This window comes from Mycobacterium parascrofulaceum ATCC BAA-614 (assembly GCF_000164135.1).
GTDB classification, from domain to species: Bacteria; Actinomycetota; Actinomycetes; order Mycobacteriales; family Mycobacteriaceae; genus Mycobacterium; species Mycobacterium parascrofulaceum.
The window spans coordinates 217990-273816 of record NZ_GG770554.1 but is presented as its reverse complement, the minus strand read 5'-3'; the positions used below and the strand labels follow the sequence as shown (position 1 = coordinate 273816).

Here is a 55827-nt window from a genome sequence, read left to right as displayed (position 1 = left end):
CAGGAGGAAGCGCAGCGGCTGGGGCGGCTGCTGCGGCCCAAGGCCGACGGCGGCGGAGCGATCTTCTACTCGGTGGTGGCGCGCGACAGCCTGGACGCCGAGTACGCCGCACACCGGCAGCGCTTCCTCGCCGAGCAGGGCTACGGCTACATCATCCGCGACGCGGACGACCTGCTGGGCCCGGCCATCTGACCGCGAGCAGTCGCAAACTCGCGCGAAAAACGCTGCTCCAGTGCGATTTCGCGGCTGCTCGCGCCACCGGCTAGAGCGACAGGATGGTCGCGGACGCGGTACCCGGTGCGCCGTACACCTGGGCCAGGCCGACGCGCGGATTGCCGGGCACCTGACGCTCGCCCGCCTCGCCGCGCAGCTGACGCACCAGTTCGTGCATCTGCCGCAGCCCCGACGCGCCGATGGGCTCGCCGTTGGCGATCAACCCGCCGTCGGTGTTGACCGGCATCGAGCCGTGGATCTCGGTGGCGCCGTCGGCCACCAGCTTCTCCTGCTCCCCGTCGGCGCACAGGCCCGTCTCGGCCATGTGGATCACCTCGGCGCCGGCGTCGGTGTCTTGCAGCTGCGCGACGTCGACATCCTCCGGCCCGATGCCCGCCGCCTCGTACGCCGCCCGTGCCGCGTAGACCGTCGGTGACGCGTCCTCGTCCAGGGGGGCCGACGTCGCGTGCACTTCGTACGCCCCGAACCGACGCGTCCGGATCTCGCAGGCGCGCACGTACACCGGCTTGTCGGTGAACTTGTGCGCCATGTCCGCGCGGCACATGATCACCGCGGCGGCGCCCTCGTCGGGCGCGCAGAACATGTACTGCGTCAGGGGATAGTTGAGCACGGTCGAGTTGAGGATCTCTTCTTCGGGAATCGGCTTGCGCCGGAAGGCGTTCGGATTCAGCGCGCCGTTACGGAAGTTCTTGGCCGCGACCTTGGCCAGCGTGGCCTGCGAGATGTGGTGGTCGTGGATGTACTTGTTGGCCTTCATCCCAAAAAACTTGGTGGTGACGAACTGCCCGTTCTGCGCATACCACTGCGGCAGCGCGAGCTTGGCCGGGTCGTCGGTGAACGCGCCACGCGGGTGCTTGTCCAGCCCGATGGCGATGCCGATGTCGTACTTCCCCAACCGGATGGTGTCGGCGGTCTGCTGGATGGCGCTGGCCGCGGTGGCGCACGCGTTGAACACGTTGGTGAACGTGATGCCGGTGAGACCCACCAGGCGGGTGACCGCGTCGGGGTTGGACACCTCGTGGCTGCCGCCGAAACCGAATTGAATGTCCTTCCACGCCACCCCGGCGTCCTGCAGCGCCGCCTGGACGGCCTCGGCGCCCATCTGCATCGCGGTCTTGTCGAACCGGCCGAACGGGTGCAGACCCACGCCGATGATGGCGACATCGTTGGTCATCTCGGTCTCCTCCTTCTCGCGATCGCCACTACACCGGCTGGAACGCGAACGTCATGATTTCGGTGCCCTCTTCGTCGGTGCTGAGCGGGACCATGGTGAGCTCGACCTCCTGACCGAACCGCAGCTTGGCCGGGTCGTTTTCGGTCAGCCGGCCCTCGACGCGGATGACGTCGTCGAGCTGGACCAGGCCCACCCCGAACGGGACGAAGTCCTTGCCGGTCGGCCCGGCGTACGGAGCGCCGGGCGGGAAGCCCTGGGTGGTCCACGCGATCAGCGTTCCGCGGCGCGGCAGCAACACGTCGGTCATTTCCCCGAGGCTGCAGCGCGGGCACCACTGCTGCACCGGGAAGGTGGTGGCGCCGCAACTGCCGCACCGGCTGCCGATCAACTGCGGGCTCTCGTCGGGCCAGGTAGAGATCTCGGGGGCGAGTGCCTTTTGCATCGGGGGATCCTCCAAAAGCGTCCACGGCGCGCCAACAGAACGTGGCTCACTGAACCGTATAACAGCTTTCCGAAAAGTGGAAACCCCATTCTCATCCGTGGCGGCGGACCCCGCCCGTGCCGGCCCGCGCCGGGGCGGCAACGAGGCCGGATATCTTGGGATCGCCGCCGCAACCGAGGAGACGACCATGCCAGTCACGGTGATACTCGAACTGAAGTTCAAGCCCGACGCGGTGCCGCAGGCGCGCGACGTCATGGGCCGGGCGTTGCGGGACACCCGGGCCTTCGCCGGGAACCTCCGCACCGACGTGCTCGTCGACGAGGACGACCACGCCCACTGGCTGATCTACGAATTGTGGGACACGGTGGAGCACGACGAGGCCTACCGCGCGTTCCGAGCCGGCGAGGGCAAGCTGACCGACTTGCCGCCGCTGCTGGCCGAGCCGCCCGTCAAGAAGAGGTACGCCACCTCCGACATCTGACGGGCTAGCTGAACGCGGGAATCACCTCGCGCTCGAACAGCTCGATGCCGGAGCGGTCGTAGGCGGCCTCCGGGAAATAGCAGATGGCGTACTCGCAACCGAGGTCGCGCAGGTTCGCGATCCGCTCGATCACCTGTTCCGGTGTCCCCGTCGCCGAATCGGGCCCGCTGCCGGCGGCGAGCATCGCGTCGGCGGCCGCCTCGGGCACGTAGCGGACGATACGGTCGCGCACGCGCTGCAACCGGTCCTTGACGTCGCCCTCCGAGGTTCCGACGACGGCGTTGAGGTTGGCCGAACGCACAATGGCATCGAAGTCGGTCCCCACCTCACGACAGTGCCGCGCCAGCACCTCCGATTTGTGGGCGAACCCCTCGGGTTCCGGCGTGAAGTTGGTGTACTGCGCGTATCGCGCGGCGATCCGCAGGGTCACCTTCTCCCCGCCGCCGGCGATCCACAGCGGAATCCCGTTGTCCTGCAAGGGCTTGGGTGAAACGATCGCGCCGTCGACCTGGTAGTGCTTGCCGTCGAAGCTGACCTTGCCGTCGCGCCAGGCGTCGCGCATGATCTGCACGCCCTCGTCCAGGCGGCCCAGCCGCACGCCGGCCGAGGGGAAGCCGTAACCGTAAGCGCGCCATTCATGTTCGTACCAGCCGCCGCCGATGCCCATCTGGATCCGGCCGCCGGAGACGATGTCGGCCGTCGCCGCGACCTTGGCCAGGTACACCGGATTGCGGTAGCTCATCGCGGTGCACATCTGACCGAGCTTGATCCGTGACGTGACGGCGCCGTAGGCGGCCATCAGCGACCACGCCTCGTGGGTGGCCTCGCCGGTCGGCATCGGGACGGTGTGGAAGTGGTCGTAGACCCACAGCGAATCCCAAGCGCCGTTGTCGGCGTAGGTGGCGAGGTCGCGCATCACCGCCCAGTGCTTCTCCGGTGCGATGTCGACCAGATCCATTCGCCAGCCTTGCGGGATGAAGAGACCGAAGCGCATAGCAACGGACTCTAGCCCGAACGTTCGGCCCGGCCCCGGCTAGGCTTACCCATCGTCGAGCAAGCGGGAGGTCGCCATGCGGGTCCTCGTCTCCGGCGCGAGCATCGCCGGCCCCGTGCTGGCGTACTGGTTGAGCCGTCACGGCTTCGGCGTCACCGTCGTCGAACGCGCGCCGGCCCTGCGCAAGACGGGCGGCCACGCCGTCGACTTGTTCCGTCCCGCGATGGAGATCTCGGCGCGCATGGGCGTGCTGCCGCGGATCGAAGCGCTCGCCACGGGGACGACCCGCATGACCATGCATCGGGAGGGGACGGCGCGGCCCTTCGAGATCGACCTGACCAAGATCTACGCCGCCACCTCGGACCGGCACGTGGAGATCATGCGCGACGACCTCAGCGAGATCTACTACGCCGCCGGCCGCGACGACGTCGAGTACGTCTTCGGCGACTCGATCACGGCCATCGAGCATGACGGCGAGGTGAGTTTCGAGCACGCGCCCGACCGCCGGTTCGACGTCATCGTCGGTGCCGACGGCCTGCACTCCAACGTGCGACGGCTGACCTTCGGCGAGGAAGCCAACCTCACCCGGTTCCTCGGCGGCTATCTGGCGGTGGTGTCGGCGCCCAAGGCGCTGGCCGGCCGCGGCGAGATGACCTGCCACGTCGGCGTGGGCCGCCTCGCCGCGATCTACACCGCCGAGCACCTCGACGACGCGCGCGCCGTTTTCCTGTTCCGCACCAAGGGTGAGCTCGACTATGACCATCGGGATGCGTTGCGGCAGAAGGCAATCCTGCGCGAAACGTTCGCAGGTATGCACGAGCAGGTGGACGGCTGGCTGGCCGAAGCCGACGGCACACCCGCGTTCTACTTCGACTCGATCAGCCAACTACGGCTCGACAGGTGGTCGCGCAGGCGGGTGACCCTGGTCGGTGACGCGGGATACTGCCCCGGCCCCGCCGTGGGCGGCAGCACCAGCCTCGCGGTCCTCGGCGCGTACGTGCTGGCCGGCGAGCTCGCCCGCGCCGACGGCGACCACCTGCGCGCGTTCGCCGCCTACGAGCTGCAGATGCGCGAACCGGTGCACCGCAGCCGGGCCTTCGCGCGCGGCGCCGCCCGCGGCCTCATCCCCGGCTCGCGGCTCGGGGTGTGGGCGTTGACCCGCGGCGCCCAGTTAGTCTCGGCGTTGCCCGGCTCGCTGTCGCGGGGACTGGCGAAACTCAACACGAAGGGCGTGCGCATGCACGACTCGCTGCCGGTGCCCGACTACGGCGCCACCGGTCTGCAAGCCAGCGAAAGGAACGATCGCCCATGGAACTGACCGGCGTCGGCATCTGGAGCAGCCAACTGCGCTACGGCGATCCATCCGAATCCGCTGATGCGGCAGCCGAATTGGACGAACTGGGGTTCCCGGCGCTGTGGATACCGGACGTCGGGGGGCCGGTGTTCGACGCGGTCGGAAACCTGCTGTCCGCGACGCAGCGCACGGTGATCGCCACCGGGATCCTCAACCTGTGGATGCACGATCCCGGCGACGTGGCCGACTCGTACGCGACGTTGACCGCCCGGCACGGCGACCGCTTCCTGCTGGGCATCGGCGTCAGCCACGCACCGCTGATCGACGCCGGCCAGCCCGGGCGCTACCGCAAACCGCTGGCGGCGACGGCGTCGTTCTTGGACGGCCTGGACGCCGCGCCGCGGCCCGTCCCCGCCGAGAGCCGGGTGCTCGCCGCGCTCGGCCCGAAGATGCTGGCCCTGGCCGCGATCCGCGCCCGCGGCGCGCACCCTTACCTGGTCACCCCCGACCACACCGCTTCCGCCCGTGCGACTTTGGGCGACGGCCCCCTGCTGCTGCCGGAGCAGACGGTGATCCTGACCGACAGCGCCGACGAGGCGCGAACGATCGGAACTGACTGGCTGCGCGCGTATCTGGCGCTACCCAACTACGCCAACAACCTGTTGCGCAGCGGGTTCTCCGAAGAGGACCTGGCGCAGGTGAGCGATCGGCTCTTCGACGCCATCATCGCGTGGGGCGACGAAGCGGCGATCATGCGCCGGGTCGCCGAGCATCGTGCGGCCGGCGCCGACCACGTGTGCGTGCAGGTGCTGCTGGCCGACCCGAAGGCCTTCCCGCGCGAGCAATGGCGCCGGATCGCCGCCGCGTGCGACGCCGGGTAGGCATACCGTAAAGGCCATGGCTTCCAACAGACGCTGTTTCGGATCTTCTACCGCATCGGCTTCACTCCGTGGGACGGCCACCCGCTCGCGCAGACTTTGCGAGACCTCGTCCAGGGCACCAATGACACGCCTCCGCTGCCTCCAGGTTCGGCCCTCGACCTCGGCTGCGGCACCGGGGACTCGTCGATCTACCTGGCGCAGCACGGATGGAAAGTCACCGGCGTCGACTTTGCCCCCAGGGCACTCGACAAGGCCCGGGCCAAGGCCGCGAATCTGCCGGTCGACTTCGTGCGGGCCGACGTCACGCGGCTGAGTCAGGCGGGGATCGGCGCGAACTTCCACCTGATCGTCGACAACGGCTGCCTGCACAACATGAGCGGCGCAGATCGCGAGGCCTACGTCCGGGAGGTCAGCGCGGTGGCCGCCCCGGACGCACGGCTCTTCATCGTCGCGTTCCGTCCCCGCGGGCGGTTCGGCGTGGCGGGTGTCGAGCCCGAAGAGATGGAATCGCGATTCTCGGCCGCATGGGCGCTGCTGTCCGCCGGCGACGAGGGCGACCTCGACGAAGCGCGGCTGAGTCGGGGAAATGCGCGCGAGCAGACCCCGGCGCGCTACTACCTCTTCCAGCGCCGCACCTAACGCGCGAGCAGACGCAAAATCGCACTGCGGGAACCGTTCCCATGCGATTCTGCGTCTGCTCGCCGAGGGAGCCGAGCCGGCCTTACGTCAGCGAGGCCGGCGGCAGGAACCGGTCGCCGTACTTGGCGGCCAGCTCGCGCGCCCGGGCCACGAAGGCCTCCTTGCCCGTGCCGCCGGCGCCGGAGTAGCCGACGATGAACTGCGCGCTCCCACCGGTGTACGGCGGGAAGCCGATGCCCATGATCGACCCGATGTTGGCGTCGGCGGTCGACGTCAGCACGCCCTCGTCCAGGCACTTCTGCGTCTCCAGCGCCTCGGCGAACAGCATGCGATCGATCATGTCCTGCAACGGAATATCGGCGCTGCCGGACTTGAACGTCTCGCGCAGGCCCGGCCACAGCCGGGTGCGCTTGCCGTCGGCGTACTCGTAGAAGCCCGCGCCCTTCAACCGCGACGGGCGGCCGATCTCGATCATCTTCTCCACGACCGCCTCCGCCGGGTGCGGCTCGTAGGTGCCGCCCGCGTCCTCGACCCCCTTGCGGGTCGCGGTCGCGATCTTGTGCATCAGCTCGAGGTTGAGCTCGTCGGACAACTGCAGCGGCGGAGCCGGGTAGCCGGCCTGCGAACCCGCGTGCTCGATGCTGGCGGGTTCGACGCCCTCGCCGAGCATCGCCAGCGCCTCGTTGACGAAGGTGCCGATGACGCGGCTGGTGAAGAAGCCGCGGCTGTCGTTGACCACGATCGGGGTCTTGCCGATGGCCAGCGTGTAGTCGAACACCCGAGCCAGCGCCTCGTCGGAAGTCTTCTCGCCCTTGATGATTTCGACCAGCGGCATCTTGTCGACCGGCGAGAAGAAGTGGATCCCGATGAAGTCCTCCTGCCGCTTCACCCCGGTCGCCAGACCGGTGATCGGCAGCGTCGAGGTGTTGGACCCGAGCAGCGCGTTGGGTTCGACGATGTCCTCGATCTCCTGGAACACCTTGTGCTTGAGCTCCTGGTTCTCGAACACCGCCTCGATCACGAAGTCGACACCCTTGAAGTCGGCGGGGTCGGCCGACGGCGTGATGCGGTCCAGCAGCGCCTTGCTCTTCTCCTCGGTGGTCTTGCCGCGCTGAAGCGCCTTGGCCTCAAGCTTTTCCGAGTAGCCCTTGCCCTTCTCGGCGGCCTCGATGCTGACGTCCTTGAGCACCACGTCGAAGCCGGCCTTGGCGGACACGTACGCGATGCCGGCGCCCATCATGCCGGCGCCCAGCACACCGATCTTGTTGATCTTGACCGGCTCGATGCCGTCGGGACGCGAGCCGCCACCGTTGATGTGCTGCAGGTCGAAGAAGAACGCCTGGATCATGTTCTTGGCGACCTGACCGGTGACCAGGGAAGTGAAGTAGCGGCTCTCGATGCGGGTGGCCGTGTCGAAGTCCACCTGCGCGCCCTCGACGGCCGCGTCCAGGATGGCCCGCGGCGCCGGCATCGGCGCACCCTTGAGTTGCTTGCGCAGCAGCGCCGGGAACGACGGCAGGATGCCCGCCAGGCCCGGGCTGGACGGCGTGCCGCCGGGCATCTTGTAACCCTTTTTGTCCCAGGGCTGTTCGTGCGAGTCGGGGTTGGCCTTGATCCACGCCTTGGCCGCGGGGACCAGCTCGTCGACCGAGCCGACGAGCTCGTCGATGAGCCCCATCTCCTTGGCCTTGTCCGGCTTGAAGCGGGTGCCCTGCGACAGGATGTTCATGAACGCGTTCTGGATGCCGAACATCCGCACCGTGCGCGCCACCCCGCCGCCGCCGGGCAGCAGGCCCAGCGTCACCTCGGGCAGACCGACCACGAGGCCCTTGACGTCCGCGGCGATGCGGTGATGGCAGGCCAGCGCGATCTCCAGGCCCCCGCCCAGCGCGGCGCCGTTGATGGCGGCCACCACCGGCTTGCCCAGGGTCTCCAGGGTCCGCAGGTCGCGCTTGATGTCCTCGACCTCGGTGAAGACGTCGCCGGCGTTCTCCGGTCCGGCGTTGATCATGCTCTTCAGATCGCCGCCGGCGAAGAACGTCTTCTTCGCGCTGGTGATCACCACGCCGGTGACCGAATCCTTCTCCGCGACAAGGCGTTCGACCGCCTTGTGCATCGACTCCTTGTAGTGCTCGTTCATCACGTTCGCCGACCCGGTGGGGTCGTCGAGCGTCAGCGTTACGATGCCGTCGGCATCCTTGTCCCACGCAATGGTGTTCTCTGCCATGGTCTTAAACCCTCTCGATGATGGTGGCGACACCCATGCCGCCGCCGATGCACAGCGTGATCAGCGCGCGACGCGCGTTGCGGCGCTCGAGCTCGTCGACCATGGTGCCGGTGATCATGGCGCCGGTGGCGCCCAGCGGGTGGCCCATCGCGATGGCGCCACCGTTGACGTTCAGCTTCTCGTCGGGGATGTTGAGGTCCTTCTGGAACTTCAGCACCACCGAGGCGAACGCCTCGTTCAGTTCGAACAGGTCGATGTCGTCCACGGTCAGCCCCGCGCGGTCGAGGACCTTGCGGGTGGCCGGGGTCGGGCCGGTCAGCATGATGACCGGGTCGGAACCGCTGGTCGCCGTGGCCACGATGCGGGCCCGCGGGGTCAGGCCCTGCGAGGTGCCGGCCTTCTCGGACCCGACCAGCACCAGCGCGGCCCCGTCCACGATGCCCGAGCTGTTGCCGCCGGTGTGCACGTGGTTGATCTTCTCCACGAAGTGGTACTTCTGCAGCGCCACGTCGTCGAAGCCGCCCATCTCGCCGATGCCGTCGAATGCGGTCTTCAGCTTGGCCAGCCCCTCCATGGTGGTGTCCGGCCGCATGTGCTCATCGTGGTCGAGGATGACCAGGCCGTTCTGGTCGCGCACCGGCACCACCGACTTCGCGAAGTACCCGCCCGACCAGGCTTCGGCGGCCTTCTGCTGCGAGCGCAGCGCGTAGGCGTCGACATCCTCGCGGGAGAAGCCCTCGATGGTCGCGATCAGGTCGGCGCCGATGCCCTGCGGCACGAAGCCGATCTGGTAGTTGGTCTCGGGGTCCAGCGCCCAGGCACCGCCGTCGGAGCCCATCGGGACGCGGCTCATCGACTCCACGCCGCCCGCGAGCACCAGGTCGTCCCAGCCGGAGCGGACCTTCTGGGCGGCGGTGTTGACCGCCTCCAGTCCGGACGCGCAGAACCGGTTGAGCTGCACCCCGCCCGTGGTCTCGGGCAGCCCGGCGGCCAGCACCGCGGTGCGGGCAATGTCGCCGCCCTGGTCACCGACCGGCGAGACGCACCCCAGGATCATGTCGCTGATCAGGCTCTCGTCCAGGTCGGGGTTGCGCCGGCGCAGCTCTTCGACCAGCCCGACCACCAGGTTCAGCGGCTTGACCTCGTTCAGCGAGCCATTTCGTTGCTTGCCCCGCGGCGTGCGGATGGCCTCATAGATGAAGGCTTCTTCGGACATGTCGAGTTCCTCTTCACGAGTGGGTTTCGGATCCGTATTAAAGGTAGGTCCAGATACCGCACCCTAACAAAGTGCCCGGCCAACCTGTTGGTTGGGCCGATCGCCGCTGGTCATCAGTGCCGGGCGCCTCCCGCGCCGAGCTGGGGGTACCGCCGCCTGCCGGGGACACGCCAGCGTGGCGCCGGCGTGCGAGCGCCACACTGGCGTGACGCTCGAGGGCCCGCGCCCCCTAAGCTCGACCAGCATGACGGTGTCGCGGCTGCGTCCGTACGCGACCACGGTGTTCGCCGAGATGTCGGCGCTGGCCGCGCGGGTCGGTGCGGTCAACCTCGGGCAGGGCTTCCCCGACGAGGACGGGCCCGCGGCCATGTTGAAGGCCGCCCAAGACGCCATCGCCGAGGGACACAATCAGTACCCGCCCGGCATCGGCGTGCCGTCGCTGCGAACCGCCATCGCCGCCCAGCGGCAGCGGCGGTTCGGGATCGAGTACGACCCCGACACCGAGGTGCTGGTGACCGTCGGGGCGACCGAGGCCATCGCGTCCGCGGTGCTGGGCCTGGTCGAGCCCGGCTCGGAGGTGCTCCTGATCGAGCCGTTCTACGACTCCTACTCGCCGGTGTTGGCGATGGCCGGCGCGCACCGGGTGGCGGTGCCCCTGGTGCCCCATGGCCGCGGGTTCGCCCTGGACGCCGACGCCCTGCGCCGCGCGGTGACGCCACGCACCCGCGCGCTGATCGTCAACTCGCCGCACAACCCGACCGGCACCGTGCTCAGCCCGGCCGAGCTCACCGCCATCGCGGAGGTCGCGATCGCCGCCGACCTGTTGGTGATCACCGACGAGGTCTACGAGCACCTGGTGTTCGACGAACACCGACACCTTCCGCTGGCCGGCCTCGACGGCATGGCCGAGCGCACGATCACCATCTCCAGCGCGGCCAAGATGTTCAACTGCACCGGCTGGAAGATCGGATGGGCTTGCGGGCCAGCGGAACTCATTGCCGGGGTGCGTGCGGCAAAGCAATACCTGAGCTACGTCGGCGGCGCGCCGTTCCAGCCGGCGGTGGCCCTCGCGCTCGACACCGAGGACGCGTGGGTGGCCGGGCTGCGCGACTCGTTGCGGGCCCGTCGCGACCGGCTGGCCGCCGGGCTGTCCGACATCGGCTTCGAGGTGCACGACAGCGCCGGCACCTACTTCCTGTGCGCCGACCCGCGGCCCCTCGGCTACGACGACAGCACCGCGTTCTGCGCGGCCCTGCCGGAGAAGGCGGGCGTCGCCGCGATCCCCCTGTCGCCGTTCTGCGATCCGGCGGCCGAGCACGCCTCGGCGCAAGCCAAGGTGTGGAATCACTTGGTGCGCTTCACCTTCTGCAAACGCGAGGATACCCTTGACGAGGCGATCAGGAGGCTGGCCGTCCTGCGCTGACCGGCCGCCTACCCGCCCGAACCGAAGCCCTCGACCACGCGCCGACGCAGACCCTCCAGCGCGGCGTGCAGGATTTTCTTGCGGGCCCGGCTGACCCAGAACTCCGGCAGCGGCGCGAACGGTTCGACCGTGATGGCGAACCGCACCCTGGTCTTGTCGTAACCCTCCCTGGTCAGGGTGTACTCCCCGTGCTGGCCCCGTTGCTGGGCCGTCTTCTCGGCGTCCCACACCATCCAGTCCGGACCCCAGTGGTATTCGAGCAGTTCCGTGTCGTGGATGCCGGTGACCGAGATGGTGACCTTCACGTGGTACGGACGCCCGTCGGGGTGCTTGTCGATGACCTCGACCCGCTTGTGCACCGGCGACCACGACGGCACGGCGTCCATGTCGGCCAGCGCCTCCATGATCACTTCCGGAGGCGCGTCGATGACGATTTCCGACGACGCTTGAACGGCCACTGCTAATAAGCTAGCAACCGGTCAGGCGGTACCGAAGGCAAAATGCGAGCCGCCGGCTATTCCGGCTCGGTCGAACCGTTGACACGGTTTACCAATTCGCACAATCCCTTGACCGCCGAGTCGAGCACGCTCTCACTGGCACGCCGGACGATGAAGGCGGGCATCGGCCGGCCCGGTTCGACAGTGACGTCGAAACGCACCCGTGTCTTGTCGAGGCCCTCGGGTTTGAGGTTGTACTCGACATGCTGGCCGTGCTGCTGGGAAGTCCCTCTGGCGTCATAGACGACCCAATCGGGACCCCAGTGGTATTCCAGGATCTCCTTGTCGACGAGCCCCAGAATCTTGATGGTGGTCTTGACGTGGTGGGGCCGGCCGTCGGGATAGCGGTCGATCACTTCGATGTTCTTGTGCAGGGGCGACCACGCTGACAGCACGCCGACATCGGTGAGCGCCTCCATGACCACTTCCGGCGGCGCGTCGACGACAAATTCACGTGATGCTTTTACGGCCACTGAGCTCAACCTAGCAACCGCGGCCCCGCCCCGGAATGGTTCGGCGTAAAAGGTTTACTACCAACCGATTTCGGTGATGGGCGAGGTGGCCGCCGGCGGCCGCCCGACCGGCGCGGCCGGGGTCCGCGAGAAGCGTGGGCCGGGTGCGGCCTGGTCGACCCCGTGTGCGGTGACCACCGTGGACCGCGCCCTCAGGTGCTCGTCGGCCGCCGCCTCGGTCCACGTCAGTACCGGGGTGACGCACGCGTCGGTGCCGGCGAAGGTGGTCGTCCACTCGTCGCGGGTCCGGCTGGCGAACCGTTGCGCGAACACCTCGTACATCCGCGGGTAGGACGCGACGTCGAGCTGGCCGGGCACCTCCCCGGCCGACAGGCCGAGCCCGGTCAGCAACGCCGCGAAGAATTGCGGCTCGATGGCGCCGACGGCCATGTATTTGCCGTCGGCGGTCTCATAACAGCGGTAGAACGGGGCGCCGCCGTCGAGCAGGAACGATTCGCGCCGGTCGCGCAGCGCTCCCGTCGACTTCATGGTCCACATCATCTGGGCGAGCAGGCTGACGCCGTCGACCATCGCCGCGTCGATCACCTGCCCCGCGCCCGAGCGCTCCCGCTCGTAGAGCGCCGCCACGATGCCGAGGAGCACCAGCATCGACCCGCCGCCGAAGTCGGCGACCAAGTTCAGCGGCGGCATCGGGGGCCGGTCGGCATAGCCCAGCGCCGAGAGTGCGCCGGTCTGCGACAGGTAATTGATGTCGTGGCCCGCCGTCCGGGCCAGCGGTCCGTCCTGCCCCCAGCCGGTGATCCGCGCGAAGATCAGCCGCGGATTGACCGCCGCGCACTCGTCGGGGCCGATCCCGAGCCGCTCGCAGGTGCCGGGGCGGAAACAGTCCAGCAGCACGTCGGCTCGGGCCGCGAGCCCGAGCAGCGCCTGAGGCTGCGTCTTGACGTCCAGGTCGACGATCCGCTTCCCGCGGTGCAACAGGTCGCGGTCCTCGGGCGGCATCACCAAGCCGCCCGGGCGCCGCACCCGCACCACGTCGGCCCCGAGGTCGGCGAGCATCATCCCCGCGTGCGGCCCCGGTCCGATCCCGCCGAGCTCGATCACCTTCACCCCGGCCAGGGGCCCGCCGTCGCCCACCGCGACTAGTTGCCCTTCTTGACCTTGAGCACCCGCTCGCGCAGCGCCTTGGTCGCCGAATCGATGGTCCCCTTCACGGCGCGTTTGAGGACGAAGCCGGGCAACGGCACGTTCGGGTCCGCGAGCAGCTCGAACTTGACCAGGGTCGCGTCTCCCTGCGGCACCAGGGTGTACTTCCCGTCCTGCGCCTTCTGCTGCGAGGAGCTCACCAGCTTCCAGCTGACCGAGTCCGCCGCCCAGGTGTAGGCCACCACCTGTTCGTCGGTGATCCCGGCGACCTTCACCTTCATCTTGACCTGTTCGGGCCGGCCGTCGGCCCCGGTCGAGAGGACCTCCGCACTCTGGTGGGGTTCGGACCATTCGGGCATCGCCTCGAAATCGGCGATGACGTCGAGAATCTCCTCCGGGCTGGCTTCGATGACGATGTCGCGGGATTCTTTGAGTGCCATAGCCCGCACGATACTGAAACGGCGTGGCCGCCGGAACGAATTCGACCGAGGTACCGTCGTGCTTGTGACTGACGCAGCGACCGGGCCCGTCTACACCGTCGGTGACTACCTGTTGGACCGCCTCGCCGAACTCGGCGTCACCGAAATCTTCGGCGTTCCCGGCGACTACAACCTGGAATTCCTCGACCACATCGTCGCGCACCCCGCCATCCGCTGGGTGGGCAACGCCAACGAGCTGAACGCCGGGTACGCCGCCGACGGGTACGGCCGGTTGCGCGGAATGGCTGCCGTCGTAACGACTTTCGGGGTCGGCGAGCTGTCGGCGGCAAACGCGATTGCGGGCAGTTACGCCGAGCAGGTGCCCGTCGTGCACATCGTCGGCGGGCCCTCCAAGGACGCACAGGGCACCCGGCGCGCGCTGCACCACTCGCTGGGCGACGGAGACTTCGAGCACTTCTTCCGGGTCAGCCGCGAGATCACCTGTGCCCAAGCCAACCTCATGCCCGCGACGGCCCGCCGTGAGATCGACCGGGTGCTGTCCGAGGTGCGCGAGCAGAAGCGGCCCGGATACATCCTGTTGTCCACCGACGTGGCCCGCTTCCCCACCGAACCGCCGCGCGACCCACTGCCCCGCTACACCGGCGGCACCAGCCCGCGGGCCCTCTCGCTGTTCGTCGAGGCCGCCTCCCGGCTCATCGCCGACCACCAGCTGACCGTCCTGGCCGACCTGCTGGTGCACCGGCTGCAGGTGGTCAAAGAACTCGAGGCGCTGCTGGCGGCCGATGTCGTGCCCTACGCCACGCTGATGTGGGGTAAGAGCCTGCTCGACGAGAGCTCACCCAACTACCTGGGGATCTACGCGGGGTCGGCCAGTGCCCCGGCGGTGCGCACCGCGATCGAGGAGGCACCGGTGCTGGTGACCGCCGGCGTGGTGTTCACCGACATGGTCAGCGGCTTCTTCAGCCAGCGGATCGACCCGGCGCGCACCATCGACGTGGGGCAGTACCAGAGCAGCGTGGCGGGTGAGGTCTTCGCGCCGCTGGAGATGGGCGCCGCCCTGGAGGCGCTGGCCACCATCCTGACCCGGCGCGCGGTCACGTCACCGCCGGTGGCGTCGCCGCCCGCCGAGGCGCTGCCCCCGCCGCCGCCGCGCGACCAGCCGCTGACGCAGGAGATGTTGTGGGACCGCCTGTGCACGGCGCTCACCCCGGGCAACGTCGTCCTCGCCGACCAGGGCACGTCCTTCTACGGCATGGCCGACCACCGCCTGCCCCAGGGGGTGACCTTCATCGGCCAACCCCTCTGGGGCTCAATCGGTTACACGCTGCCCGCGGCGCTGGGCGCGGCGGTGGCGCACCCGGACCGCCGGACGGTGCTGCTGATCGGTGACGGTGCCGCGCAGCTGACCGTCCAAGAGCTGGGCAGCTTTTCGCGGGAGGGACTGTCCCCGGTCATCGTGGTGGTCAACAACGACGGCTACACCGTCGAACGGGCGATCCACGGCGAGACGGCCCCCTACAACGACATCGTGAACTGGAAGTGGACCGACATCCCCGGCGCGCTGGGCTTCACCGACCACCTGGCGTTCCGGGTGCGGACCTACGGCGAGCTCGATGACGCCCTGACCGCCGCGGCTCGGCACCGCGACAACATGGTGCTCGTCGAGGTGGTCTTGCCGCGGCTCGAGATCCCGCCGCTGCTCGTCGAACTCGTCCAGCCGATGTCGCCGGACGGCAGCGTTCGCCGCTAGCGCCCCGGCTGGGGTCCGGGGTGAGCGGTCGCGCCGTTCGGGTTCGACGACCGCAATATCGCCTGGACGGTTAGCCGGCACCGCCCGCAGTCGGCGCCCGCTCCACAGGCCCGGGCGACGTCCTTGGTCGTGCAGGCCCCGGCTTCGACCGCCTCGGTCACCGTTTGGCTGGTGACCCCGTTACACAGGCAGACGAACATGAGGTGGCCGCTCAGTCCGCCTCGATGCGCATCATGTTGGTGAATCGGCCGACGAATATCGGCGGGTAGGGCCCCACCCCGGCGCCCGACATCCATTCCGCCGCGGCATCGGGATGCTCGATCCATCGCCGGGCGCTGTCCTCGTCGGGCAACTCGGACATGATCAGCACCTCGTGCTCGTCGTCGAAGGCCTGAAAGATCCAGGTCTTGCGGATGCCGGCCGCGACGAATCGGTCCATGGCCGAGGCGACTTCGGCGGCCAGCGCCGACACATCGTGGACGGAGGCGATGGTGGCGACCACGACGCCGGGCGCCTCGGTCGTTCCCGTGGACGCCGGGACGAACCTGTCGACGATCTCGCCGGCGAAGACGGCGGGGATGTCGTCGACGCCGGCCGCGTCGAACCAGTCGAAGAAGATCCGGGAGCGCAGCAACTCCACGATCGGCTCGCGGCTGTGGACGCCGATCATCACCAGCACGCGGCCGTAGTCATGCGTCGAGGTGTAGACCAGGACGTGGTGGGCGCCGATGTCGGCCAGCGCCGCCTTCCGGCGCTCGAGCAGCGGCCAGACCCGGCTGGGATCCGGAACGCGGTAGTCCGACGCGATCACCATCGAATGAATGTCGCCTGTGGTCAACGCGACGGCCCTATATGGGGTTGAACGACGAAATCAGCCATTTGCCATCAGCTTTCGTCAGCGTGACCGACACGCTGCTGTTGGTGAAGGTCGGCTCCGGTCGATCCTTGCTCTGCGTACTCTGGTTGACGAACAACAGCACCACGGCGGAATTGGGATGCAGATCCGACACCGCGGCCCGAAGGACCACCGCGGTGGTCTTCACCGCCTTCTGCTTGGCGGCCGGGGCGACGATCTGCTGGGTGAATTGGTCGTAGTAGGAGAGGAAGTCACCGGTCAAATGTGACTTCGCGGAAGAGAAGTCGCGGTCGAGGGTGTCGGGCGAATACGACAGCACCGCCACCGTCCCGTCACTGGCGGCCGAAATCGCCGACTTCGCGGCCGCCGCGTCGGTCGCGCGGTCCGGCCGGTAGGAGAACCAATACAGTCCGCCGAGCAAGGCGAGCGACGCGACCACGAGCAGCGCCAGCACCGCGGGGACGATTTTTCCCGACGAGCGCTTCCTCGCCCGCGCGGCGAACCGCTTCAGGCGACCCGGTTCCTTGTCGTGGTCGACGGCATGGACGTCCTCGGCGGAGTCGGCGTCGCCGGGCTTTGCGGCGTCAACCGTTTCCTCAACCTCTGCGACTTCTGGGGTCTCCTCGACTTCCGCGGTCTCTTGAGCCGATGTCTTATCTGCGGTCACGGCACGAACTCGACTTTCGACATCTTGAGCTGGCGACCGTCGCGGGCGACAGTCACGATCAACCGGTAGTTGCGCGGATCCTGCTTGGCGCCAGCCGCATTCGTGACATCGGAGGTGGAGGCGACCAGCACCACCGCTGAATCCTTCGTCATCGTGTCCAAGTCCACGGCCGCTGCCTGCACGCTGCCCTGCGAGATCACCTTCGACTGCTCCACCACCTTGGTGAAATCGTCGGCCATCTTCACGAAGTCGTCCTTGAACGAGCCGGTGGAGTTCTCGAGGATGCGCTGCACCCCCTGTTTGGCGTTGTTGAAGTCCAGCGACGTCAGGGTCACGACACCCTGTCGGGCCGCTGCGACGAATTCGGCCGCATGCTGACGCTGCTGTACCGCATCGCGATGCTCGTTGATCATGTAGCCGCTGCCCGCCAGCGCAGCGATGATGACCAGCACCGCCAGGCTGGCGGCGAGGGTCGACCACTTGGGACGACGAAAGCGGCCGGACAGGCGGCGCCGGCGGCGCGCGGGCTGGGCCGTGTCGGCGGACGCATCCGCTTCGGCCTCCGCGACCGACTCTTCGGCCCCGACGGTTTCCGCATCGTCCGCAGCCTCGGTGGCGTCCACCTCCGCGTCGGGCGCCTCGGTCGCCACGGACGCCGTCGCCTCCGGCTCGGCCTCTGCGGGAACCGCTGCGGCGGTTTCCTCTGCGGCTTGTTTCTTGGCTTCGGCGAGTTCGGCCTCGCGGCGCAACTTAAGGGCGCGGGCGCGGGCGCGCGCCGCGGTGGCGAGAGCCTCCGCTTCTTGGGCCTCGGCCTCGGCCTGTTCGGCCAGCGCTCGGATTTCGGCGGCGGTGCTTGGCGTTTCGTCCTCGTTCACCGGAACCGATTTTTCAGCGGCATTCTGGCGGGTGCCGCCACTCACCGCTCACCAGCCCGAGAACGAGGCTGTTCCTGACTCAATGCGAAACTCCTCTACCGCTTGCCTCGTAGCAAGTCTTCTTGTGGCCGTCGCCGTTGGGCAACCCTACTCGGGCTACGCGTCAGCGCGCGAGCACCCGCGCGATATTCATTCAGCCGCGACGGTCGTAACGACGAGGAGAACCACGTTATCACCTTTTCCTGAGCGTTCGGCCGATGCCGCCGTGCGACCGCCTAACTGAATCCTAACAAGCTGTGGAAACGCGATTCTCGTATCGGGCATACGACGGTGCCAGCAGGCCTAACGCAGCAGGTCCTTGACCACCTTGCCGGTGGCGTTGAGGGGCAGCACGTCCAGGAACTCGACCGATCGTGGCACCTTGAAGCCGGCCATGCGTTCGCGGCACCAGGCGATCAACTCCTCGGCGGTGACAGCATCTTTCGCGACGACGAACGCCTTGCCCACCTGTCCGAGGCGCTCGTCGGGAACACCGATGACCGCCGCCTGCGCCACGGCCGGGTGGTGCATCAGGAAGCCCTCGATCTCGGCGGGGTACGCGTTGAAGCCGCCGACGATGAACATGTCCTTCTTGCGCCCGACGATGCGCAGCCGGCCCGCGTCGTCCAGGTTGCCCAGGTCCCCGGTGTGCAGCCAGCCGTCGGCGTCGATCGCCGCCGCGGTGCCCTCCGGGTCGTCGAGGTAGCCCTGCATCACGCCGTAGCCGCGGACCAGCACCTCGCCGTCGTCGGCGATGCGCACCTCGACCCCGTCGCAGGGCAGGCCGGCGGTGGTGGCCACGTCCTCGAACGAGTCGCCGGGCCGGGACAGGGTGACGTTGCCGGCCTCGGTGAGCCCGTATCCGGTCATCAGCGTCTGGAACGGCAATTCGCCGTGTATGCGGCGGACCAGTTCGACCGGGATGTCGGCCGCCCCGGTCACGCCCGCCCGCAACGATGACAGCTTGGCCTTGTCGGGGACCGTCAGCAACGAGTGATACAGGGTCGGCGGGCCGGGCAGCATCGTGACACGTTCGCGCTCAATGAGATCCACCACCTCACCGACGTCGAACACCGGGACCGGCAGCATCGTCGCGCCGCGCAGAAACGACGTGACGAGTCCCGCCTTCAGGCCGAACGTGTGGAAGTACGGGTTGACCTGCAGGTAGCGGTCGCCCTCGCGCAGGTCCGCGAGCGTCGCCCATTCCTCGTACATGCGCAGCGTCTGGCGGTGGTTCATCATCGCGCCCTTCGGGCGGCCGGTCGTGCCCGAGGTGAAGATGACATCGGCGATGTCGTCACCGCTCACCGCGCGCTCGAACGGGGCGCCGCCGGAAAGGAAATCGGACTTCAGGTCGATGACCGGTATCCCGGCCGGCGCGGTGTACTCCTGCCCCAGGAATCCCTTCTGGACCATGACGGCCCTGGCCTTGCTGCGGGTGATGATGTCGCCCGCTTCGTCGGCCTTGAACCGCGTGTTGACCGGGACGAGTACGCCGCCCGCGGTGAGCAGCCCGAAAGCCGCGACGATCCACTCCGCCGAGTTGGGCGCCCAGATCGCGACGCGGTCGCCCTTGTCGATGCCGAGGCCGGCGAAGGCGCCTGCCGCGCACCGGATTCGCTCGACCGCTTCGGAGAAGGTGAGCCGCAGCGGACCGTCCACGATCGCTTCCGCGTCGCCGAACCGGTCCGCCGCGGTCGAGACCATCTCGGGGATGGTCCGCCACGGTTGGCTGTTCAGGATCCCGTCACACCGTGACGAGCCGGCCGAGGTTGCCGCCCATGATCTTCGCCTGGTCGTCGACCGACAGGTGCGACAGCGCGTTGACGTAGAACGTCGGCTCGGCCAGCCCTTCGGGGTGCGGCCAGTCCGAGCCGTACAGCACCCGGTCCACGCCGACGAGGTTGACCAGATCGTCGATGCCGTCCTCGAAGAACGGGCTGACGTGAATGCGGCTCTTGACCATCTCGACGGGGTCGCTCGGGAAGACTTCCGGGGCCTTCCGGAAGACCTCGGCCAGGCCGTCCAGCAACGGGGTCATCCACTTCGACCCGGCCTCGACGATCGCGACCTTCAGCTTGGGGTGGCGGTACAGCGCGCCGTGGATCACCCACGAGCCCACCGCGTCCTGGATGGGCCGCCACTCGTTGAGGATGCCCATCGCGTTGGTCTGGAACGGCAGCATCTCCTGCTCGGCACCGTCCCACTCGGAGGTGTACCGGGAGTAGCCGCTGTCGGACGAGTGCATGCCGACCAGCACGTCGTGCTCGACGACCCGCTCCCAGAACGGGTCGAACTCGGGCACCGCGAACGACCGCGGGCCGCGGAAGCCGGGGACGGGGGCCGGGCGGATCAGGATGCAGCGCGCGCCGCGCTTGACCGCCCACTCCAGCTCCTCGATCGCCTTCTCCACGATCGGCAGGGTGATGACCGGGGTGGTGAAGATCCGGTTCTGGTAGTTGAAGCCCCAGACCTCGTCGAGCCACTCGTTCAGCGCGTGGATCAGGACGTGGATGGCCACCGGGTCGTCGCGCAGCCGCTCCTCGAGCAGGCTGGCCAGCGTCGGAAACATCAGGGTGCGGTCCAGTCCCAGCTCGTTCATCTTCTCCAGGCGCGGGCCGGGCTCGAAGAACGCCGGGATCGCGCGCATCGGCTCACCGAACAGCTCGCGCTTGCTCTTGCCGTCCGGGTTGCCGTACTTGAAGTACTCCTCCCACGCGCCCGGCCGGGCGACCACCTCGAACGTGGGATTGGGGATGTAGTTGCTGATGTGGCCCCGGATCGCAATCTTGGTGCGCCCGTTGACCTGCACGTACTGGACGTAGTCCTTGTATGCCTTGGGCAGGAACTTGGTCAGCGCCTCCGGCGGCTCGTAGAGATGGTTATCCGCGTCAAAGATCGGAAACGGGACGTCTTCACGATGCGACAACTGGCCCATGGAATCCTCCTTCTTGATTTACGAGAATACTATTCTCTACGAGCGTCGAATCGCAACGCGCCCCTCCTTTGGAGGTTCTGGCCGGCACTCTCAGCAGGTTGCGACGATCTTGAACGTCGCGGTAGCGGGTTCGGTGGGTTTGTCGGACTTATAGCCGGTGGCGGTGCCGGTGATGGTAAACCTGTCGCCGCTCAGGTTCGTGACCGCGCCGTTCCCGTCATGCGCGGAGTACATGCCGGTGAAGCCCCGTAGATTTTGAATGTGCACCGACTCGGCGGTTAGTGGCTGTGCTCGTTGATCGATGACAACCTTGGCTCCGGCGAAATCGCCGCCGATATCGATGGTCCGGTACCATTCCAACTGGCTGCATTTGATTAGACGGAAGTTCGTGTCGTAGCCGTTGACGGTCACCGACGCCGTGCTAGAGACCGCGCTTTGCGGCTTGAGGCTACAGGCGTCAAGGCCCCCGACGACAAGCGCCGCGGCGGCTACCACCACGATTCGGTTATGCACCCTGGCACCTCGATCTCGGTGACAAACTTCTGGACCTGCTGCGACGATGTTATTCTCCCCGAAAGAGAATGCCAATATCGGTGATCCGCAGTCTTTTTCACTGGAGCGATAACGCATGGTGGACCTAGAGATCGATGGCGGGCTCGCGGTGCTCACCATCGACCGCCCGCACGCGCGCAACGCAATCGCGCTGGACACCATGCAGCAGCTGGAGAAGGCGCTCGATGCGGCGGGGGGCGCCAAGACCCTCGTGATCAAGGGCGCGGGAGACCGGGCTTTCGTATCCGGCGGCGACCTCAAGGAGCTGCGCGCGCTGCGCACCGAAGAGGACGCGGCGGCGATGGCCAAGCGGATGCGGGCGATCTGCGATCAGCTTGCCAGCTTTCCGGCTCCAGTGATCGCCGCGCTGAACGGCCATGCCTTCGGCGGTGGCGCCGAAGTCGCCGTTGCTGCCGACATCCGGCTGGCGGCCGACGACATCAAGATCGCCTTCAATCAGGTGGAGCTCGCGATCATGCCGGCCTGGGGCGGCGCCGAGCGGCTGGCCGAGCTCGTCGGAAAGAGCCGGGCGCTGTTGTTGGCCGGTACCGGAACCGCCCTCACCGCCGCCGAGGCCGAGCGAGTCGGCTTGGTGGACCGGGTGTTCCCCCGCGCCTCGTTCGACGAGGGTTGGCAATCCATCGCGAGGTCGCTGGCCCGCCACCCGGCGACCGAGATAAAGCGGGCAATCAGCGGCATTTCTGCGGACGAAGCGATAGCATCCTTTGCGCGGCTGTGGGTTGCCGATGCACACTGGCGGGCCGCAGAGCGGGTCATGAACCGCACCGCCAGTCGGCGCCCGGCAGCCGAAGGAGCGACATGACAAGCACCGCGTTGAAACTGTTGGGCGCTGGCGCGGCGATCTTGATGGCGCTGACGGGCCTGCTGGTCAACACCGGGCGCGCACAGGCCGACCCGGTCTGGCATCAGGTCGTGTACATCGTATCGTCCACGAGCCCGGCCTACGTCGACATCTTCTACCAGGACCAGGACCCGACACTCTTCTCCGACTACAGCCACAACCCGTATGCCTTCACCCCGCAGGTCCACGCCGACGTCGGCCCGGATAAGCCGTGGGTTCAACCGGTGAACCTGTTGAACCCCGATCAATGGGCGATGGTCACCGTCACTACCGGCCGCGAACCCATGGCACAGGGCGGCATTCAATGCGACCTGTCGGTGGACGGCAAGGTCGTGGTCTCCAAGATCGGCCCCAAGGGCGCGCTCTGTTCGCTGCGCACCTGGTGAACCACCCAGGTGGGCGGTACCCCAGCCACGGGCTGCGGTTCGCCTTCCAGCCGGCGCAGGTAGGTCTCGACCAACTCCAGGGTTTCAGCGTGCCCGCCGGATATGCCCACCGCCTGCTCGAGGACCAGGAACCGCGACAGGCTGGTCATCAGGACCGTCCACACCACCGGCGGCACGTCCTCGCTCTCGGCGCCGTAACGCCGCAGCGCGGCGGCCACCACCCGGCGTTGCTCCTCGCGGAAGCGTTCCGCGTAGTACGCGATCTCGGCGCGCATCTCCTTGCGATGGTTGGCCAAGGCCATGAACTCCATCGAGATTCGGGTGAAGCCGGGATCGGTGCCGAATCTCCACAAGGCCCACAGCGGTTGGGGGCTTTGCAGCGCCCGCGCCTGCGCCTGCAGCCCCTCTTCGGCGCGGCGGCGGAACACCTCGAGGAAGAGCTCGTCCATGGTGCGGAAGTAGTAGTGCACCAGTTGGGGTTTCAGCCCGGCCCGGCTGGCGAGCCGCCGCGAGGTGACGGAGGCATAGCCCTCCTCGAGCATCAGCTGCTCGGCCGCGTCGAGCAGGAGGCCGCGATTCTTCGCGTCCGGCGCCCCGATCCTGCGGGCCGATGTCATCAGTTCACTCCATACTCTCGCCAAGCCCGTACCGACCACACGGATCGTATCGTGACACGCCCCAGTGACCTTGACCCCGACATTACCGCCATGCTAAGCAAGTGCTCAGCACTTCATGGATAACGGACATCTGACTGGGGCGGCGCAGAGTCTCGCCGCTGAATCAGCATTCGGCCAACGCCGGCTCTTGGAGGCACGCACGACATGACCAGCTTCGACACGATCGACTTCTTCACCGATCAATCGCTAGTGCCCGATCCGCACCCCTACTTCGACTACCTGCGCAGCCAGAACCCGGTGCTGCGGCTGCCGCACCATGGGGTCGTCGCCGTCACCGGCTACGACGAGGCGACCGAAATCTATAAGGATCCCGACACGTTCTCGAACATCGTCTGCCTCGGGGGCCCGTTTCCCCCGCTGCCATTCGAGCCCGAGGGCGACGACATCAGCCCGCAGATCGACGCCCACCGCAGCTACTTCCCGATGAACGAGCACATGGTGACCATGGATCCGCCGGAACACACCAAGGCCCGATCGGTGCTGGCCAAGCTGCTCACCCCGAGCCGGCTCAAGCAGAACGAGGAGTTCATGTGGCGCCTCGCCGACCGCCAGCTCGACGAGTTTCTGGTCAACGGCGAGTGCGAGTTCATCAGCGAGTACTCAAAGCCGTTCGCCACCTTGGTGATTGCCGACCTGCTCGGCGTCCCCGAGGAGGACCACAAGGAGTTCCGCGTGGTGTTGGGCGCCGACCGCCCCGACACACGCGTGGGCGCCCTCGACCATGAGAGCGTCGGCGTCAACCCGCTGGAATGGCTCGACGACAAGTTCTGCTCCTACATCGAGGACAGGCGGCGGGAGCCGCGCAACGACGTGCTGACCTCCCTCGCGACGGCGAAATACCCGGACGCGTCCACACCCGACGTCATCGACGTGGTCCGTTCCGCAACCTTCCTTTTCGCCGCCGGGCAGGAAACGACAGCCAAGCTGCTCAGCGCCGCGCTCCAGGTGATGGGCGACCGGCCCGACATCCAGCAACAGCTGCGCGACGACCGCAGCCTCATTCCCGGGTTCATCGAGGAATCACTTCGGATGGACAGCCCGGTCAAAAGCGACTCCCGGCTGGCCCGCAGGGCCACCACGGTCGGCGGCGTCGACATCCCCGCCGGCACCGTCGTCATGGTGTTGCCCGGCGCGGCCAACCGCGATCCACGCCGGTTCGACAACCCGCACGAGTTCGACCTCCGCCGCAAGAACGTCCGCGAGCACATGGCGTTCGCGCGCGGCGTGCACTCGTGCCCGGGCGGACCGCTGGCCCGGGTGGAGGGTCGCGTCTCCATCGAACGCATCCTGGACCTAATGGGCGACATCAAGATCAACGAGGTCAAACACGGGCCGGCCGGCGACCGGCGGTACACCTACGAGCCGACGTACATCCTGCGCGGCCTCAGCGAACTCCACCTCACGTTCACACCGAAGGGGTAAGGGCCGGCGCGGCGTACACGCCCTTGACATCGGCGTTGCGAGCTAGCGGATCATCGTTCCCACGAAGTAGCAGCTCAGCAGACTCACCGCGATGAGTATCACCCAGGCGTCCGTCAGGCGGCACAGTAAGACCGGCGCCTGCCTGACTTCCATGAACTCGCGAAAGATGATGCGCACCTTGATGACTGCGATCACGATGACGCTCGACGTGACCACCGCGCTCGGCCCGGACGACCCATCCACCGAGTGATCGATCAACAGGTAGCCCAGGGTGAGCGACGCCAGCACCAGCCACACCACCAACAGCCGTTTGTTGAACGCGATCACCTTCTCACCTCACCACGTACAGCAGCGCGAAGATGAGCACCCAGAGGAAGTCGACGGTGTGCCAATAGGTGGCGCATGTCTCGACCAGCTCCTGGGATCGCCGGGCCGGGCTTCGAAGTTGGTAGACGATGACACCGAGCACCACGAAGCCGATCAGCAGGTGCACGAAATGGATTCCGGTCAGGAAGAAGTAGTAGGTGAAGAAGTCGTTGCTGTCCAGGCCGTTTCCCATGCGAACCAACCGGGCCCACTCGAACACCTTGAAACAGAGGAACACCGCGGCGAACGCGGCCGCGAGGAAGACGTCGCGCACTGCCGCGCGGTAGGCGCCGGCCCTAGCCGACTGAACACACCGCGCCACCGACCAGGAGCTCAGCAACAGAACCAACGTGTTGAAGACCCCGATACGCAGGTCGAGCTGCGCCTGAGAGTGCAGGAAAAGCTCCGGGCTTCGGCTGCGGTAGAACAGGTAGAAGCCGAAATACCCTGTGAAGACCAGCGTTTCGAATAGGACGAAAACCCACATGTCTGGCTGGCCCGGAACGAACCTGGCGCGTGCCCTCTTCTCGGCTACCCCGGTCATCACGCGGCCACCGTTTTCCGGGAAACCTCCCGCTTGAACTCCGGGAGAGGGCCGGTACCAAAGTCCTCGCGCCGGATCATGCGAAACAACATGACGATGAAAGTGACTTGATAGACACCGAACACGACCATGTCCAGCCACCAGGCGATCTGACCGTTCCACGCCAACACGCCACGCCGGAAGATCCAGCACGGTGCCACGACGACCTCGGTGAGCGCGTTGCACAGGTTGAGATAGCCGAACCACTTGGGGAAGACCCGATTCTTGTCGAGCAAGATCGCGGCCATCCAGATCAACGAGCCGATCAGGAAAACTCCCATGGTCCCGTCGAAAGACAAGAAGGCGAAGTCGTACAGCCAACCGATCGCTTCGGGGTCTCGGTCTTCCCGCAGCGTCCCGACGATCAGCGCGATGCAGAGCAGGTACAGGCCGGGAATCGCACTGAGCGAGTAGATGACCAGATACGAATACCCGAACGCCGGACTGACCGACATTCGCCGCATCGAATACGCGATGAGGGCGTTGTTGACCGCGATCATGCCGCCGATGGCGAAGATGATGCCAAAGCCGACAGGTATCGCGAGGTGGCGTTCGTTAAACCAGTGCACCTGCGTCACTAGGTCCCAGGTGGGCTGCGGCGGTGGCTGAACCTGTGCCACGATGAAAAACATTGGGAAGAAGAGGTTGTAGAAGACGACGAGTATCCCCCAGGCCAGCCAGAGCTCGCGCTTGGGGCCGTGCCGCAGGTGCCAACCGATTCGGTGATGCAGTGGCCCCGAAGGCGGCGTAGGCGCGGACGACGACGGCGTCACCACCGCGCTCATTGGTGCACCATCCGTGTGTCGTTGATCTGTTCTGAGGGTTGACTGGCGCACGATCCGGTGTGTCGGTGATCTTGGATGGATCGTCGATGCACCCGAGGTGGCTGCTGGTTCATCGCCCTGCTCGCTCGACGCCGTTGACGTCCAGCATGAGTTCTGCGGGGGCCGGCGGTTACCCGGGGCACGCCGACCGTCGACAGGGCTAAGCGCCGTTGAGCGCCGCACGGTGAGCGAACGAGCAGTCGTGCCCCGGTATCACACGAGGGTGCCTCCCCACTGGGCTTAGCAGCGAGGAGGCTGTCATGAAGTTTGCCCGAAATACCCTGCCACCGGAACCCGTCAACGGGCTCACGTGTGGAATCAACTGGGCGCGTGATGATCACGCACTGTCGATCGTCAACGCCAGCGGCCGCGAAACCACCCGCAATGCGATCAGTCACGACGCGGCTGGACTCCGCGATATGCTCACCACGCTGGATCAAGCCGGTGCCCGTGAAGTCGCTATCGAACGCCCAGACGGCCCGGTTGTGGCCGCCCTGCTCGAGGCCGGCATCACCGTGGTGATCATCAGCCCCCATCAACTCCAGAACCTGCGCGGACGCTACGGATCGGCGGGAAACAAAGACGACCGCTTCGACGCCTTCGTCCTGGCCGACACTTTGCGCACCGACCGTGCACGGCTGCGTCCCCTGCTGCCCGATAGCCCAGCCACCGTCGCCTTGCGCCAAACCTGTCGAGGCCGCAAGGACCTCGTCGCTCACCGCGTCGCGGTCGCCAACCACCAGCTGCGCGCCCACCTGATGATCGTCTTTCCCGGCGCCGTCGGGTTGTTCGCAGAGATCGACTCGCCGATCAAACTGGCCTTCTTGAACCGCTTCGACTGCCAGGAGCGTGCCGACTGGCTGTCGGTCACCCGCTGGGCCAACTGGCTGGCCAGCGTCCGTTACAGCGGCCGCACGCACCCCCGCGAACTGCACCGCCGTCTCACCAATGCCACACGCGGCGCCACCGGCCTCAACGGAACCACCATCACCGCCGCCTACGTCGCGACCCTGACCACATTGAACGACCAGATCAAAACCCTCGACGACAGCATCGCCGAACAACTCAGCACGCACGCTGATGCCCACATCTTCACCAGCCTGCCCCGCTCGGGCACCTTCCGCGCCGCCCGCATAGTCGCGATCGGCGACTGCCACGCCCGATTCCCCACGCCCGAATCGTTGGCCTGCCTGGCAGGCGTCGCCCCTTCCACCCGCCAATCCGGAAAAGGCAAACACGTGGGATTCCGTTGGGCCGCAGACAAACAACTCCGCGACACCGTCTGCGATTTCGCCGGTGACAGCCGACGCGCCAACCCCTGGGCCGCCGACCTCTACAACCGAGCCCGAGCCCGCGGACACGACCACCCCCACGCCGTCCGCATCCTCGCCCGCGCCTGGCTCTACATCATCTGGCACTGCTGGCAAGACAACACCACCTACGACCCAGCCCACCACCGAGCCCTCCAACAACTGCTCAACCGACCACAACCCGGAGCGGCTTGACACAGGGCAACTCATGCGTCGACCAGTTCCGCGCCGCGCCTGCCGTTCTCGGCGCGTTCCTGATAGACGGCCCGGCCCAAAGCGACGCCCATCACGACGATCCAGACGGCAATGGCAACGTTCTTCACCCAGAAGGACAGGAAGCCGTTCCAGGCCAGCGGGCCGGTCAGGGTCACGCCGACGAATGCCGCGGGTATCAGCATGGCCGCCACGAGAACGTTGAAGTGGGCCACCCAGCGTTTGAAGACAGGGCGTGGCTGATCATCCAAATAGATTGCCAGGGCAAGAATCACGCTTTGCCCGATCAGGAACGGAACGAGAATCGTGAAAGTTATCCAGGCGAAGTCGTTGAGCAACTGGGTCAACTCGGGGCTGCGTTCAGTACGGAAGGCGGCCAGCAGCCAGCAGACGTTCGCGATGAGGAAAAGAGTGGGACCGCCGGCCACGCAGCCCAGCATCGCGTAGGAGAAGATCGGTGTCCGATGCGCCATCCTGCGGATCTGCAGCACGATCAGCGCCAGAATCGGCACCAGGCACACGCCGAACCAGTTGAACACGATCATGCTGTACCGGATCTCCGGGAGGTGGGCAGGATCGCGGTAGAACGCGGCGACCTGCTCGGCCGTCATGGTGGGTGACATCGGCGGATGGAAACCCGGAAACAGGACAAAGCCGGCGATCCAGATGATCAGCGTCGCCGGCAACGTCCACAGCAGGATCAGCTCACCATCGATGCGCCGCAACGCGTTTCGCGGAACGTCCGGAGTTTGGTTGGCGCCGATGTCGGTCATCGGTGACTCCTTCCAGCGCGCCAGGTCGTCTGGCTGCGCTCGGCTAGTCAGGAAAACTAGCCGATCGGCTATCCGCGGTCAATAGCCGATCGGCTACGCTTCCGGTGTGGTATCCCCGCAGACCAGGAGCCGGTTTCGGTTCATCACGCGCAGTCCCGCGCAGACGCGCATCCTCGACGCCGCGCTGCAGCTCATCGGCGAGCACGGCGTGGGTGGAACCTCGCTGCAGATGATCGCCGACGCCATCGGGGTCACCAAGGCCGCCGTCTACCACCAGTTCAAGACCAAGGAGCAAATCATTATCGCGCTCACGGAGCGCGAGCTCGGGGGTCTCGAGGAGGCGCTGGAGGCCGCGGAGGCGGATCACCACCGAAGCAGGGCGCGGGAAGTGCTGCTCGACCGGGTCATCGACGTCGCCGTCGAGCGCCGCGGGGCCGCAAGCACGCTGCAGTTCGATCCCGTGATCGTACGGTTGCTGGCCGAGCACGAACCGTTCCAGCATTTCATCCAGCGGCTCTACCGCGTGCTCCTCGACAACGCCGCCGAGGACGCGCGAGTCTCGGCGGCGATGCTGTCGGGCGCCATCGCAGTTGGTGTCCTACATCCCTTGGTCGCCGACGTCAGCGACGGTAACTTGCGTTCTCAGCTTAGGCGTACGATCCGCCGACTCATCGCGACCGAGTCGGACGATACGGCGTGAAGGCGCCGATGCGGACCTTAGAAGCCGCTTCTAGTGTCGTGAGTCGTTAATTCGGTTCCTCTTGTTAGTATGGGTAATGCCGTCTCCGCATGCTGCCAGGATCGTGTTGACCGGTGACGAACGTGTCGAACTGGAGGGCTGGGCGCGTCGGCGCAACAGCGCGGCCGGCTTGGCCCAGCGTGCGCGGATCGTGCTCGCGTGTGCCGATGGCGGCAGCAATGTCGAGGTGGCCGATCGGCTGGAGTTGACTCGCGGCACGATTCGTAAGTGGCGCAGCAGATTCGCCGAGAAGCGCTGCGACGGACTGCTCGACGAGCCGCGGCCGGGCCGGCCGCGAGTGGTCGGCGACGAACAGATCGAAGCGTTGATCACCGCGACGTTGGAGACCACGCCACCGGATGCCACGCAGTGGTCGACGCGGTCGATGGCCGAGCACCTGGGACTGAGTCAGTCGATGGTCTCCCGTGTTTGGCGGGCGTTCGGATTGGCTCCCCACAAACAGGATTCGTGGAAGCTATCCAAGGATCCGCTGTTCGTGGCCAAGGTCCGTGACCTCGTCGGGCTCTACCTGAACCCGCCGGAGCGCGCGATGGTCCTGTGTGTGGATGAGAAAACTCAGATCCAGGCGCTCAACCGCACCGCGCCGGTGTTCCCGATGCTGCCCGGCACACCCGCGCAGGCCACCCACGACTACGTCCGCCACGGCACCTCCAGTCTCTACGCCGCGCTCGATCTGGCCACCGGCAAGGTGATCGGGTCACTGCACTCGCGTCACCGCGCGCAGGAGTTCCTGGCGTTCCTCAAGAAAATCGACGCAGAAGTACCCAACGATCTGGACTGCCACGTCGTGCTCGACAACGCCTCCACCCACAAGACGCCGGCGGTGCAACGCTGGCTGACCAACCATCCTCGGTTCGTCCTGCACTTCACCCCGACCAGCTCATCGTGGTTGAACCTCGTCGAACGCTGGTTCGCCGAACTGACCACCAAGAAACTGCGCCGCAGCACCCACACCTCGGTGCCACAACTCAACGCCGACATCCGTGCCTGGATCGACACCTGGAACGACAACCCCAAGCCCTACGTCTGGACGAAGACCGCCGACCAGATCCTGGAGTCCGTCGCCAATTACTGCATACGAATTAACGACCCAGGACACTAGGTGTCGCCACGCACCCAGCGAGAGTGACCGTTCTGCGCTACGCAGGCCAGGAACAGACCGTCGGGCGCCTGCGCGACATAGTATTCCGGCCACTGGGCGCAACTGGAATTCTCCTCTTTGACTCCAGCCATTGGCGGAGACCGGAACCACCTGGGCTCAAACCGTCGCGGTGAACCGCAGAACATCAGTCGTCCGGGCTGGGTGGCGAAAGAGACGTCGTAGTCGGCGGTCCCGAAAACGTAGTAGGTGGTGTTGTCGCAGTTGGCGCCCAGAACCATGTGCGGGGTGATACCGGGAGTACAGTCTGGGTAGTCGCAAACAGTCGGACCCGCGCCTGCCTGCGGCGCTGTCAACAGACTCATCCCGAGCAACGCGGCCAGTGCTACCGCGACGAATCGCACTGCATTACTCTCTCACAATTGAGAGTAAAACTCTCGTGTTCTGAGAAGATGGGTTTCAGCATGGCGGGCCCGCTGCTGGGAGGTGACATGCCATCGCGTGAGCGTATGCCTGAGGCGCTTGATGCCGATGGGGGCGATGGCCCTTCGCCTGCGTGCGGCGAAGCCACGAGTTCCGGACCGCCGATTTCGGTTGCGCAAGCAGAGGAAGCTGCCGCCCTGGCTGAAGCGCGGGCATACGAGGTCCGCGTCCGCGCCAGACGGCTGAGCGAAAAAGCCGGTGTCCTAGCTGGGAATGAGGAAGCTGTCCACATGGCGGACGGCGGAGACATCGAGGATGCGGCGGTCGATGGCAGCCTCAGCGAGGAACGGTCCGCAGCGGCAGGCTTGCCTCGGTCCCGATTGCTGCCGCGGCGGTGGCTGCGCCGCCCAGGACGGATGACTCTGGCTCTGGGTGCGGCGGTGGTACTCATGTGTATTGCGCTTGGAGCGAGCGGCTATGTGGTGCAATATCATCGCACCGCGGTCGCGCAGCGACAGCGCGCTGCAGAGTTCGTGGCTGCAGCGCGGCAGGATGTCGTATTCCTGATGTCGATTGATGCAGGCAGGGCCCGGGACGATGTGCAGCGCATCATCGACGACGCCACGGGCCCTCTCAAGGCCGGGTTGCTGCTCGAGGCAGAAGACCTCGTCAAGGCGGTCGAGCAGTCCAGGGTCAGCACAAAGGTGGACGTGAAAGCTGTGGCCGTCGAGTCGATGACGGATGACTCGGCGACTGTCCTGGTCGCGGCGAAAGCTGAGGTGGTAAATCCCGACAAGAGCAAACCGCCGCCGCGGTCGTGGCGAGTGATTGCGACCATCCAGCGCGACGGCGATCGGTTCAAGCTCTCGAGAGCCGACCTCTTGCCGTGACAGTCCACCATGCAAAGATCGACGACGAAGCAACGCGACCCGACGCGTTACCGGCACCTCGTCGCCTGATCAGCTCGTTCGGACACTGGATTCGGCGTTGCCTGAGCAGGTGGCGTTCAATTGTGTTGATGCTCTTACTGATATCGACGATAGGGTCCGCTGCCGGCTTATTCTACTTTCAGTACCGCCCAGACCGGCAAACCGACAAGGCGGCTGCGCACGAGGCCATCAGGGCAGCTTCGGACGGTGCGGTTGCGCTCCTGTCGTATTCGCCCGACAACCTGACGCGCGATTTCGAAAACGCCAAGTGGCGTCTCACAGACAATTACCAGTCCTACTACAACCAGTTCACCGCGAAAATCGTGGCGCCGGCGGCACAGCGGGGACAAATCACGACGACTACCCGCGTGATCCGAGCCGCCGTGTCGAAGCTCCAACAAAGTTCGGCCATTGTGCTGATGTTCATCGAACAAAAGACATCAAGCACAGAAAAGCCCGGGCCGCTGAAAACGACGAACAGCGTTCGGGTAACGCTGTTAAAGGTTAAAGGTCGCTGGCTAATTGACAAGTTCGATAGTTTATGAAATTTCGCTTCTCGTGCAATCGCTGGAACCGTCGCATGACCGTCGGGACGGTGCTACTGTCTCACCTGAGATTTCGCTGCGGAGAACCGCACAATAGGCATGGCCGAAAACTCAAGCGCGTCGAGGAGCACATGATGCGTTCAAGGGGCACAACCGCAAGCGCGACACTCTTGACTGCCTTGGTGATTGGCAGTTCAGTTACCGTGCCATCGGCTGGGGCGTCCACCGAGGGAATTGCCATCAATGGAACCTACCGCGCCACGTCGGTCGGACAGTGGGCAAAGACCAACCAAGCGTTTCACGACGAGCCGACCGTAACATCCACCTGGACTATCACCTCGACGTGCACGGATGTTCAGGAGTGCGAAGGCCAGGTGACGAGCGACCAGGGCTGGAGCGCACGAATGTATATGCTGGACGGCGAAATGTGGTGGGTCAAACGCGAGCTGCCCAACTGGGAGACGTGCCCCGACGGCAGCTCCTACCCGGGACAGCAGACGTACTCGTTCTTTCCTGTGGACTCGAACGGCGGTTTCGAACTTGGGTCGCCAACGCTGGCCGGCAAGGATAAGACGATCGGGCCCAGCGGCGCCTGCCGCGTCAACAAGTGGCTCGTGGTCGAGATGCCGTTCCGGCTCGACAAGCTAACGTAACCAGTCTCCTTGTCTAGCAACCACGGACCGGTGTCCAGCAACGCCGCCGTAGAGCGCCCATCGGCCTCACGTGGGAAGCATGTCCTGCCATTTTTTCGGTGCCGACGGCTTGACGAGGTCCGACTGCCGGTATAGTCGGCCGTCCGCACCGACATATCGACCGGTACGCGGATCGTATTGGGCGATGGCCACCGATGGATGGGATCCAGACGCGTTGCCACCGAACGCACTTGGAGCCGCCTGCGGGCGCGTGCTTCCGGGCCCGGGCGGGGGCGGTGACGCACCATCCGGGACGTCGGCCGGCGCGATGGGAGGAACCCCCACCGGCACTGCCGGTGGCGGTGCCGGCGCTCCCGGCGGCGTTGGTGGTGTTCCCCGCGGCCCAGGCGATCCCGGCGGCAGCGGCGTCCCCTCCACCGGTCCGAAGATTCGGTCGCGGGACCAATTGACCCGGTCATCGGGCGCGATGCCCTGGGCGACCAGGCTCGGGTCCAGCGGATAGGTGCCGAAAGCATGCTGCCGCAGCGCCAGCGGTTCGTAGGGCTTGTCGCTGTCGCAGATCTCAACCGTCGGCGCCCGCTTACCCGGATGTTCTATGCACGGGTAGTTGCGCGCGCCGCGAACGGCGATCGGTGAATCCTGGGGCAGCTTGCAGTACAGGCCGTCCGGGGTGTCGGCGATGGTGAGGTCGGCCGGAGAACGCCATTCGCTGGGCGGCAGGAACCCGACCGTGCATCCCGGCGGATCATCGACGACGACGGCGAAATCACCCTTGGCGTACCCGATCGGGCTTTTCGGGGCGGTGAAGGATGCGATTGCGGCAACAAACGGCGGCAGCAAGACCAGTATTTGCTCGAGTGAGGGGTGATAGGTCACCAAGATCTGGCCGACTGTGGTGAGGTTGGCAAGCAGCACCGGCAACGTCGGTTTGAACTGGTCGAGCAGCCGGGACGCCTCGTCCGCTGCGCCAGGCCCGGTTTCCAGCAGGCTACGCACCTGTGGGTCGTTGGTCACCACCTGCCCGGTGAATCCGGCCAAGCTGCGCGCCCACAGCCGGATGGCGTCAGTGGTCTGCGCCTGCGAGTCCAGAAGCGGCACCGTGTCGTCGGTCAGCGTTCGCGCGCGATCGGCGACGGCGTTGAGGTCACCGGAGATCCGGGCCGACGAGTCCACCAGTGATTGGAAGTCGTAGCCAGCTCCGTTGAATGCCTTGAACGACTCGTCGAGCAATGCCCCGAGCTTGCCTTTGGGGATGCTGTTGACCAATGCGCTGGTCTTGTCGAGCAACGGGCCGATCGGTTGCGGAATTGTGGCGTCGCCCGCGGCGATGACCGAGCCGTCGTGCAAGTAGGGGGGCGAATCGGTCCGTGGCCGCAGGTCTACGTAATACTCGCCCACCGCGGAAATGCTGCGCACCTCCGCCTGGAGATCCGCCGGGATCTTCGGCGACGACCCGAGGGAAAGCGTCGCTGTTGCTCCGCGCGGGGTCAGTGCGACCGCGGTGACCTTGCCGACCTGCACGCCGCGGTAGGTGACGTTGCTGAACCGGTAGAGGCCGCCACCAGCGGGCAGGTCCAACGTGACCGTCATGCGTCCTACACCCAACAGCACTGGCGCCTGCAGGTACGCGAAGGCCATTACGATCACGCCAACAACCCCCACGATGGTGAAGATCGCCAGCTGAATACGGACGAACCGGGTCAGCATCAGCCACTCCCATCCATGGCCGGCGGCCCGGGCGCCGGTTCCGGTGGGCCCGGCGGCGCACCCGGTCCCGGCGGCAGCGGAGGCACCGGTCGCTGCGGGATCGGCGGCGGCAGCGGGGCGCCGGGCGGCGGTAGTGGAAACTGCACGCCGTATGACGGCTGGGGCCCAGCGATGGGCGTGAGCGGAGAACCGGCCGGCGGCGGCACGGGCCCGGGCGCTCCAGGATGAAGCGGATCGGGCGTGTATTGGTACTGCAGATAATACGGGTCCCCGGGGGCCGGCACTTCCTCTGCACCCAACCGTCCCCAGTGGGTGCCCAGTAGCAAGCTCTTGCGGAGCTTCGCGTTCGTAAAGTCGATAACGGCGAACATGTTGATGTAGTCGCCCCTGATGGCGCGGTCGACGAAGTTCTGCGTGTACGGGAAGAGGGTCGCGTACGCGATGGCCGCATCCAGATCCGGCCCGACGTCCGCGAGCGCGCCGATCGTCGGCTCGAGATTCTGCAGATTCTTCACCAGGTCGCCTCCCGCGTCGTTGACCAGGCGGGCGGCAGTGTCGCTGAATACGCGCAGCTTGTCGAGAGCGGTCACGATGCGCGGCCTCTCGCTGATCAGCACGTCGAGTGCGGGCGGAATCTTGCGCAGCGCCTGCGTGATGGCGTCGCGTTGTCCGGCAAACGTGCCGGCCAGCCGGTTCAATGCCTGTAACGACGCGACGAGGTCGTCGCGCTGCTGGTCGAACGTGCGAACGAACTTGTCGAGGCGAACCAGTACGTCACGAACAGCGCCTCCCCGCCCCGACAGGGCGGCGTTGAAGTTGTGGATGATGTCACTGATCTGCCCCAGGCCGCCGGAATTGATGACGACGGACAGCGATGAGAGCGTCTGCTCCGTCGACGGATACGTCGACGCGCGGTTCAGCGGGATGCTGGCTCCCGGTTGCAGCCGTCCGCGACCCGGCTGGCCGGGAGGCGGATTGAGTTCCATATGCATGGAACCCAGCAGGCTGGTCTGGCCGACGCTCGCCACGACATTCGCGGGCACCACGACATCGGGGTTGACCGAGATCTCGACATCGGCATGCCAGCCCCGCACCGTCATCTTGCTGATGCTGCCGACGATGACATCGTCGATCATTACCGGCGAATTCGATTCCAGCGTGCCGACATTCGCAATCTCGACATGGTAGGTGTTTGCACCCGGCCCGCGTCCGACCGCGCCGGGCAGGGGCAGTGAGTTCAGGCCGTTGAACGCGCACCCGGTCACGGCCAGCATGACGACCGAACAGAGCGCGAACATCCGCCGCGCCGGCCCTCGGCCGATCATGGTTGTGCCCCTTCCGCCGGAAGGAGGCCCGGCACGGGAGGCGCCGGCTCCGCCGGTCTCGTTGGCGCTGGCGGCTCCGGCATTGCCGCTCCCGGGATCCGGGCTGGCGGGGGTGGCGGTGGAGGCGCCTCCGGGGTATCGCCGGGCAGACCCGTATACGCTGATACCGCCGGTGGCAGCTCGGGCGGACCGGGCTTCGGGCCGGCGCCGCCGGGGGCCAGACGCGCCTCGGTGTAGACGATGTTCTGCGGGTCCGCCGACGCCGCCATGATTGGGTTGAGGGGGATCGGCAGGTAGTTGAAGTTGAACAACAGCAACGGGTTGGCCACCCGCAGCCCGGGGCCGAGAAACAGACCGCACAGCTTGCCCGACTCGGTCGCGGTGACGTTCTCGATCGCTCCGATTGACGAACAGTAGAGGTTTATGGGATTAGCCAGATTCGACAGCGTAAATCCGCCTCGGATGGTTCCCGTGTCGGGTTCGTAGTCGTTGTAGCCGTTCGCGATAGCGTTCGGCGTGACGTGCAGGACGTTTTTCAACGCCATTTTGTTATCCACCAGAATCTGGGTGAGGTCGGCCAACCGCGCAACCTGCTCGGAGGTCTGGTCACGGGTTTCCCCGATGAACCGCTGTACCTCGGGGAGCGCCGACGACAGATTCGTCAGCGCCGCGTCCAAATCGGATCTGCTGTCGTCGAGCACGCTGCTCAGCGTGGCCAGCCGGTTGTTGAACTGCACGAGTTGTTGGTTGCTGTCGCGGAGCGCGGTGACGAAGGTCTGCAGATTCTTGATGATGTCGACGATGTTGCCGCTGTGGTCGGCTAGGATCCGCCCCACGCCGGAGAGTTGAGCCAGCGTCTGGCGCAGCTTGTCGCCGTTGCCGCCCAGCGCGTTGGCGGCACTGTCGATGAAGCGCCCGACCGAGCTGCTCGACACCTGGCTGTTGGGTCCCAAATCGGTTGCCAGCCGCATCAATTGGTCCTTCACCTCGTCCCACTCGACCGGTACCGCGGTCCGTTCCACGGGAATTATGGCGCCGTCGCGCATGGTGGCGCCGCTGGACCGGTAGGCCGGGGTGAGCTGAACGTAGCGGGCAGCGACCAAATTCTGAGCGACGATCACGGCTTTGGCGTCCGCGGGAATGGGCACGCCGTGGTCGACGTGCATGGTTATCCTGGCCCGGGTACCTTCCGGGTGGATGGCCGAGATGCTGCCCACCTTGATGCCGGAGACCCGTACGTCGTCGCCCGGATAGATCGCGGTGGCAGTCGTGAAGTATGCGGTGATCGTCTTTGGACGGAAGAACGTATTGCGAATCGCCACCCCGGCGCCGATGACGGTAAGCGCCGCCAACAAGACAGCCAGCCAGACCTTGAGCCTGTTGCGCGAGATCATCGCGAGCCTCCCGGGATGCCGTTATACGGCCACGGGAACAGCGCTCGCGGCCCGGCGGTGTCCGGTGGATACCCCGGTGTGCCGTAAGCTTTGAATCCCCAGAAATAGTCGAAGAACGGCTGGAAGAGCTCGAATAACAGCAAATTGGGTACGAACGCGGTGTAGTAGAACCCCTCCGACACGGTTTCGGCCTGCGTGAGCTGATACTTCGCCAGGCCCGGCAACGCCTTGGCGAGGTTGTCACGGTTCTTCTCCAACATCGCGGTCACCGCATTGAGCTTCTGCAGCGTGGGCGCCAACTTCTGCTCGTTGTCGTGCACGACTCCCCTCAACTGCGTGGCCACCGCCGAGGTATTGGCCAGCAGTTGGGCGATCTCCTGGCGCCGAGCCACCAGGACCCCGAGGAGATCGTTGGCGTTCAGGATGAGCGTGTTGAGCTGTTCGCTGCGTTGCGAAAGGATGCCGGTGATGTCACCGGCTCCCTTGAGCAACTCCCCGAGTGCCTTGTTGCGGCCGTTGAGGGCTTGCGATAGGCGGGTCACCCCGTCGAATGCCGGTCCCAACTGCGGGGCGATCTGGTCGAGCGTGGCGGACAGGGTGTCGAGTGATTGGTTCAGCGTTGCGGTATCTGTTCCGGCGACGTTGGTGGCCAGGTCGCTGATCGCCTCACTCAACGAATACGGCGAGGAGGTGCGGGAAATCGGGATGACGTCTCGAGGATGCATCGTGCCGCTGCCGGTTGATTCCAGGGCGAGGACACGCTGGCCCAGTAGGGAACCTGTTCTGATGTGCGCAGTGCTGTACGAACCGAGCTGAACCGTCCCTTTGACGTTGAAGGTCACCAACGCGTCGCCGTGGTGCAGGGCCACTTTCGAAACAGACCCGACCTTCACCCCGGAAACAATCACGTCGTTACCGGCGACCAGGCCGCCCGCCTCGCTGAATACTGCGTCATACCTGACCATGGTCGCCCGCTGTATCAATTGCTCGGGATTTAGTCCGACGGCGATGACGAGCACCACCAGGACGGCGCCGATAAACCCGGCGCGGATGAGGCCTGCTCCGCGGTACTTATTCATCGGGTTGCGCGCACCTCCTCTTCGGTGGGCTCCGCGCACCTTCCTGCTTCTTGTTTCATAATGGGAACCACAACGGTCCGGTACTGGAGATCCGAGACACGCATGCTTAATTCACACAGGTAATAGGGAATCCAGCTGCCGGATGCGCCGAGCCGGTTCAGCTTGCGGTAATTTGCGGGCGCCCGCTGTAACGCAACATCGATTCGGTCCTTGTCCTGATCCAGCAGCGGAGCCAACCGATTCAACTGGTCCACCGTGCCGGCCAGCGGCCGCCGCGCGTTGGACAGCAGATCCGCCAGCGAGGCCGTGCCCTTGTCAAGGGAGTCGATAGCGGCGCCGATCGTGTTGCGGTCTTGCGAAAACCCGCTGATTAGCCGCTGCAGACGATCCAGTGCACCGGAGAACTTGTCACCGTCGTCGGCGAGCGTGCCCACTACAGTCTTGAGGTTGTCGATCAGTTGCTGCACGGTTTGGTTGTTGTCGGCCAGGGTATTTGAGAACGACGACGTCTCCGACAGCAGCGACTGCAACGTGCCGCCCTCGCCTTGAAAGATTTGCACCAGCGCCGTGGTGAGCTCGTTGACGTCGTGCGGGTTGAGGCCCGTGATGACGGGTTTGAGTCCACCGAGCAGCAGATCGAGGTCGAGCGCTGGTGCGGTGCGGTCTATCGGGATCTCCGCGCCGGCCTGCAGAACCTTGGTGGAACCGGGACCGTCGACGAGTTCGAGGTAGCGATCGCCAACCAGGTTGAGGTATCGGACCACGGCACGGGTTCCAGTGGTTAGCACGACATTGCGATCGGTGTCGAACTTCACGAGGACTTTTTTGTCGGAGCGCAGCGCGACGCTGTTCACCGTACCTACGCGGATTCCCGCGACCCGCACTGTTTCCCCGGGCTTGAGGCGCGAGGCATCGGTGAAGAGCGCCGAATACCCGTTTGTCGAACCGGTCCGGTATTGGCCGAAAATGAAGAACAAGAACACGGTCAGCAGAATCATCACGGCGGCGAACGCCCCGAATTTGACGATCATCGCGCGTGACCCGGTCATCCGGGCTGCCCAATCTGCATAGAATTGCGCGGCGGCCCGTCTAGGGGCCCGTATAGCAGCTGTTTGAGCGCGTCGGAGTTGAGCAGAAGCTGTTGGTTCCCGTACTGCCAGGGGTTGGCACCGATGTCAGCGACCACGAACGGTGGGGCCACATCGACCGGCATGTTCGGAAGGTCGTGGCACTGCGGCCCGCCGGTCGCTGCCACCTTGGGCAGGTTGACCGGGTACCTGTAACGTTCGGCGCCGAACTCGAGACCGACATCTACGGTCGCACCGGGGTCCGGCGCCGCCGGGCCATGCAAATTTCCGGCCATCCCACCCAGGCCGCACCACAGGGCTTGGTGGTATTCGTTGAGCAGATCGGTGGTCGGCACCGCCACGTGCAGAGCATCGGTCAATGCCTGCCGGTTGCCACCCACCACCTCGTTGCCGATATCGGCCAGACCGATTGTGCTGATCAGAAGTGCATCCAAGTTTCGTCGCTCGTCCACGATCGTCTGACTGATCCGGGTCGCATTCTGGGCCGTCCTGACTAGATCGGGTGCCGCGTCGGCATAGGCGTTGGCCACCTCAGGTAATACCGCGAGATCGTGGCGTAACGCCGGGAGGCTCGGATCCTGGGTGGCCAGAAAGTCATCCAGGTCGGACAGCATCTGCCCGATCTTCTGGCCGCGACCGTTGACCGCCGATGCGATCGCGCCCAGCGTCTCGTTGAGTTTGGCGGGATCGATCCTTGACAATACCGATGTCAGCTCCTCGAAAACCGAGTTGATTTCCACCGTCACATGTTCGGCCTCGAGTACCTGACCGGAGCGCAGAGGTCGCGGAGAGGGTTCGGCGGGCGGTACCAGCTCGACGAACTTGGCGCCGAAAACCGTCGTAGATGCGATGTCGACGAGCACATTGGCCGGAATCAAATGCATTTGCGACGGTTGCATCGCGAGGTGCAGAACGGCTTGACCATTAGGCCGCACGTCGGTCGAAGCGACCTTTCCCACCTCCACTCCGCGCATCTTTACTTTCGCGTCCGGGTTCATCACCAAGCCGGCCCGCGGCGACACCACAGTCACCGGCACGGTTTTGGTGAAGTCGCCTTGAAAAAGGCCTATTGCGATGGCAACGATCAGGCCGACGAAGGCGATGGTGGCCAAACCCGCCAAGGGGCGCGTGTAAGACACCGCCCCCGAGTGGCGGCGGGGCGGCGCCGCGACTGATCTCGCGCTGCTGCTGGTGTCAGAGCGGTGAGTAGGGCCGGGCCCGGGACGCTCCGTCAAGTCACATCCTCCTACCCGGACAAGTGGAAGTTGCCGTTGGAGCCGTATATAGACAGCGACACCAGCAGTGTTACTGATACGACCACGATCAGCGACGTCCGTACCGCGTTCCCGGTCGCGACGCCGACTCCGGCTGGACCGCCCGAAGCAAAATAACCGAAGTACGTGTGGATCAGCAAGATTGTGATCGCCATCAGGACGGCCTGCAGGAACGACCACAACAAGTCGATCGGGTTGAGGAAGGTCGTGAAGTAATGCTGGTACAGGCCGCCCGATTGGCCGAAGAGGACGACGGTCGTGAACTGGCTGGCGAGGAAGGACAGGATGACGGCGATGGAATACAGCGGTGTGATCGCCATCATCCCTGCCGCGATCCTGGTGCTGACCAGATACGAAATAGGCCGGATCGCCATGGATTCCAACGCGTCGATTTCTTCGTTGATCCGCATCGCGCCGAGCTGCGCGGTCACACCGGCACCGAAGGTCGCCGCCAGACCGATTCCGGCGACGATTGGCGCTGCGATTCGAACGTTGATGAAGGCGGCCAGGAAACCGGTCAGCGCCTCGATGCCGATATTGCCCAGCGAGCTGTAACCCTGTACTGCCAGCGTGCCGCCCGCCGCCAGCGTCAAGAAGCCGACGATCACTAGCGTGCCGCCGATCATGGCCAAAGTTCCCGCGCCCATGCTGATTTCGGCGATGAGGCGGATGACCTCTCGCCGGTAGTGGCGCACCGCGAAAGGGACCCCGGCAAGCGCCTTGCCGTAGAAGAGGGTGTGGTCGCCGATGCGGCCGAGAGTGCCGACCGGCTTTTCGATTTGCCGCGTCAGGCGCGGATAAGCGGCTCGTAACGTCATCATGGCGTGCGTCTCCACCTCCTCAGTGACCCTTGGCTGACATTCGGATGCCGATCGCGGTGACGACCACGTTCACGACGAACAACGACATGAACGCGTACACGACCGTCTCATTGACAGCGTTGCCGACGGCCTTGGCGCCGCCGCCTGTGATCGTCAGCCCGCGATAGCACGCGACCAAGCCGGCGATCAGGCCGAAAAGCGCTGCCTTGACGCAAGAAATGATTACCTCGGGAACACCGGTTAGCAGGGTGATGCCAGCGGCGAACGCCCCCGGGTTGACGTCTTGAACGAACACCGAAAAAACGTAGCCGCCCACAATCCCGATGATGACGACCAGGCTGTTGAGCAGCAGGGCCACCAGCCCAGCCGCGAGCATACGAGGCGTCACCAGTCGTTGCACCGGGTTGATTCCCAGCACCTCCATCGCATCGATCTCTTCCCGGATCGTTCGCGAACCCAAGTCGGCACACATCGCCGTGGAACCCGCCCCCGCCACGATCAACACCGTTACCAGTGGACCAACTTGGGTGACCGCACCAAAGGCGGCGCCGGCGCCGGACAGATCCGCGGCACCCAGTTCCCGCAACAGAATGTTGAGGGTGAAGCTGACCAACACGGTGAACGGAATGGCAACCAGTAGCGTCGGTGCGATCGCAACGCGCGCAACGAACCACGACTGCTCCAAGAACTCGCGCCATTGAAAGGGTCGGCGAAAGACGAATTTGATCGCGTCGGCCGACATCGCAAATAGGCCGCCGACCGCCTCCATCGGTTTGGAGCCGCGTCCCAACGAGATGCCCCCCGTCCATCGCTCCGGGCCGGCTCGCCTAATCGCCATCGATCTCAGCTCCTTCCAGCATTTTTCAGACCGACAGTCTCATTCTTCAATCTTTTCCGTTGCGCCGGCTGCTGGAAGGTCGGTCGATCCGACCGCCACGAACTCACGCCTTCGATCGCGAAATGCGTAGCGGACAGCCACATTCCGGCCTCTACCTCTGGCGTGACAACCTCTACGATCCTCACGCCCCGCCTCCGTCCTGTCGCGTGAGTTGGACCTTCGAAGCGAGGGGCCCCACGTCTCGAAGCGTCCGGCGATTATGACTCATGCCGCGTCCCGGTGGAACCGAAAACTCGAAACCGTTATCCGGCAGCCCATCGGAGGACAAGCGGCGCGCGGCTCAGGCATTTCACACAGCTCCGTCCCTATAGCACTCAAGTGACGGCGCCGGCCGTCTTGAGTTCGATGATGCGGTCCCAATCGAGCCCGAGCTCCATCAGAATCTCGTCGGTCTGCTCGGCGAATGCTGGGGCCGGCCCGGTCTGTGGCGCTGCGACGTCGAACTGTACCGGGTTGGCCACCAGGTCGAGTTCGCCTGCATGAACAAGGTAGTCGTTCGCCCGGATCTGCGCGTCGTCGACCGCCTGCAAGGTGTCCTGCACGGGCGCCCACGGACCGGCAAGCGTGACAAAGCGTTCGCTCCACTCGGCAAGGGTGCGGGTGCCGATGGCCTTGGTGAGGATTTCCACCGCGTCCGCCGTATTGGCGGCGATGTTTTCCACCGTGGCGAAGCGCGGATCGTCGGCGAGCTCCGGCAGGTCGACATGCCGGCATACGTCGGCCCAGAACTTGGTGGGCTGCATCATCACGAACGAGATGTAGCGTTCGTCGGACGTGGTGTAGAGGCCCACCAATGGGTTGTTCGGGGCGCCGTGCACGCCCGGCGGAGGCGCTTCCATCCGCTGCCCCAGGTGCTTCGTCAGCGCGACCGTGTGTCCCATCGACCACAGGCCGCTGCCCAGCAGCGACACGTCCACGATGGACGCTTCGCCGGTGCGCTCCCGCTTGAGCAGCGCGGCCGCGATGCCGCCGGCGAGGTTGGTGCCGGAGATGGTGTCGCCGTAGGCCGGGCCGGGGGGCGCGATCATGCCGGGCATCCCCGCCGGGGTGATTGTCGCGGCGGTTCCGGCCCTGCACCAGAAGGCGGTCATGTCGTAGCCGCCCTTGTCTGACTCGGGGCCGCGCGGACCGAGCGCGCTCCCGCGGGCGTAGACGATCTTCGGGTTGACCGTACGAATGTCCTCGATGTCGATGCCGAACTTCTTCCGGTGAGCGGGAAGAAAACTGGTCAGGAAGACGTCGGAGCGGCGGGCAAGCTCGTAGAGCACCTCCTTGCCCTCGGGCACCGACATGTCCAGGCCGATGCTGCGCTTGCCCCGGTTGGCGTGCTCGATGTTGGGGTTCGGGTCGCCCTCGACGCGCAGCATGCCGGTCTGGCGCAGTCCGCGCTGGGGGTCGCCCGTCACCGCGTGCTCGACCTTGACCACGTCCGCGCCCCACTCGGCGAGCACGGCGCCGGCCGAAGGGACGAAGCCGTACATGGCCACTTCCAGGACGCGGATCCCCTCCAGCGGCCTCATGCCCGGGCCCCCGCGGCCGGCACCGCAAACGTCTTGCTCTCCAAGAGCTCCTCCAGCCCGGCAACCCCCATCTCGCGACCCACCCCCGACTGCTTGAAGCCCCCGAACGGGCTGTCCGCGCCGAAGTAGTTGCCGCCGTTGATGGAGAAGGAACCGGCCCGGATCCGGCGCGCCACGGCGAGCGCCCGGTCCTGGTCGCCGCCGAAGACGGCGCCCGCCAGCCCGTAGATCGAGTTGTTGGCGATGCGCACTGCGTCGTCGTCATCGTCGAATGCGATCACGACCAGCACCGGCCCGAAGATCTCCTCCTGCGCGATCTCGCTGTCGGGATCGACGTCGGTGAGCAGCGTCGGTGCATAGAAGTAGCCGGGATCCAACCGCTTGCCGCCGGTGACCAGGGTCGCGCCGGCGGCCACCGCCCGCTGGACCATGCCGTCGACCTTGTCCCGCTGGCGTTCGTTGATCAACGGCCCCATGAAGGTTTTCGGATCGGCCGGGTCACCATGGCGCACCTTGGCGAAGTTCTGCGCGATCAAGTCGACGATCTCGTCGTGGTGCGACCGGGGCACCAGCAGCCGCGACGTCAGCGCGCACCCCTGCCCCGCGTGGGTCACCATGCTGAACGCCGCGAACATGGCCGCGCTCGTGAAGTCGGCGTCGTCGAGGATGATGGCCGCCGACTTGCCGCCCAATTCCAGGAAGACGCGCTTGACCGTCTCGCTCGCCGCGGCCATGATCTTGCGCCCGACCGCCGTCGATCCTGTGAAGGTGACGACGTCGACGTCGGGACTGGTGGTCAACGCCTCACCCGCCTCGGGACCCGACGAGCTCAGCACGTTGACCACGCCGGCCGGTATGTCGGTGTGTGCGGCGATCAGCTCGCCGAGCGCCAGTGTGACCAACGGTGTGTCCGGCGCGCCCTTGAGGACGACGGTGCACCCGGCGGCGAGCGCCGGGGCCAGCTTCGCCAGCGCCAACTGGTTCGGGTAGTTGTAGGCGATGATCGCCGCGACCACCCCGGCCGCTTCCTTCTCCACCCAGCGGTGGTGGAGCATGCCCCGCGATTCTTTCTCGCCGAGGTCGTCGGAGAACTCATAGCCGCGAAGTAGGTCCGCGTAGAAGCGCACGATGCCGATCGGCTCGTCGAGCTGAGCGCCCTGGGTCAGCGCCCGCGTGGCGCCGACCTCGGCGATGGTGAGCTCGCGCAACTCGTCGGCGTGCTCGACCAGCACCCGGTGCAGCTGGTCGAGGCAGCGGATCCGCAACTCGACGTCGGTGGACCAACGGGTGGTGTCGAACGCATGCCGGGCCGCCGCGATCGCCGCTTGGGCCTCGCCGGCACCGGCGTCCGGAGCGTGCCCGATGACCGCACCGGTGGCGGGATTAATCGACGGAAAAGTCTTGTCGGCGGTGACCAGGCGGCCACCGATCAACAGCCGGCGGTCGGCGTGTGACTCAGGCGCGGCATCCGCGATGGTCGCTGTGGCTCCAGCGGCGGGCTCTGCCGTGTCCTGGGCAGGCATTCCGTACCCCCTAATGTGGTGACGGTCACGATAATTTCATTCTCTTCCCCGGCGAGTCTTACATTCGAGTCTCGATAATTCAAGAAACTCTCAGGATTGAAGGCGGGCCCCTGACCAGCGACGCAAGCGCCCGTCCGCCGCCGCGTAGGGCGCCTCGAAGCAGGCCGAACAGGGTTTCCCGGGCGTGTTGCAACCCGATCTTCCGTGAGAGTAAGGTTCTCATAATCGTAAGCGAGATTCTTTGTGGCTGAGACGGTCACCTGTGGAGTAGAGGTCTCAAACGTGAAGACTGCGGTGGTCACCGGTGGCGGATCCGGCATCGGTCTTGCCGTGGCGCAGCGGTTGCGCGCCGACGGCCTGGACGTCGCCACGATCGACCTGCGACCGTCGGACGACGACCATTCGTTCACCGCGGACGTCACCGATCGATCGCAGGTGGACGCCGCGTTCGCGGCCATCCGCGCCAAGCTCGGGCCGGTCACGGTTCTCGTCAATGCCGCGGGTCTGGACGGATTCAAGCGCTTCAACAACATCACGTTCGACGACTGGCAACGGGTGATCGACGTCAACCTCAACGGGGTGTTCCACACCATTCAGGCCGTGCTGCCCGACATGATCGAGACGCAGTGGGGGCGCATCGTCAACATCTCCTCCTCGAGCACGCATTCCGGCGCGCCGTACATGAGCCATTACGTGGCGGCCAAGTCCGCCGTCAACGGGCTCACCAAGTCCCTGGCCCTCGAGTACGGCCCCGCCGGCATCACGGTCAACGCGGTGCCGCCGGGCTTCATCGACACCCCGATGTTGCGCGCCGCGGAGAAGAACGGCTTCCTGGGCGACATCGAGGAGACCATCGCGCGGACCCCGGTGCGCCGGATGGGCAAGCCCGAAGACATCGCGGCGGCATGCGCTTTCCTGGTCTCCGAAGAGGCCGGCTACATCACCGGTCAGATCCTCGGCGTCAACGGCGGCCGCAACACCTGAGCCGGCAAGGAACCACCACAAGGAGACACCGTGAAGGTCTGGGTTGATCCAGAACGCTGTCAGGGCCACACCCTGTGCGCGATGATCGCGCCGGAGTCCTTTCAGCTCAGCGACATCGACGGCAGTTCGTCCGCGGTCGACGAAGTGGTGCCTACCGAGCGCGAGGACCAGGTTCGCGAAGCCGCGCAGTCCTGCCCGGAGCAGGCCATCATCATCACCGAATGACACATAAAGGGAGACAGAGCTTTGAGTGTCGGCGACGCGGTCAGCGATAGCGACCGCAAGAAGAAGCGGTATCAGTTCGAGCGGCATTCCCCGGAATACCGGTCGAACTTCAAGGCCATCACCGAAGAGATGCACGCCAAGTGCCCGATGGCCTGGAGCGACGCCTACGGCGGCCACTGGGTGGCGGCCGGAAGCCACGAGGTGTTCGAACTGGCTCGCTGCCCGGCGGTCTCCAACGATCACGATGTCAACAACGAACGCCGCGGCTACAAAGGCATTTCGATTCCGACGGCCAGCCGGATCAACGGGGTACGCGGCGGCATCTTGGAGATGGACGACCCCGAGCACCGCATCTATCGCAACGTGCTCAACCCCTACCTGTCACCGGCAGCGGTCAAGCGCTGGAAGCCGTTCATCGACGACGTGACCCGCGCCTGCCTCGACGAGAAGATCGAGGAAGGCCAGATCGACTTCGTCGACGACCTGGCCAATGTCGTGCCCGCGGTTCTGACACTGGCCATGCTGGGCATCCCACTGAAGAACTGGCAGATGTACAGCGAGCCCACCCATGCGGCCGTCTACACCCCCGAACACTCCCCGGATATCCAGCGGGTCACCGAGATGCACCGGCAGATGGGGCTCGACCTGGTCAACAACATGATCGAGATTCGCCAGAACCCGCGACCCGGCATCGTCAACGCCCTGCTGGAGATGCGGATCGACGGGCAGCCCGCCCCCGACCTGGAAATCCTCGGCAACCTCGGCCTGGTCATCGGCGGCGGCTTCGACACCACCACGGCGCTGACCGCCCATTCCCTGGAATGGCTCTCGGAGCACCCCGATCAACGCGAGTTGCTCAGCAAGCAACGCGATACCCTGCTCGACCCGGCGACCGAGGAATTCCTGCGGTACTTCACCCCGGCCCCCGGCGACGGCCGAACCTTCTCCGACGACGTCGAACTCGACGGCACCCAGTTCAAGGAGGGGGAACGGCTGTGGATCTCGTGGGCCATGGCCAACCGGGACCCAGCGGTGTTCAAAGACCCGGACGAGATCGTGCTGGACCGAAAGGGTAATCGCCACTTCAGCTTTGGCCTCGGCGTCCACCGGTGCATCGGATCCAACGTGGCTCGCACCGTGTTCAAATCGATGCTGACGGCCGTTCTCGACCGGATGCCCGACTATCACTGCGACCCCGAGGGCACCATCCACTACGAGACCATCGGCGTCATCCAGGGCATGCGCAAGCTGCCGGCCGGCTTCACCCCCGGCCGCAAGATCGGGGCCGGCCTGGACGAGACGCTGGAGAAATTGCAGCGCATTTGCGACCAACAAGAACTTGCCAGGCCGATAACCGAACGCAAGGAGGCCGCCGTCATCGACTGAGCCGTTGCCCCCCGCAATTTGCCGAGTAGGCCTGTTCGGTGGGACCGCGCCCGATATTGGGTCAACCGCTTGTGCAGAGATGGGCGACGCATCGGTGAAGACTCTTGCTGTGAGCCTTGCGCTTGCCACGGCCGCGCTGATTCTTAATGCCACCGCACGCGCGGACATGCAGATCGGCAACTATCGGCTGGACACCCCCGCGATCCGAGCCACAGCTGGACCTCTGCGATTCGACCGTGCCGATATGACCAGGACCGGAATGCCTGACGGTCAAGCGATCGCGCAACCCAACGGGCAGGCGGCGTTTTGGAAGTCGGACGCCCACCTGGCCAACGGCCGCTACACCATGGCCGACGGTGTGCGCTGCGCGGTCCAGTTCTTCCCGTCGCATGACGTGTACACGTGGGACGCGGCGACGCTGGCGGGTCAGGTGGACTCGACGTTCGACACGGGCTGCAGTGGCGGACCGGGTAGCACCAACAGTTCACAGTTCTGGCTCGTGCGATGGTAGCCGCGTGAACGCACAGGGGTCAGTCGAATCATGGTGGCAACGGGCAGCAAGCGCGATGGCTGACGCCAAGAAACCGCCGCGAGATCCGGCCACCTCGAAGGCCGACACGATGGCCTTGATCGAGGAAGCCGAGGCCGAAGCCGCCGAAGCTGAAGCGCTAGTGGTCACGGTCGTTAGTTCGTCGGGGGTTATGCGGCGTGCAGGCTGGTGTCGTTGAGGTCGAGGCGGTTCAGGAAGGCGTTGAGGTCGTCTCGGGTGTAGGTCCAGTCGAATGGTGTCGCGGTGCTGTTGTAGCGGTCCTGAAAGCCGATGATGCGTTCGGAGAGTTGGTCGAGGTCGGCGAAGTCGTTGGGGTTGATGGCTTTTCGCTGCAGTATCGAGAAGTAGATTTCCACCTGGTTGAGCCAGGACGCATGGATCGGGAGGTGTATCAGGGTCGCGGTGGGCCAGGCCGTGTTCAGGCGTTCGATCGAGCGCGCCCCGTTGTGGGACGACCCGTTGTCGACGACCCAGAACACCCGTCGGGCCGAGGCATATGGTTCGGTCGTCATGACGTGGGCCACCAACTTCTCGAAGGGTTCGATGCCGGTCTTGGGGGCGATCTGGCCAAGCACTCGGGCGTGGTGGACGTCGTAGGCGGCGAAGTAGGCCAGGGTGCCACCGCGGCGGTACTCGAACTCGACGCGTCGGGTGTGTCCTGGTGCGGGCGGTTGTCCCCGGTGGCGGCGGTGCAGGGCTTGCAGCTGCGATGCCGTGAGCGAAGACACCCGCGACGTCGACACCGCCGACGATTCCGCCCCGCCGACCAAACGGGATGCGGGTGACGGGACCCGCGTGCGGCGCAGGTTGAAAGTCGTTCCCGTCGTTCTAATCTTGCTGCTGCTGATTCCGCCGGTGCGGCCACGTGGCTGTACTTCGAGTACTACCGGCCCGACAGACAAACCGACGCCTGCGTCGCGAACGCGGTCGTCGGTGCGGCGTCCGACGGCACGGTCGCGTTGCTGTTCTACTCGCCCGACACGCTCGACAAAGACTTTGCGGCCGCGAAGTCACACCTTTCCGCGACTTCCTCTCGTACTACAACCAGTTCACCGACCAGATCGTCGCCCCGGCGGCCAAACAGAAGTCGCTGCAGGCCAGCGCTCGGGAGATCGGCGCCGCGGTCTCGGAGTTGCGGCCCGACTCGGCGGTCGTGCTGGTGCTGGTCGACCAGAGCACCACCAGCAAGGACAACCCCGACCCGGCGATGACGTCCAGCAGCGTGCTGGTGAGTCTGGCGCGGATCAACGGCCAGTGGCTGATCACCAAATTCGACCCGGTCTAGCCACCCGCATTGCCCTGGGCGGCTAACCCCGCGGGAGCCCGAGCACCCGCTGGGCGATGATGTTGCGCTGGATCTCCGAGGTGCCCCCGGCGATGGTCCCGGAAAAGCTGCGGGCGTAACGCTCGAACCAGCTGGCGAAATAATGGTCGAGGTTCATGTGCGCGTACGGCCCGGTCTGCCCCGGGTGGACGAGTCCGTCGGATCCCGCCGATGTCAGCGCCAGCTCCATGCCACGCAGTTCGGCCTCGGACCCGAGCAGCTTGAGCACCGAGATCGCGGCCACGTCGTCTTCGCCGCGCGCGGCACGCGCCAACGCCACCGAGCCCAACAGCCGCAGCGCCTGCTTGTCCATGATGGTGCTCGCGTACTGGTCGCGCTCGACCTCGGTGTGGGGCCGGAAGTCGTCGATCATGTTGTCGAGGCGATCGGCGAAACCCAGCCACATCATCGTGCGCTCATGCCCCAGCGACCCGTTGGCCACCCGCCAGCCCTGGTCGAGCTCCCCGACCAGGTTCTCCGCCGGCACCCGCACGTCGGTGAAGAAGACCTCGTTGAAATCCAGATCGTCGGCACCGCAGAGCGACGGGAACGGCCGGCGCACCAGGCCCGGGCTGTCGGTGGGGATGACCAGTGCGCTGATTCCCTTGTGCTTGGGGGCATCCGGGTTGGTGCGGACAAAGGTCAGCAGCACGTCGGCGTCGTGCGCTCCCGACGTCCACACCTTCTGGCCGTTGACCACGAAGTGATCGCCGTCCAGCACCGCGCGCGTGCGCAGCGACGCCAGGTCGGAGCCCGCGCTGGGTTCGCTCATCCCGAGCGAGGCCGTGATCTCGGCCCGCAGGATCGGCACCGCCCAACGCCGCTTCTGTTCCTCGCTGCCGAACGACAACAGCGACGCCGCAACGATATTCACGCCCTGCGGGTTGAAGCTGTGGTAGATGCGACGGCGGCTGAGCTCCTCGAGGTAGACGAACTGCTGGATGACCGTCGCGTTGCGACCGCCGAACTCGGGCGGCTGGCCGGGCAGGAGCCAGCCGTTGTCGAACAGCAGCCGCTGCCAGTCGCGCGCCCACCGAGGCATGTGCGATACCGACCGCGGGCGCTCGAGCGTTTCGCTTGCGGCAGGCAGATTCTCGTCGAGGAAGGCCGAGAACTGCGCCCGGAACTCCTCGACGTCGGAATCAAAAGTCAGCTGCACGGTATTCCTCCGCGATGCGCGCCCGGTGCTCGGCCGCGCCACCGAGCATCAGCTCGCCGGCTTTGGCTCGCTTCAGCGCGAACTGCAGATCGTTCTCCCAGGTGAATCCCATTGCGCCATGGAGCTGTAACCCGTGGCGGAACACCAGCGACTGGCACTCCCCCGCCGACGCCTTGGCCATCGCCGCCGCCAGCCGGCGGCGGGGATCGTCGGCGGCGATCGTCAGCGCCGCGAAGTACGCCAGTGCCCGGGCCCGTTCCACCGCGACGTGCATGTCCGCGGCCTTGTGCTGAACGGCCTGGAACGAGCCGATCGGCACACCGAATTGCTGACGGCTGCGGACGTGTTCGAGCACCAGGTCGAGAATGCGTTGGCAGGCGCCGACCATGGTGATCGCCATGCCAGTGAGCGCCAGGTGGCGCGCGCGCTCGGGGTCGACCGTGAGCCGGGCGGCGTCGGGCACCCGGACCTCGCAGAACGACAGGTCGGCGACGTGCAGGACGGGGTCGAAGACCGCGGAGCGACGCGCCGACACCTGGTTCGACGCGGTGAGGAACACCCCGGCGTCGGTAACCACCGCCAGCCGGTCGACGCGGTCGCCGTCGAGCACATGGCGGGCCGTACCGTCCAGCACCCAGCCGTCCGCGTCCCGATGCGCCGCCACCCCGGTGTACACGGCGGTACCCGACTCGTGCGGGTCGAAGTGCGCGGCCGCCAACGGGGCGTACTGGCTCATCGTCGCCAGGAAAGGGGTGGGGTCGGTGGCGCGTCCGAGCTCTTCGAGCACGATGGCCAGCTCGACGGCGCTTTCCGGATCGCTCAGCTCGGTCCAGCCCTGGTCGACATAGGACTTCCACAACGGGCTCGGGTCGACGCCGTCTTCCGCCACGCCGCGCACCAGCGAGGGCGGGCACTGCTTGGCGACGGCGTCGCGAACGGTCTTCTGCCACAGCCGCTGATCGGCATCGAACTCCAACAGCATGAAGGCCGCCTCCTGTCATCACCGCCGAGGCGAGAATATCATTCTCGTCGGTGGAAGTAATAATCTCGCAAATGGATTATGGGGTGACCGAGGCGGCCGAGCGAGCTCCCGGCGGGGCGCATCGAGCCTCGGGTGCGGGCCGCGCACAGTGTCCGCGATGCAAGACTGCGGTCACGGCGATTCCGGCGCGCCGACCTCCACGACGAAGGAGTAGACCATTGGATCGCGAAACCTACCAGCGGGGCCTGCACATTCGCTCCGAAGTGCTCGGCGAGGATTACGTCAACCGCGCGCTGGCCGACGCGGACGAGTTCACCAAGCCCCTGCAGGATCTCGTCACCGAATACTGTTGGGGCGCGGTGTGGGGCCGCGAGGAGCTGCCCCGCAAGACGCGCAGCATGCTCAACCTGGCGATGATCTCGGTGCTCAATCGGCCGAACGAATTGCGGACGCACGTCAGGGCCGCACTGACGAACGGCGTCACCCGCGACGAGATCCGCGAGGTCTTCCTGCAGGTGGCCATCTACGCCGGTGTGCCCGCCGCTGTCGACAGCTTCCGCATCGCGCGTGAGGCGTTCGCCGAAGCCGACCGGGACTAGGGCTCGTCGTGGAGGTCGGATTCATCGGGTTGGGCAACATGGGATTTCCCATGGCGCGCCGCCTGATTCAGGAGGGCCACGATGTCGTCGCCTTCGACACGCGCGAGGGGGCACTCGAGCGCATCGTCGCCGAGGGGGCGCTTCCGGCGTCATCGCCGAAAGAGGTCGCCGACCGCACCGAAACCGTCCTGGCGAGCCTGCCGACACCGCTCGCCTCGCTCGAGGTGGCCACCGGTGCCGCCGGCGTGATCGGGGGCGCACGAGTCAAGCGCTATGTCGACCTGTCCACCGTCGGCAGCCGGGTGGCGGTGCAGATCCACGACCGGCTCGCCGAGCGGGGCATCGCGACGATCGACAGCCCGGTCAGCGGCGGGGTCGCTGGGGCCGAGCGGGGCGCGCTCGCGGTCATGGTGTCCGGTCCGCGCGCCGACTTCGACGCCGTCCGGACCGCGCTCGAGGCGATCGGCCGGCCCCTCTACGTCGGGGCCAAACCCGGTTCGGCGCAGACGATGAAGCTCGCCAACAACATCCTGGCGGCCAACGTGCTGGCCGCCACCGCCGAGGTTGTCGTGATGGGCGTCAAGGCCGGCCTCGACCCCGACGTGATGATCGAGGTGCTCAACGCCGGGTCGGGCGCCACCAGCGCGAGCCGGGACAAATTCCCCCGGGCGATCCTCAACCGGACCTTCGACTACGGCTTCGCCACCGGCCTGATGGTCAAGGACGTGCGTCTGTACCTCGACGAGGCGGAAGCGCTCGCCGTGCCGACCGACGTCGCCGCAACGATCGGCCGGCTCTGGGCGAAGGTCGCGGACGACCAGGGCCCCGATTCGGACTTCACGACGGTGATCAAACCGCTGGAGAAGGCCGCCGGCGTGACCGTGGGCCGCACCTCTTCCTGACCGGGCGCCTCCGCACGACCCGGCCACTGTGACGACCCCTGCCCAAGGCGCGAGAATGGTATTATCCGGATTTAAGAACGATACTGGCGCCCGCGGCCCGAAAACCGCGACTACCAGCGACGATGACTAAACGAAATGCTTACCGAAAACCCGTTGATTGACCGCCGAGAAGAATGTTAGATTATCTATCATATGACCCGACTGGGTGCGCGTTGGCCGCCCGAGTCGAAGGATGGCTTCGTGATCGAACACGCTGACGGAACCCGCACACCGCTCATCGACGCGAGCGTGCACATTTTCTTTCCGTCCAACAAGGCGCTGCGCAAAACTCTCCGCGAGCCGTTCAAAAGCCGCGGGTTCCCCGATTACGAGATGGACTGGTATGGCGCTCCGGGCGGTGAGTACGCGCCCAACACCGAGGGCCCGGACGGGCAGTATCCCGGTTCGGATCCGGAATTCGTTGCCAATGAGCTCTTTTCGAAGCGTGGGGTCGACGTGGCGGTCCTGCACCCGATGGGGCGCGGCATCATGCCGGACCGCCACCTGGGCAGCGCGCTACACGCCGCCCACAACGAGATGATGGTGTCGAACTGGCTGGAGTCCCCCGACTTCGGCGAGCGATTCCGCGGCACCATCCGGGTGAACCCCGACGACATCCCCGGCGCGTTGCGCGAGATCGAGAGGTGGCGTGCGCATCCGCGCGTCGTCCAGATAGGCGTGCCGCTGCAATCCCGCGAGCTCTACGGCAAGCCACAATTCTGGCCGTTGTGGGAGGCCGCGGTCGACGCGGGACTTCCGGTGGCCGCGCACATCGAAGTCGGCAACGGGATCATGTTCCCGCCGACGCCGTCCGGCAACACCCGCACGTACGAGCAATACGTGAGCTTCATGGCGCTGAACTACATCTACCACCAGATGAACATGATCGCAGAGGGCGTGTTCGAGCGCTTTGCCGACCTGAAATTCGTCTGGGCCGACGGCGCCGCCGACTTCCTGACGCCGTTCATCTGGCGGATGGACACGTTCGGCCGGCCGCACCTGGAACAGACGCCGTGGGCGCCGCGGATTCCGAGCGACTACCTGCCCGGTCACGTGTATTTCGTTCAGGGCAGCCTCGACGGTCCCGGTGACGTCGAGTTCGCCGGCGAATGGTTCGGCTTCACCGGCAAGGACGACATGGTGATGTTCGGCTCGAGCTACCCGCACTGGCAGTTCGGTGACGCCGGCAAACTTCCCGGTGCGCTGTCGGCCGAACAGCGCGAGAAGGTGTGCTGGCGTAACGCGGCGCGGCTGTACGGGATAGACATCCCCGCCGGAGTCGGCGCACAGTAGGAGTAAGACGTGAGACCGAGGAGTTCAACATGACGTTGACCCATTCGCAGGAGCGGGTCCCCGCCGCGGAGTGCATAGCCGTCCGGTGCGTCGACTCGGACGTCCACCCGGCGCCCAAGCGGGGCGAGCTCGTCCCGTACATCCCCGAGCCCTGGCGCAGCAAGTACTTCCTCAACCGCAACGTGGGTGAGCTGATCTACTACGACGCTCCCGACTACGCGCACTCCTACGCGATGCGCGTGGATTCGTTCCCCGCCAACGGCGAGTTCCCCTGCAGCGACCCGGATATGGCGTTCCGCCAGCTCATCATGGAGGCGGGATCCGACATCGCGATCCTGGAACCCGCCGCCTACCCGGCACGCCTTCCCGAAGCGCAGCACGCGATGTCGTACGCGCTCAACGACTGGCAGGCCAATCACTGGCTCGACAGCCACAACAACTGGCACGAACGGTGGCGGGGCTCGATCTGCCTCGCCATCGAGGAGCCGGAAGCGTCGGTGCGCGAAATCGAGCGCTGGGCCGGGCATCCCTTCATGGCGCAGATCCTGATCAAGGCGGAGCCGAAGCCGTCCTGGGGTCATCCCAAATACGACCCCATCTGGGCCGCCGCCACCAAGCACGACATCACCGTCAGCTGCCACCTGTCGCGCAGCCAGTACGACGAGCTACCGATCCCGCCGGTGGGCTTCCCC

57 protein-coding genes and 3 pseudogenes (2 of these 60 cut by a window edge) are annotated in these 55827 nt (G+C 66.1%); 25 read left to right on the top strand and 35 right to left on the bottom strand.

Annotated elements, in window-relative coordinates:
• On the top strand, nt 1-192 hold the final stretch of the coding sequence (locus tag HMPREF0591_RS11305) for a DNA repair helicase XPB (RefSeq protein WP_007168673.1). Its footprint begins 1458 nt before the window's first position; 192 of the gene's 1650 nt are visible here — the last part of the coding sequence; its start codon lies beyond the left edge, outside the window; the stop codon is at nt 190-192.
• A 70-nt stretch (nt 193-262) separates the two neighbouring features.
• Here HMPREF0591_RS11305 and HMPREF0591_RS11300 read toward each other — a convergent pair whose 3' ends face one another.
• Nucleotides 263-1408 (bottom strand): thiolase family protein, encoded by a 1146-nt coding sequence (locus tag HMPREF0591_RS11300; RefSeq protein ID WP_007168672.1) that lies wholly within the window; start codon nt 1406-1408, stop codon nt 263-265.
• Between the two features lie 28 nt (nt 1409-1436).
• Nucleotides 1437-1850, bottom strand: a complete 414-nt coding sequence (locus HMPREF0591_RS11295) for a Zn-ribbon domain-containing OB-fold protein (protein ID WP_007168671.1) — start codon at nt 1848-1850, stop codon at nt 1437-1439.
• Between the two features lie 187 nt (nt 1851-2037).
• On the opposite strand from HMPREF0591_RS11295, the gene HMPREF0591_RS11290 reads away from it, so the two are divergent.
• Nucleotides 2038-2331: a putative quinol monooxygenase gene (locus HMPREF0591_RS11290; protein WP_040622675.1), complete on the top strand. Its 294-nt coding sequence runs from the start codon at nt 2038-2040 to the stop codon at nt 2329-2331.
• Nucleotides 2332-2335: 4 nt separating this feature from the next.
• Here HMPREF0591_RS11290 and HMPREF0591_RS11285 read toward each other — a convergent pair whose 3' ends face one another.
• Entirely contained in the window at nt 2336-3325 is a 990-nt protein-coding gene (locus HMPREF0591_RS11285; protein ID WP_007168669.1) for an LLM class F420-dependent oxidoreductase, read from the bottom strand.
• Between the two features lie 76 nt (nt 3326-3401).
• On the opposite strand from HMPREF0591_RS11285, the gene HMPREF0591_RS11280 reads away from it, so the two are divergent.
• Genes HMPREF0591_RS11280 through HMPREF0591_RS11270 form a run of 3 tightly spaced genes read left to right on the top strand, consistent with a single transcriptional unit; the run spans nt 3402 to nt 6139 of the window.
• A complete protein-coding gene (locus tag HMPREF0591_RS11280; protein ID WP_007168668.1) occupies nt 3402-4643 on the top strand; it encodes an FAD-dependent monooxygenase in 1242 nt (413 codons plus the stop codon).
• On the top strand, nt 4634-5500 hold the full coding sequence (locus tag HMPREF0591_RS11275) for an LLM class F420-dependent oxidoreductase (RefSeq protein ID WP_007168667.1): 867 nt from the start codon (nt 4634-4636) through the stop codon (nt 5498-5500). The genes HMPREF0591_RS11280 and HMPREF0591_RS11275 overlap by 10 nt, the downstream gene beginning before the upstream one ends.
• 33 nt (nt 5501-5533) lie before the next feature.
• Entirely contained in the window at nt 5534-6139 is a 606-nt protein-coding gene (locus tag HMPREF0591_RS11270; protein ID WP_040622341.1) for a class I SAM-dependent methyltransferase, read from the top strand.
• An 82-nt stretch (nt 6140-6221) separates the two neighbouring features.
• Here HMPREF0591_RS11270 and HMPREF0591_RS11265 read toward each other — a convergent pair whose 3' ends face one another.
• Complete coding sequence (locus tag HMPREF0591_RS11265; protein WP_007168665.1) at nt 6222-8366, bottom strand: 3-hydroxyacyl-CoA dehydrogenase NAD-binding domain-containing protein; 2145 nt, start codon at nt 8364-8366, stop codon at nt 6222-6224.
• A 4-nt stretch (nt 8367-8370) separates the two neighbouring features.
• On the bottom strand, nt 8371-9582 hold the full coding sequence (locus HMPREF0591_RS11260; protein ID WP_007168664.1) for an acetyl-CoA C-acetyltransferase: 1212 nt from the start codon (nt 9580-9582) through the stop codon (nt 8371-8373).
• A gap of 244 nt (nt 9583-9826) precedes the next feature.
• On the opposite strand from HMPREF0591_RS11260, the pseudogene HMPREF0591_RS11255 reads away from it, so the two are divergent.
• A pseudogene (locus HMPREF0591_RS11255) lies at nt 9827-11018 on the top strand (pyridoxal phosphate-dependent aminotransferase); the annotation flags it as partial.
• On the opposite strand, the gene HMPREF0591_RS11250 reads toward HMPREF0591_RS11255, so the two are convergent.
• Genes HMPREF0591_RS11250 through HMPREF0591_RS11235 form a run of 4 tightly spaced genes read right to left on the bottom strand, consistent with a single transcriptional unit; the run spans nt 11014 to nt 13561 of the window.
• A complete protein-coding gene (locus tag HMPREF0591_RS11250; RefSeq protein ID WP_007168662.1) occupies nt 11014-11463 on the bottom strand; it encodes an SRPBCC family protein in 450 nt (149 codons plus the stop codon). The pseudogene HMPREF0591_RS11255 and the gene HMPREF0591_RS11250 overlap by 5 nt on opposite strands.
• 56 nt (nt 11464-11519) lie before the next feature.
• The gene (locus HMPREF0591_RS11245; RefSeq protein ID WP_007168661.1) at nt 11520-11975 is read right to left on the bottom strand and encodes an SRPBCC family protein; all 456 of its coding nucleotides are present in this window, start codon (nt 11973-11975) and stop codon (nt 11520-11522) included.
• A 57-nt stretch (nt 11976-12032) separates the two neighbouring features.
• Nucleotides 12033-13112 (bottom strand): CaiB/BaiF CoA transferase family protein, encoded by a 1080-nt coding sequence (locus tag HMPREF0591_RS11240; RefSeq protein WP_007168660.1) that lies wholly within the window; start codon nt 13110-13112, stop codon nt 12033-12035.
• Nucleotides 13113-13117: 5 nt separating this feature from the next.
• Nucleotides 13118-13561, bottom strand: coding sequence for an SRPBCC family protein (locus HMPREF0591_RS11235; RefSeq protein WP_007168659.1), 444 nt, complete (start codon nt 13559-13561; stop codon nt 13118-13120).
• A 64-nt stretch (nt 13562-13625) separates the two neighbouring features.
• Here HMPREF0591_RS11235 and HMPREF0591_RS11230 point away from each other — a divergent pair, with 64 nt between their 5' ends.
• Entirely contained in the window at nt 13626-15311 is a 1686-nt protein-coding gene (locus tag HMPREF0591_RS11230) for an alpha-keto acid decarboxylase family protein (protein ID WP_036454662.1), read from the top strand.
• Here HMPREF0591_RS11230 and HMPREF0591_RS30900 read toward each other — a convergent pair.
• The 7 genes from HMPREF0591_RS30900 to HMPREF0591_RS11200 form a co-directional block, all read right to left on the bottom strand.
• On the bottom strand, nt 15308-15511 hold the full coding sequence (locus HMPREF0591_RS30900; protein WP_007168657.1) for a (2Fe-2S)-binding protein: 204 nt from the start codon (nt 15509-15511) through the stop codon (nt 15308-15310). The genes HMPREF0591_RS11230 and HMPREF0591_RS30900 overlap by 4 nt on opposite strands.
• Nucleotides 15512-15522: 11 nt before the next feature.
• The gene (locus tag HMPREF0591_RS11225) at nt 15523-16149 is read right to left on the bottom strand and encodes a fatty-acid--CoA ligase (RefSeq protein WP_085981592.1); all 627 of its coding nucleotides are present in this window, start codon (nt 16147-16149) and stop codon (nt 15523-15525) included.
• A 10-nt stretch (nt 16150-16159) separates the two neighbouring features.
• Entirely contained in the window at nt 16160-16678 is a 519-nt protein-coding gene (locus HMPREF0591_RS11220; protein WP_231504874.1) for a twin-arginine translocation pathway signal, read from the bottom strand.
• A gap of 152 nt (nt 16679-16830) precedes the next feature.
• Nucleotides 16831-17709, bottom strand: a complete 879-nt coding sequence (locus tag HMPREF0591_RS11215) for a hypothetical protein (protein WP_036454659.1) — start codon at nt 17707-17709, stop codon at nt 16831-16833.
• Nucleotides 17710-18051: 342 nt separating this feature from the next.
• Nucleotides 18052-19488 carry a FadD3 family acyl-CoA ligase gene (locus HMPREF0591_RS11210; RefSeq protein ID WP_081656309.1) on the bottom strand — a complete coding sequence of 479 codons (1437 nt, stop codon included), beginning with the start codon at nt 19486-19488 and terminating at the stop codon, nt 18052-18054.
• 7 nt (nt 19489-19495) lie between these two features.
• Nucleotides 19496-20686 (bottom strand): amidohydrolase family protein, encoded by a 1191-nt coding sequence (locus HMPREF0591_RS11205; RefSeq protein WP_007168652.1) that lies wholly within the window; start codon nt 20684-20686, stop codon nt 19496-19498.
• 90 nt (nt 20687-20776) lie between these two features.
• Complete coding sequence (locus HMPREF0591_RS11200) at nt 20777-21199, bottom strand: lipoprotein LpqH (RefSeq protein WP_036454657.1); 423 nt, start codon at nt 21197-21199, stop codon at nt 20777-20779.
• 115 nt (nt 21200-21314) lie between these two features.
• Between HMPREF0591_RS11200 and HMPREF0591_RS11195 the strand changes: the two genes are divergently transcribed.
• The gene (locus HMPREF0591_RS11195; protein ID WP_007168650.1) at nt 21315-22061 is read left to right on the top strand and encodes an enoyl-CoA hydratase/isomerase family protein; all 747 of its coding nucleotides are present in this window, start codon (nt 21315-21317) and stop codon (nt 22059-22061) included.
• Nucleotides 22058-22486 (top strand): hypothetical protein, encoded by a 429-nt coding sequence (locus tag HMPREF0591_RS11190; protein WP_007168649.1) that lies wholly within the window; start codon nt 22058-22060, stop codon nt 22484-22486. The genes HMPREF0591_RS11195 and HMPREF0591_RS11190 overlap by 4 nt, the downstream gene beginning before the upstream one ends.
• On the opposite strand, the gene HMPREF0591_RS11185 is transcribed toward HMPREF0591_RS11190, so the two are convergent.
• The gene (locus HMPREF0591_RS11185; protein WP_020821659.1) at nt 22402-23103 is read right to left on the bottom strand and encodes a TetR/AcrR family transcriptional regulator; all 702 of its coding nucleotides are present in this window, start codon (nt 23101-23103) and stop codon (nt 22402-22404) included. The two genes, HMPREF0591_RS11190 and HMPREF0591_RS11185, sit on opposite strands and share 85 nt — an antisense overlap.
• A 204-nt stretch (nt 23104-23307) precedes the next feature.
• Between HMPREF0591_RS11185 and HMPREF0591_RS11180 the strand changes: the two genes are divergently transcribed.
• Nucleotides 23308-24585 (top strand): cytochrome P450, encoded by a 1278-nt coding sequence (locus HMPREF0591_RS11180; protein ID WP_007168647.1) that lies wholly within the window; start codon nt 23308-23310, stop codon nt 24583-24585.
• A gap of 42 nt (nt 24586-24627) precedes the next feature.
• On the opposite strand, the gene HMPREF0591_RS11175 is transcribed toward HMPREF0591_RS11180, so the two are convergent.
• Genes HMPREF0591_RS11175 through HMPREF0591_RS11165 form a run of 3 tightly spaced genes read right to left on the bottom strand, consistent with a single transcriptional unit; the run spans nt 24628 to nt 26319 of the window.
• Complete coding sequence (locus HMPREF0591_RS11175; RefSeq protein WP_036455485.1) at nt 24628-24909, bottom strand: cytochrome C oxidase subunit IV family protein; 282 nt, start codon at nt 24907-24909, stop codon at nt 24628-24630.
• Between the two features lie 7 nt (nt 24910-24916).
• A complete protein-coding gene (locus tag HMPREF0591_RS11170) occupies nt 24917-25495 on the bottom strand; it encodes a cytochrome c oxidase subunit 3 family protein (protein ID WP_007168645.1) in 579 nt (192 codons plus the stop codon).
• Nucleotides 25495-26319: a hypothetical protein gene (locus HMPREF0591_RS11165; protein ID WP_007168644.1), complete on the bottom strand. Its 825-nt coding sequence runs from the start codon at nt 26317-26319 to the stop codon at nt 25495-25497. Before HMPREF0591_RS11165 ends, HMPREF0591_RS11170 begins: the two co-directional genes overlap by 1 nt.
• Nucleotides 26320-26618: 299 nt before the next feature.
• Here HMPREF0591_RS11165 and HMPREF0591_RS11160 point away from each other — a divergent pair, with 299 nt between their 5' ends.
• A complete protein-coding gene (locus HMPREF0591_RS11160; protein ID WP_007168642.1) occupies nt 26619-27863 on the top strand; it encodes an IS110 family RNA-guided transposase in 1245 nt (414 codons plus the stop codon).
• Between the two features lie 11 nt (nt 27864-27874).
• Here the strand turns inward: HMPREF0591_RS11160 and HMPREF0591_RS11155 are convergent, their stop codons facing one another.
• Nucleotides 27875-28654 (bottom strand): hypothetical protein, encoded by a 780-nt coding sequence (locus HMPREF0591_RS11155; protein ID WP_007168641.1) that lies wholly within the window; start codon nt 28652-28654, stop codon nt 27875-27877.
• 106 nt (nt 28655-28760) lie between these two features.
• On the opposite strand from HMPREF0591_RS11155, the gene HMPREF0591_RS11150 reads away from it, so the two are divergent.
• Entirely contained in the window at nt 28761-29354 is a 594-nt protein-coding gene (locus tag HMPREF0591_RS11150; RefSeq protein WP_007168640.1) for a TetR/AcrR family transcriptional regulator, read from the top strand.
• A 76-nt stretch (nt 29355-29430) separates the two neighbouring features.
• The gene (locus HMPREF0591_RS11145) at nt 29431-30516 is read left to right on the top strand and encodes an IS630 family transposase (RefSeq protein ID WP_007168639.1); all 1086 of its coding nucleotides are present in this window, start codon (nt 29431-29433) and stop codon (nt 30514-30516) included.
• Here HMPREF0591_RS11145 and HMPREF0591_RS33850 read toward each other — a convergent pair.
• Entirely contained in the window at nt 30513-30878 is a 366-nt protein-coding gene (locus HMPREF0591_RS33850; RefSeq protein WP_036454650.1) for a hypothetical protein, read from the bottom strand. The genes HMPREF0591_RS11145 and HMPREF0591_RS33850 overlap by 4 nt on opposite strands.
• Before the next feature lie 57 nt (nt 30879-30935).
• On the opposite strand from HMPREF0591_RS33850, the gene HMPREF0591_RS11135 reads away from it, so the two are divergent.
• From HMPREF0591_RS11135 to HMPREF0591_RS11125, 3 genes are all read left to right on the top strand, one after another.
• A complete protein-coding gene (locus HMPREF0591_RS11135) occupies nt 30936-31826 on the top strand; it encodes a hypothetical protein (RefSeq protein ID WP_244268876.1) in 891 nt (296 codons plus the stop codon).
• A gap of 128 nt (nt 31827-31954) precedes the next feature.
• Nucleotides 31955-32410 (top strand): twin-arginine translocation pathway signal, encoded by a 456-nt coding sequence (locus tag HMPREF0591_RS11130; RefSeq protein ID WP_231504830.1) that lies wholly within the window; start codon nt 31955-31957, stop codon nt 32408-32410.
• A gap of 134 nt (nt 32411-32544) precedes the next feature.
• A complete protein-coding gene (locus HMPREF0591_RS11125) occupies nt 32545-33063 on the top strand; it encodes an Rv2253/PknI dimerization domain-containing protein (protein ID WP_036455474.1) in 519 nt (172 codons plus the stop codon).
• Between the two features lie 66 nt (nt 33064-33129).
• On the opposite strand, the gene HMPREF0591_RS11120 is transcribed toward HMPREF0591_RS11125, so the two are convergent.
• From HMPREF0591_RS11120 to HMPREF0591_RS11075, 10 genes are all read right to left on the bottom strand, one after another.
• The gene (locus HMPREF0591_RS11120) at nt 33130-34770 is read right to left on the bottom strand and encodes an MCE family protein (protein WP_007168634.1); all 1641 of its coding nucleotides are present in this window, start codon (nt 34768-34770) and stop codon (nt 33130-33132) included.
• Nucleotides 34770-36095, bottom strand: coding sequence for an MCE family protein (locus tag HMPREF0591_RS11115; RefSeq protein WP_007168633.1), 1326 nt, complete (start codon nt 36093-36095; stop codon nt 34770-34772). Before HMPREF0591_RS11115 ends, HMPREF0591_RS11120 begins: the two co-directional genes overlap by 1 nt.
• Nucleotides 36092-37489 carry an MCE family protein gene (locus HMPREF0591_RS11110; protein ID WP_007168632.1) on the bottom strand — a complete coding sequence of 466 codons (1398 nt, stop codon included), beginning with the start codon at nt 37487-37489 and terminating at the stop codon, nt 36092-36094. The genes HMPREF0591_RS11115 and HMPREF0591_RS11110 overlap by 4 nt, the downstream gene beginning before the upstream one ends.
• A complete protein-coding gene (locus HMPREF0591_RS11105; protein ID WP_007168631.1) occupies nt 37486-38568 on the bottom strand; it encodes an MCE family protein in 1083 nt (360 codons plus the stop codon). Before HMPREF0591_RS11105 ends, HMPREF0591_RS11110 begins: the two co-directional genes overlap by 4 nt.
• Nucleotides 38565-39617 carry an MCE family protein gene (locus HMPREF0591_RS11100; protein WP_007168630.1) on the bottom strand — a complete coding sequence of 351 codons (1053 nt, stop codon included), beginning with the start codon at nt 39615-39617 and terminating at the stop codon, nt 38565-38567. Before HMPREF0591_RS11100 ends, HMPREF0591_RS11105 begins: the two co-directional genes overlap by 4 nt.
• Nucleotides 39614-40795 (bottom strand): MCE family protein, encoded by a 1182-nt coding sequence (locus tag HMPREF0591_RS11095; RefSeq protein WP_244268874.1) that lies wholly within the window; start codon nt 40793-40795, stop codon nt 39614-39616. Before HMPREF0591_RS11095 ends, HMPREF0591_RS11100 begins: the two co-directional genes overlap by 4 nt.
• Nucleotides 40796-40902: 107 nt before the next feature.
• Nucleotides 40903-41748 (bottom strand): MlaE family ABC transporter permease, encoded by an 846-nt coding sequence (locus HMPREF0591_RS11090; protein WP_081656367.1) that lies wholly within the window; start codon nt 41746-41748, stop codon nt 40903-40905.
• Nucleotides 41749-41770: 22 nt separating this feature from the next.
• The gene (locus HMPREF0591_RS11085; RefSeq protein ID WP_036454648.1) at nt 41771-42589 is read right to left on the bottom strand and encodes an MlaE family ABC transporter permease; all 819 of its coding nucleotides are present in this window, start codon (nt 42587-42589) and stop codon (nt 41771-41773) included.
• Nucleotides 42590-42963: 374 nt separating this feature from the next.
• Nucleotides 42964-44169, bottom strand: coding sequence for a CaiB/BaiF CoA transferase family protein (locus HMPREF0591_RS11080; protein WP_007168625.1), 1206 nt, complete (start codon nt 44167-44169; stop codon nt 42964-42966).
• The gene (locus HMPREF0591_RS11075) at nt 44166-45692 is read right to left on the bottom strand and encodes an aldehyde dehydrogenase family protein (RefSeq protein ID WP_007168624.1); all 1527 of its coding nucleotides are present in this window, start codon (nt 45690-45692) and stop codon (nt 44166-44168) included. The genes HMPREF0591_RS11080 and HMPREF0591_RS11075 overlap by 4 nt, the downstream gene beginning before the upstream one ends.
• Before the next feature lie 282 nt (nt 45693-45974).
• On the opposite strand from HMPREF0591_RS11075, the gene HMPREF0591_RS11070 reads away from it, so the two are divergent.
• The 4 genes and pseudogenes from HMPREF0591_RS11070 to HMPREF0591_RS11055 all read left to right on the top strand — a co-directional run bounded on the left by HMPREF0591_RS11070 (nt 45975) and on the right by HMPREF0591_RS11055 (nt 48798).
• Nucleotides 45975-46676, top strand: a complete 702-nt coding sequence (locus tag HMPREF0591_RS11070; RefSeq protein WP_007168623.1) for an SDR family NAD(P)-dependent oxidoreductase — start codon at nt 45975-45977, stop codon at nt 46674-46676.
• 30 nt (nt 46677-46706) lie between these two features.
• A complete protein-coding gene (locus tag HMPREF0591_RS11065; protein ID WP_007168622.1) occupies nt 46707-46901 on the top strand; it encodes a ferredoxin in 195 nt (64 codons plus the stop codon).
• 21 nt (nt 46902-46922) lie between these two features.
• Nucleotides 46923-48287: a cytochrome P450 gene (locus HMPREF0591_RS11060; protein ID WP_007168621.1), complete on the top strand. Its 1365-nt coding sequence runs from the start codon at nt 46923-46925 to the stop codon at nt 48285-48287.
• A gap of 79 nt (nt 48288-48366) precedes the next feature.
• Nucleotides 48367-48798, top strand: a pseudogene (locus HMPREF0591_RS11055) (hypothetical protein).
• Nucleotides 48799-48986: 188 nt separating this feature from the next.
• Here the strand turns inward: HMPREF0591_RS11055 and HMPREF0591_RS11050 are convergent.
• A complete protein-coding gene (locus HMPREF0591_RS11050; protein ID WP_197095506.1) occupies nt 48987-49565 on the bottom strand; it encodes a transposase in 579 nt (192 codons plus the stop codon).
• On the opposite strand from HMPREF0591_RS11050, the pseudogene HMPREF0591_RS11045 reads away from it, so the two are divergent.
• A pseudogene (locus HMPREF0591_RS11045) lies at nt 49552-50122 on the top strand (hypothetical protein). The gene HMPREF0591_RS11050 and the pseudogene HMPREF0591_RS11045 overlap by 14 nt on opposite strands.
• Before the next feature lie 22 nt (nt 50123-50144).
• On the opposite strand, the gene HMPREF0591_RS11040 reads toward HMPREF0591_RS11045, so the two are convergent.
• A complete protein-coding gene (locus HMPREF0591_RS11040; protein WP_007168616.1) occupies nt 50145-51320 on the bottom strand; it encodes an acyl-CoA dehydrogenase family protein in 1176 nt (391 codons plus the stop codon).
• Complete coding sequence (locus HMPREF0591_RS11035; protein ID WP_007168615.1) at nt 51304-52302, bottom strand: acyl-CoA dehydrogenase family protein; 999 nt, start codon at nt 52300-52302, stop codon at nt 51304-51306. The genes HMPREF0591_RS11040 and HMPREF0591_RS11035 overlap by 17 nt, the downstream gene beginning before the upstream one ends.
• 218 nt (nt 52303-52520) lie before the next feature.
• Here HMPREF0591_RS11035 and HMPREF0591_RS11030 point away from each other — a divergent pair, with 218 nt between their 5' ends.
• From HMPREF0591_RS11030 to HMPREF0591_RS11015, 4 genes are all read left to right on the top strand, one after another.
• The gene (locus HMPREF0591_RS11030) at nt 52521-52901 is read left to right on the top strand and encodes a carboxymuconolactone decarboxylase family protein (RefSeq protein WP_007168614.1); all 381 of its coding nucleotides are present in this window, start codon (nt 52521-52523) and stop codon (nt 52899-52901) included.
• Nucleotides 52902-52909: 8 nt separating this feature from the next.
• Nucleotides 52910-53803, top strand: a complete 894-nt coding sequence (locus tag HMPREF0591_RS11025) for an NAD(P)-dependent oxidoreductase (protein ID WP_007168613.1) — start codon at nt 52910-52912, stop codon at nt 53801-53803.
• Nucleotides 53804-54043: 240 nt separating this feature from the next.
• Nucleotides 54044-55135, top strand: a complete 1092-nt coding sequence (locus HMPREF0591_RS11020) for an amidohydrolase family protein (RefSeq protein WP_036455464.1) — start codon at nt 54044-54046, stop codon at nt 55133-55135.
• Nucleotides 55136-55164: 29 nt separating this feature from the next.
• Nucleotides 55165-55827: the 5' portion of an amidohydrolase family protein gene (locus HMPREF0591_RS11015; protein WP_007168611.1), read on the top strand. 483 nt of this gene lie beyond the right edge of the window; 663 of the gene's 1146 nt are visible here — the first part of the coding sequence; it begins with the start codon at nt 55165-55167; its stop codon lies beyond the right edge, outside the window.

Excerpts from the sequence above, each read along its gene's own strand:
- HMPREF0591_RS11300 (WP_007168672.1), bottom strand. The coding sequence starts at position 1,408 with ATGACCAACGATGTCGCCATCATCGGCGTGGGTCTGCACCCGTTCGGC.
- HMPREF0591_RS11295 (WP_007168671.1), bottom strand. The coding sequence starts at position 1,850 with ATGCAAAAGGCACTCGCCCCCGAGATCTCTACCTGGCCCGACGAGAGC.
- HMPREF0591_RS11290 (WP_040622675.1), top strand. The coding sequence starts at position 2,038 with ATGCCAGTCACGGTGATACTCGAACTGAAGTTCAAGCCCGACGCGGTG.
- HMPREF0591_RS11285 (WP_007168669.1), bottom strand. The coding sequence starts at position 3,325 with ATGCGCTTCGGTCTCTTCATCCCGCAAGGCTGGCGAATGGATCTGGTC.
- HMPREF0591_RS11280 (WP_007168668.1), top strand. The coding sequence starts at position 3,402 with ATGCGGGTCCTCGTCTCCGGCGCGAGCATCGCCGGCCCCGTGCTGGCG.
- HMPREF0591_RS11275 (WP_007168667.1), top strand. The coding sequence starts at position 4,634 with ATGGAACTGACCGGCGTCGGCATCTGGAGCAGCCAACTGCGCTACGGC.
- HMPREF0591_RS11265 (WP_007168665.1), bottom strand. The coding sequence starts at position 8,366 with ATGGCAGAGAACACCATTGCGTGGGACAAGGATGCCGACGGCATCGTA.
- HMPREF0591_RS11260 (WP_007168664.1), bottom strand. The coding sequence starts at position 9,582 with ATGTCCGAAGAAGCCTTCATCTATGAGGCCATCCGCACGCCGCGGGGC.
- HMPREF0591_RS11235 (WP_007168659.1), bottom strand. The coding sequence starts at position 13,561 with ATGGCACTCAAAGAATCCCGCGACATCGTCATCGAAGCCAGCCCGGAG.
- HMPREF0591_RS30900 (WP_007168657.1), bottom strand. The coding sequence starts at position 15,511 with ATGTTCGTCTGCCTGTGTAACGGGGTCACCAGCCAAACGGTGACCGAG.
- HMPREF0591_RS11205 (WP_007168652.1), bottom strand. The coding sequence starts at position 20,686 with ATGGGCCAGTTGTCGCATCGTGAAGACGTCCCGTTTCCGATCTTTGAC.
- HMPREF0591_RS11195 (WP_007168650.1), top strand. The coding sequence starts at position 21,315 with ATGGTGGACCTAGAGATCGATGGCGGGCTCGCGGTGCTCACCATCGAC.
- HMPREF0591_RS11190 (WP_007168649.1), top strand. The coding sequence starts at position 22,058 with ATGACAAGCACCGCGTTGAAACTGTTGGGCGCTGGCGCGGCGATCTTG.
- HMPREF0591_RS11185 (WP_020821659.1), bottom strand. The coding sequence starts at position 23,103 with ATGACATCGGCCCGCAGGATCGGGGCGCCGGACGCGAAGAATCGCGGC.
- HMPREF0591_RS11180 (WP_007168647.1), top strand. The coding sequence starts at position 23,308 with ATGACCAGCTTCGACACGATCGACTTCTTCACCGATCAATCGCTAGTG.
- HMPREF0591_RS11170 (WP_007168645.1), bottom strand. The coding sequence starts at position 25,495 with ATGACCGGGGTAGCCGAGAAGAGGGCACGCGCCAGGTTCGTTCCGGGC.
- HMPREF0591_RS11165 (WP_007168644.1), bottom strand. The coding sequence starts at position 26,319 with ATGAGCGCGGTGGTGACGCCGTCGTCGTCCGCGCCTACGCCGCCTTCG.
- HMPREF0591_RS11160 (WP_007168642.1), top strand. The coding sequence starts at position 26,619 with ATGAAGTTTGCCCGAAATACCCTGCCACCGGAACCCGTCAACGGGCTC.
- HMPREF0591_RS11155 (WP_007168641.1), bottom strand. The coding sequence starts at position 28,654 with ATGACCGACATCGGCGCCAACCAAACTCCGGACGTTCCGCGAAACGCG.
- HMPREF0591_RS11145 (WP_007168639.1), top strand. The coding sequence starts at position 29,431 with ATGCCGTCTCCGCATGCTGCCAGGATCGTGTTGACCGGTGACGAACGT.
- HMPREF0591_RS33850 (WP_036454650.1), bottom strand. The coding sequence starts at position 30,878 with ATGAGTCTGTTGACAGCGCCGCAGGCAGGCGCGGGTCCGACTGTTTGC.
- HMPREF0591_RS11130 (WP_231504830.1), top strand. The coding sequence starts at position 31,955 with ATGCTCTTACTGATATCGACGATAGGGTCCGCTGCCGGCTTATTCTAC.
- HMPREF0591_RS11125 (WP_036455474.1), top strand. The coding sequence starts at position 32,545 with ATGCGTTCAAGGGGCACAACCGCAAGCGCGACACTCTTGACTGCCTTG.
- HMPREF0591_RS11120 (WP_007168634.1), bottom strand. The coding sequence starts at position 34,770 with ATGCTGACCCGGTTCGTCCGTATTCAGCTGGCGATCTTCACCATCGTG.
- HMPREF0591_RS11115 (WP_007168633.1), bottom strand. The coding sequence starts at position 36,095 with ATGATCGGCCGAGGGCCGGCGCGGCGGATGTTCGCGCTCTGTTCGGTC.
- HMPREF0591_RS11110 (WP_007168632.1), bottom strand. The coding sequence starts at position 37,489 with ATGATCTCGCGCAACAGGCTCAAGGTCTGGCTGGCTGTCTTGTTGGCG.
- HMPREF0591_RS11105 (WP_007168631.1), bottom strand. The coding sequence starts at position 38,568 with ATGAATAAGTACCGCGGAGCAGGCCTCATCCGCGCCGGGTTTATCGGC.
- HMPREF0591_RS11100 (WP_007168630.1), bottom strand. The coding sequence starts at position 39,617 with ATGACCGGGTCACGCGCGATGATCGTCAAATTCGGGGCGTTCGCCGCC.
- HMPREF0591_RS11090 (WP_081656367.1), bottom strand. The coding sequence starts at position 41,748 with ATGACGTTACGAGCCGCTTATCCGCGCCTGACGCGGCAAATCGAAAAG.
- HMPREF0591_RS11085 (WP_036454648.1), bottom strand. The coding sequence starts at position 42,589 with ATGGCGATTAGGCGAGCCGGCCCGGAGCGATGGACGGGGGGCATCTCG.
- HMPREF0591_RS11080 (WP_007168625.1), bottom strand. The coding sequence starts at position 44,169 with ATGAGGCCGCTGGAGGGGATCCGCGTCCTGGAAGTGGCCATGTACGGC.
- HMPREF0591_RS11075 (WP_007168624.1), bottom strand. The coding sequence starts at position 45,692 with ATGCCTGCCCAGGACACGGCAGAGCCCGCCGCTGGAGCCACAGCGACC.
- HMPREF0591_RS11035 (WP_007168615.1), bottom strand. The coding sequence starts at position 52,302 with ATGCTGTTGGAGTTCGATGCCGATCAGCGGCTGTGGCAGAAGACCGTT.